This is a genomic window from Rhizobium leguminosarum bv. viciae USDA 2370 (assembly GCF_002008365.1).
GTDB classification, from domain to species: Bacteria; Pseudomonadota; Alphaproteobacteria; order Rhizobiales; family Rhizobiaceae; genus Rhizobium; species Rhizobium leguminosarum.
Map to the genome: position 1 here is coordinate 1 of NZ_MRDL01000038.1, position 44,251 is coordinate 44,251.

At 61.4% G+C, this 44,251-nt stretch carries 44 protein-coding genes, 1 tRNA gene and 1 pseudogene; 21 read left to right on the plus strand and 25 right to left on the minus strand.

Annotated elements, in window-relative coordinates; translation table 11 throughout:
* Positions 1–280: hypothetical protein (locus tag BS629_RS39490; protein WP_205928012.1), on the plus strand; the 280-nt coding region annotated here is incomplete at its 5' end.
* Between the two features lie 154 nt (positions 281–434).
* Positions 435–2,375: a M23 family metallopeptidase gene (locus tag BS629_RS20390; RefSeq protein WP_018243739.1), complete on the plus strand. Its 1,941-nt coding sequence runs from the start codon at positions 435–437 to the stop codon at positions 2,373–2,375.
* A 98-nt stretch (positions 2,376–2,473) separates the two neighbouring features.
* On the opposite strand, the gene clpB is transcribed toward BS629_RS20390, so the two are convergent.
* From clpB to BS629_RS20420, 6 genes are all read right to left on the minus strand, one after another.
* Positions 2,474–5,074: an ATP-dependent chaperone ClpB gene (gene clpB / locus BS629_RS20395; RefSeq protein ID WP_018243740.1), complete on the minus strand. Its 2,601-nt coding sequence runs from the start codon at positions 5,072–5,074 to the stop codon at positions 2,474–2,476.
* A gap of 252 nt (positions 5,075–5,326) precedes the next feature.
* Positions 5,327–6,100 carry a DUF4167 domain-containing protein gene (locus BS629_RS20400; protein WP_018243741.1) on the minus strand — a complete coding sequence of 258 codons (774 nt, stop codon included), beginning with the start codon at positions 6,098–6,100 and terminating at the stop codon, positions 5,327–5,329.
* A gap of 342 nt (positions 6,101–6,442) precedes the next feature.
* Positions 6,443–7,303 carry a peptide chain release factor N(5)-glutamine methyltransferase gene (gene prmC, locus BS629_RS20405; protein WP_018243742.1) on the minus strand — a complete coding sequence of 287 codons (861 nt, stop codon included), beginning with the start codon at positions 7,301–7,303 and terminating at the stop codon, positions 6,443–6,445.
* Complete coding sequence (gene prfA / locus BS629_RS20410; protein ID WP_018243743.1) at positions 7,300–8,379, minus strand: peptide chain release factor 1; 1,080 nt, start codon at positions 8,377–8,379, stop codon at positions 7,300–7,302. The genes prmC and prfA overlap by 4 nt, the downstream gene beginning before the upstream one ends.
* 29 nt (positions 8,380–8,408) lie before the next feature.
* Positions 8,409–10,676 carry a phosphoenolpyruvate--protein phosphotransferase gene (gene ptsP, locus BS629_RS20415; protein ID WP_018243744.1) on the minus strand — a complete coding sequence of 756 codons (2,268 nt, stop codon included), beginning with the start codon at positions 10,674–10,676 and terminating at the stop codon, positions 8,409–8,411.
* An 89-nt stretch (positions 10,677–10,765) separates the two neighbouring features.
* Positions 10,766–12,040, minus strand: a complete 1,275-nt coding sequence (locus BS629_RS20420) for an aspartate kinase (RefSeq protein ID WP_011653679.1) — start codon at positions 12,038–12,040, stop codon at positions 10,766–10,768.
* A gap of 296 nt (positions 12,041–12,336) precedes the next feature.
* Here BS629_RS20420 and ubiG point away from each other — a divergent pair, with 296 nt between their 5' ends.
* Positions 12,337–13,083, plus strand: coding sequence for a bifunctional 2-polyprenyl-6-hydroxyphenol methylase/3-demethylubiquinol 3-O-methyltransferase UbiG (gene ubiG, locus BS629_RS20425; RefSeq protein ID WP_018243745.1), 747 nt, complete (start codon positions 12,337–12,339; stop codon positions 13,081–13,083).
* A 185-nt stretch (positions 13,084–13,268) separates the two neighbouring features.
* Here the strand turns inward: ubiG and BS629_RS20430 are convergent, their stop codons facing one another.
* Genes BS629_RS20430 through BS629_RS20445 form a run of 4 tightly spaced genes read right to left on the minus strand, consistent with a single transcriptional unit; the run spans position 13,269 to position 15,627 of the window.
* Positions 13,269–13,697: a DUF1178 family protein gene (locus tag BS629_RS20430; protein ID WP_018243746.1), complete on the minus strand. Its 429-nt coding sequence runs from the start codon at positions 13,695–13,697 to the stop codon at positions 13,269–13,271.
* Entirely contained in the window at positions 13,694–14,551 is an 858-nt protein-coding gene (locus BS629_RS20435) for a carbon-nitrogen hydrolase family protein (RefSeq protein WP_018243747.1), read from the minus strand. The genes BS629_RS20430 and BS629_RS20435 overlap by 4 nt, the downstream gene beginning before the upstream one ends.
* 10 nt (positions 14,552–14,561) lie before the next feature.
* Positions 14,562–14,819, minus strand: a complete 258-nt coding sequence (gene grxC, locus BS629_RS20440) for a glutaredoxin 3 (protein WP_011653683.1) — start codon at positions 14,817–14,819, stop codon at positions 14,562–14,564.
* Between the two features lie 31 nt (positions 14,820–14,850).
* Entirely contained in the window at positions 14,851–15,627 is a 777-nt protein-coding gene (locus BS629_RS20445; RefSeq protein WP_018243748.1) for a ComF family protein, read from the minus strand.
* 77 nt (positions 15,628–15,704) lie between these two features.
* Here BS629_RS20445 and BS629_RS20450 point away from each other — a divergent pair, with 77 nt between their 5' ends.
* On the plus strand, positions 15,705–16,589 hold the full coding sequence (locus BS629_RS20450; protein WP_018243749.1) for a methyltransferase domain-containing protein: 885 nt from the start codon (positions 15,705–15,707) through the stop codon (positions 16,587–16,589).
* 15 nt (positions 16,590–16,604) lie between these two features.
* Here BS629_RS20450 and BS629_RS20455 read toward each other — a convergent pair whose 3' ends face one another.
* The 5 genes from BS629_RS20455 to argJ all read right to left on the minus strand — a co-directional run bounded on the left by BS629_RS20455 (position 16,605) and on the right by argJ (position 19,728).
* On the minus strand, positions 16,605–16,772 hold the full coding sequence (locus tag BS629_RS20455) for a Flp family type IVb pilin (protein ID WP_018243750.1): 168 nt from the start codon (positions 16,770–16,772) through the stop codon (positions 16,605–16,607).
* 73 nt (positions 16,773–16,845) lie between these two features.
* On the minus strand, positions 16,846–17,163 hold the full coding sequence (locus tag BS629_RS20460; RefSeq protein WP_018243751.1) for a hypothetical protein: 318 nt from the start codon (positions 17,161–17,163) through the stop codon (positions 16,846–16,848).
* 126 nt (positions 17,164–17,289) lie between these two features.
* Positions 17,290–17,703, minus strand: coding sequence for an 8-oxo-dGTP diphosphatase MutT (mutT, locus tag BS629_RS20465; RefSeq protein WP_012759141.1), 414 nt, complete (start codon positions 17,701–17,703; stop codon positions 17,290–17,292).
* Positions 17,700–18,506 (minus strand): GNAT family N-acetyltransferase, encoded by an 807-nt coding sequence (locus BS629_RS20470; RefSeq protein ID WP_018243752.1) that lies wholly within the window; start codon positions 18,504–18,506, stop codon positions 17,700–17,702. The genes mutT and BS629_RS20470 overlap by 4 nt, the downstream gene beginning before the upstream one ends.
* The gene (gene argJ / locus BS629_RS20475) at positions 18,487–19,728 is read right to left on the minus strand and encodes a bifunctional glutamate N-acetyltransferase/amino-acid acetyltransferase ArgJ (RefSeq protein ID WP_018243753.1); all 1,242 of its coding nucleotides are present in this window, start codon (positions 19,726–19,728) and stop codon (positions 18,487–18,489) included. The genes BS629_RS20470 and argJ overlap by 20 nt, the downstream gene beginning before the upstream one ends.
* On the opposite strand from argJ, the gene BS629_RS20480 reads away from it, so the two are divergent.
* Positions 19,727–19,918 carry a hypothetical protein gene (locus BS629_RS20480; RefSeq protein ID WP_018243754.1) on the plus strand — a complete coding sequence of 64 codons (192 nt, stop codon included), beginning with the start codon at positions 19,727–19,729 and terminating at the stop codon, positions 19,916–19,918. The two genes, argJ and BS629_RS20480, sit on opposite strands and share 2 nt — an antisense overlap.
* Positions 19,919–19,954: 36 nt before the next feature.
* Here BS629_RS20480 and BS629_RS20485 read toward each other — a convergent pair whose 3' ends face one another.
* On the minus strand, positions 19,955–20,836 hold the full coding sequence (locus BS629_RS20485; protein ID WP_018243755.1) for a peptidylprolyl isomerase: 882 nt from the start codon (positions 20,834–20,836) through the stop codon (positions 19,955–19,957).
* A gap of 246 nt (positions 20,837–21,082) precedes the next feature.
* On the opposite strand from BS629_RS20485, the gene secA reads away from it, so the two are divergent.
* The 3 genes from secA to BS629_RS20500 all read left to right on the plus strand — a co-directional run bounded on the left by secA (position 21,083) and on the right by BS629_RS20500 (position 26,675).
* A complete protein-coding gene (gene secA / locus BS629_RS20490; protein WP_018243756.1) occupies positions 21,083–23,800 on the plus strand; it encodes a preprotein translocase subunit SecA in 2,718 nt (905 codons plus the stop codon).
* A 181-nt stretch (positions 23,801–23,981) separates the two neighbouring features.
* A complete protein-coding gene (locus BS629_RS20495) occupies positions 23,982–25,397 on the plus strand; it encodes a lipopolysaccharide biosynthesis protein (protein WP_032980555.1) in 1,416 nt (471 codons plus the stop codon).
* Entirely contained in the window at positions 25,398–26,675 is a 1,278-nt protein-coding gene (locus BS629_RS20500) for a GNAT family N-acetyltransferase (protein WP_018517492.1), read from the plus strand.
* A 149-nt stretch (positions 26,676–26,824) separates the two neighbouring features.
* Here the strand turns inward: BS629_RS20500 and BS629_RS20505 are convergent, their stop codons facing one another.
* Positions 26,825–28,456, minus strand: a complete 1,632-nt coding sequence (locus BS629_RS20505) for an AMP-binding protein (protein WP_018243759.1) — start codon at positions 28,454–28,456, stop codon at positions 26,825–26,827.
* Between the two features lie 222 nt (positions 28,457–28,678).
* On the opposite strand from BS629_RS20505, the gene BS629_RS20510 reads away from it, so the two are divergent.
* Complete coding sequence (locus BS629_RS20510; protein WP_018243760.1) at positions 28,679–29,659, plus strand: aldo/keto reductase; 981 nt, start codon at positions 28,679–28,681, stop codon at positions 29,657–29,659.
* Positions 29,660–29,752: 93 nt separating this feature from the next.
* Here the strand turns inward: BS629_RS20510 and BS629_RS20515 are convergent, their stop codons facing one another.
* The gene (locus BS629_RS20515; RefSeq protein ID WP_018243761.1) at positions 29,753–30,331 is read right to left on the minus strand and encodes a TetR/AcrR family transcriptional regulator; all 579 of its coding nucleotides are present in this window, start codon (positions 30,329–30,331) and stop codon (positions 29,753–29,755) included.
* A gap of 128 nt (positions 30,332–30,459) precedes the next feature.
* Between BS629_RS20515 and BS629_RS20520 the strand changes: the two genes are divergently transcribed.
* Both BS629_RS20520 and BS629_RS20525 read left to right on the plus strand, forming a co-directional pair.
* The gene (locus BS629_RS20520; RefSeq protein ID WP_018243762.1) at positions 30,460–31,755 is read left to right on the plus strand and encodes an MFS transporter; all 1,296 of its coding nucleotides are present in this window, start codon (positions 30,460–30,462) and stop codon (positions 31,753–31,755) included.
* Between the two features lie 125 nt (positions 31,756–31,880).
* Positions 31,881–31,965 (plus strand) — tRNA-Leu (locus BS629_RS20525).
* Positions 31,966–32,085: 120 nt separating this feature from the next.
* On the opposite strand, the gene BS629_RS20530 is transcribed toward BS629_RS20525, so the two are convergent.
* Entirely contained in the window at positions 32,086–32,544 is a 459-nt protein-coding gene (locus BS629_RS20530; RefSeq protein ID WP_018243763.1) for a DUF3237 domain-containing protein, read from the minus strand.
* A 115-nt stretch (positions 32,545–32,659) separates the two neighbouring features.
* On the opposite strand from BS629_RS20530, the gene BS629_RS20535 reads away from it, so the two are divergent.
* Positions 32,660–33,514 carry a LysR family transcriptional regulator gene (locus BS629_RS20535; protein WP_018243764.1) on the plus strand — a complete coding sequence of 285 codons (855 nt, stop codon included), beginning with the start codon at positions 32,660–32,662 and terminating at the stop codon, positions 33,512–33,514.
* A gap of 227 nt (positions 33,515–33,741) precedes the next feature.
* Here the strand turns inward: BS629_RS20535 and BS629_RS20540 are convergent, their stop codons facing one another.
* Entirely contained in the window at positions 33,742–34,029 is a 288-nt protein-coding gene (locus tag BS629_RS20540) for a hypothetical protein (protein WP_012759154.1), read from the minus strand.
* 169 nt (positions 34,030–34,198) lie between these two features.
* Positions 34,199–34,483 carry a hypothetical protein gene (locus tag BS629_RS20545; protein WP_018243765.1) on the minus strand — a complete coding sequence of 95 codons (285 nt, stop codon included), beginning with the start codon at positions 34,481–34,483 and terminating at the stop codon, positions 34,199–34,201.
* Positions 34,484–34,766: 283 nt separating this feature from the next.
* Here BS629_RS20545 and BS629_RS20550 point away from each other — a divergent pair, with 283 nt between their 5' ends.
* On the plus strand, positions 34,767–36,515 hold the full coding sequence (locus tag BS629_RS20550) for a cation:proton antiporter domain-containing protein (RefSeq protein ID WP_018243766.1): 1,749 nt from the start codon (positions 34,767–34,769) through the stop codon (positions 36,513–36,515).
* A 45-nt stretch (positions 36,516–36,560) separates the two neighbouring features.
* Here the strand turns inward: BS629_RS20550 and BS629_RS20555 are convergent, their stop codons facing one another.
* Positions 36,561–36,845, minus strand: a complete 285-nt coding sequence (locus tag BS629_RS20555) for a hypothetical protein (protein WP_032980558.1) — start codon at positions 36,843–36,845, stop codon at positions 36,561–36,563.
* 202 nt (positions 36,846–37,047) lie between these two features.
* Between BS629_RS20555 and BS629_RS20560 the strand changes: the two genes are divergently transcribed.
* Both BS629_RS20560 and BS629_RS20565 read left to right on the plus strand, forming a co-directional pair.
* On the plus strand, positions 37,048–37,638 hold the full coding sequence (locus BS629_RS20560) for a YqaA family protein (RefSeq protein ID WP_018243768.1): 591 nt from the start codon (positions 37,048–37,050) through the stop codon (positions 37,636–37,638).
* A 77-nt stretch (positions 37,639–37,715) separates the two neighbouring features.
* Positions 37,716–38,234 (plus strand): disulfide bond formation protein B, encoded by a 519-nt coding sequence (locus BS629_RS20565; protein WP_018243769.1) that lies wholly within the window; start codon positions 37,716–37,718, stop codon positions 38,232–38,234.
* A 73-nt stretch (positions 38,235–38,307) separates the two neighbouring features.
* Here the strand turns inward: BS629_RS20565 and BS629_RS20570 are convergent, their stop codons facing one another.
* Positions 38,308–38,865, minus strand: coding sequence for an HNH endonuclease (locus BS629_RS20570; protein WP_011653702.1), 558 nt, complete (start codon positions 38,863–38,865; stop codon positions 38,308–38,310).
* Between the two features lie 111 nt (positions 38,866–38,976).
* Positions 38,977–39,669: a DNA-3-methyladenine glycosylase family protein gene (locus BS629_RS20575; protein WP_018243770.1), complete on the minus strand. Its 693-nt coding sequence runs from the start codon at positions 39,667–39,669 to the stop codon at positions 38,977–38,979.
* Between BS629_RS20575 and gluQRS the strand changes: the two genes are divergently transcribed.
* Positions 39,668–40,549, plus strand: a complete 882-nt coding sequence (gene gluQRS, locus BS629_RS20580; protein ID WP_018243771.1) for a tRNA glutamyl-Q(34) synthetase GluQRS — start codon at positions 39,668–39,670, stop codon at positions 40,547–40,549. The genes BS629_RS20575 and gluQRS overlap by 2 nt on opposite strands.
* Here the strand turns inward: gluQRS and BS629_RS20585 are convergent.
* A complete protein-coding gene (locus BS629_RS20585) occupies positions 40,514–41,437 on the minus strand; it encodes a YihY/virulence factor BrkB family protein (protein WP_018243772.1) in 924 nt (307 codons plus the stop codon). The two genes, gluQRS and BS629_RS20585, sit on opposite strands and share 36 nt — an antisense overlap.
* Before the next feature lie 76 nt (positions 41,438–41,513).
* On the opposite strand from BS629_RS20585, the gene BS629_RS20590 reads away from it, so the two are divergent.
* The 5 genes and pseudogenes from BS629_RS20590 to BS629_RS38440 all read left to right on the plus strand — a co-directional run.
* Positions 41,514–42,347, plus strand: a complete 834-nt coding sequence (locus BS629_RS20590) for an SDR family oxidoreductase (protein ID WP_018243773.1) — start codon at positions 41,514–41,516, stop codon at positions 42,345–42,347.
* A gap of 18 nt (positions 42,348–42,365) precedes the next feature.
* Positions 42,366–42,569, plus strand: a complete 204-nt coding sequence (locus tag BS629_RS20595; RefSeq protein ID WP_018243774.1) for a twin transmembrane helix small protein — start codon at positions 42,366–42,368, stop codon at positions 42,567–42,569.
* 21 nt (positions 42,570–42,590) lie between these two features.
* The gene (locus BS629_RS20600) at positions 42,591–43,169 is read left to right on the plus strand and encodes a cob(I)yrinic acid a,c-diamide adenosyltransferase (protein WP_018243775.1); all 579 of its coding nucleotides are present in this window, start codon (positions 42,591–42,593) and stop codon (positions 43,167–43,169) included.
* A gap of 33 nt (positions 43,170–43,202) precedes the next feature.
* Positions 43,203–43,988 (plus strand): rhomboid family intramembrane serine protease, encoded by a 786-nt coding sequence (locus BS629_RS20605; protein ID WP_018243776.1) that lies wholly within the window; start codon positions 43,203–43,205, stop codon positions 43,986–43,988.
* Positions 43,989–44,173: 185 nt separating this feature from the next.
* A pseudogene (locus tag BS629_RS38440) lies at positions 44,174–44,251 on the plus strand (electron transfer flavoprotein subunit beta/FixA family protein); the annotation flags it as partial.

Below are 44,251 nucleotides of genomic sequence, written 5' to 3' on the forward strand. Positions count from 1 at the left end.
CGAAAGACTTCGTCGCCAGCAGCGCCGCCGCCCTCGTTCAGTGAGTGGGCTTATAGAACTAACCCTCCCAAACAGTCAACAGCGCTTTTTGAAAAAATTGATTTTTCTTTCAGGTCATTGTTTTTCCAGACAAAATTTCGGGCGACACGCAAATGCGGTCATTTCCCGGATTCCGACCGGCCTGACACGGCCCGGAAAGATGAACGTCTTTCGACTTTTCGTGGAAAGAACGCTCTTTTGTCTCCTGCGCCCCGACATCATCACAATCTGCTGGTCTTAAGAGACACATGATTCACACAGGCAAATGCAGGCAAACTGCCTTTTCCTGAGTGATTTGACTTCCATGCCCAAAATATGCACATCTTTCGCCCCAGCCAGGATGGCCGATAAATGCTCCCACAGACGCCTGATGTAAGGACGCGGACCCGACTGCCATGATGACGGAGAAAATGATGATCCGCTCGTTGGGCAACGAGCCTCCGCTTCTGGCCGACGGCAGGCGTGCGCCCGATCGCCGCGAGGTTTCCTTGCGCTGGCTCTCGGGCACGTTCCTCACCGGCATTACATCATCCGTTCTGATGGGTGTCGCCCTTTTTGCCGCCCTTGATGGCCGCCAGCAACTGGCGATCCCCGCCGAAGCCTATGCGAGCGTTGCGGCGGACGCGCATGAGGATACGACCGTGGTCCGTGGCGGCCGGCTGGTCGCGCCCGCCATTGCCGCAAAACCGTCTGACCGTGCCATCATGGAAGTTTCAACCGTCATCCACGACGGCGAAAAGGAAGTGGTGCGCCGCCAGCCCTTCGCGCATGTGAAGATGACGCTGGCCGCCAATCATGTGGCGACGGAGGACTATCCCGACTTCGATCCCCTGGCGATCTTTTCCGCCGACGAGCCGCAGCCCGCGCCGCAAAGCCGCACCGGCGCGCTTTACGGCTCCGACGTCGAATCCGAAGTCAGCCTGAAGACCATTCCGTTCCCGACCGGCAAGACCGGCATGCAGATGGCATCCGGCCTGTCGCTCGAGGAGGTCGAAGAGAATGTGCGCTCCAACGGCTCGGTACTGACCGACGGCAATACTCAGCTCGCAGCCCTTTATTACGTCGATCCGCGTCGTTTCTCCAACGAGGATGCCGATGTCGATCTGACCGCCGGTCTGTCCGCCCGCGTGCTCGAACAGAACATGACGGTCTCCGCATCGGAATCGATCACGCCGCAGACCGAAGAATTCGCCGACGACATCCTTCCCGTGCGCGTCGATACGCCGATCGCCAAGGCGCTGACGGATTCAGGCTATCCGCAGCAATATGCCGATGGCATTGCCGGCTATATCGCGCAGCAACTGGGTTCCAGTGATCTCGACAAGGGCGACGTGCTGCGCATCGGCATCATTCAGAAGGGCGAACAGGCTAAGATCATCCGAGCCAGCGTCTATCGCGGCACGCGCCATCTCGTCACCGTGGCCGTCGACGACAAGGGCAGATATGTGCCCGGCAGCGAGCCGCCGATGCTGGATGCCATCGCCACCGCCTTCGATGACAATTCCTTCGCACCGCCCCCCGGCCAGAACCTGCCGCGCGTCTATGACGGCATCTATCGTGCTGCCCTTTCCTACGGCATGACCAAGGATATGACCGCGCTGATCATCAAGCTGCTGGCCAGCAATGTCGATTTCCAGGCGCAGCTGAGGCCGACCGACAGTCTCGAGGCTTTCTTTTCCGTTGCCGACAGCGCCGGTCAGGCGACCGAGGATTCCGAACTGCTCTATGTCAACGCCCGTTTCGGCGACACACAGACACGCTTCTACCGCTTCCAGGACCCCGACGACGGCACGGTCGATTATTTCGACGAGAACGGCAAGAGCATCCGCCAGTTCCTGCTGCGCAACCCGGTGCCGAACGGCATCTTCAAATCGGGCTTCGGCATGCGCCGCCACCCCATCCTCGGTTTTGCCCGCATGCACACCGGCGTCGATTGGGCTGCACCCCGCGGCACGGCGATCATCGCCGCCGGCAACGGCACGGTCGAAAAAGCCGGCTGGGATTCCGGCGGTTACGGCAACCAGACGATCGTCCGCCATGCCAATGGTTATGAATCCTCCTACAACCACCAGAGCGCCATCGCCAAGGGTGTCGTCCCTGGTGCCAAGATCCGCCAGGGCCAGGTGATCGGCTGGGTCGGCACGACGGGCGAATCCACCGGCCCCCACCTGCATTATGAGCTGATCGTCAACGGCACCAAGGTCGATCCGCTGCGCATCCGCCTGCCGGGCGGCAAATCGCTGCAGGGCGAGGCGCTGGCGAAATTCGAGGACGAGCGCAAGCGCATCGATACGCTGCTGAACAACCAGACGCCAGACCAGGTGGCGAGCAAGTAGCGTCCATCTACGCTGGTTCCCCTCCAGGAGGCGCCTCGGCCGCCAAACGAAAAATGGCGGCCCGAAGCCGCCATTTCCCATTCATCCGGAAAACCGGTTTACGCTGCTTCGCTCACCGTCTGCCCCGTCCTGAACTGCAGCCGGTCCGAACCGCTCGTCAGTTTTACCGTCGATCCGTCCGGCACCTGGCCAGACAGGATCTGCTCGGCCAACGGATCTTGCACGAACTTCTGGATCACCCGCTTCAGCGGCCTTGCGCCGTAGACCGGATCGTAACCCTTGTTCGCCAGCCAGTGGCGGGCTTCCTCGTCGAGATCGATGACGATCTTGCGCTCGGACAGCAGGGCCACCAGCCGCTTCAGCTGGATATCGACGATTGCGCCCATCTCCTCGCGCTTCAGGCGATGGAAGAGGATGATCTCGTCGATGCGGTTCAGGAATTCCGGCCGGAAATGCCCGCGCACAACCTCCATCACCTGCTCGCGAACCGTGTCGCTGTCGTCGCCGTCCTTCAGCTGCGTCAGATATTCGGCGCCGAGGTTCGAGGTCATGATGATCATCGTGTTGCGGAAATCGACCGTCCGGCCCTGGCCGTCCGTCAGACGTCCGTCGTCCAGCACCTGCAGCAGGATATTGAAGACGTCGGGATGCGCCTTTTCGATCTCGTCGAACAGCACGACCTGATAGGGCCTGCGGCGCACGGCTTCCGTCAGCGCTCCGCCTTCGTCATAACCGACATAGCCGGGAGGCGCACCGATCAGCCGGGCAACGGAGTGCTTCTCCATATATTCCGACATGTCCATACGCACCATCGCCGTTTCGTCGTCGAAGAGGAAGCGGGCAAGCGCCTTGGTGAGCTCCGTCTTGCCCACGCCGGTCGGGCCGAGGAAGATAAACGAGCCGATCGGCCGGTTCGGATCCTGTAGGCCGGCCCGCGCGCGGCGGACGGCGCGCGACACGGCCTGAACCGCATCACCTTGGCCGATCACCGATTTCGCCAGTTCGTCTTCCATCCGAAGCAGCTTGTCGCGTTCGCCTTCCAGCATCCTGTCGACCGGAATGCCGGTCCAGCGGGAAACGACATGGGCGATATTGTCGGGGATGACGACCTCCTGCACCATCGCGCCGCGTTCGCCATCCTGCTTCTCGGCGTCGACGAGCTGCTTTTCCAGATCCGGAATGACACCGTAGGTCAGCTCGCCGGCACGTTGGAATTCGCCTTTGCGCTGGGCGATCGCCAGTTCATTGCGGGCATCGTCGAGCTGCTTCTTCAGATCGGCGGCAAGGCCGAGCTTCTGCTTTTCCGCCTGCCAGCGGGCCGTCAGTGCATCGGCTTCCTCTTCGAGGCCGGTGAGTTCGGTCTCCAGCCGCTTCAGCCGGTCGGCAGAGGCAACGTCGGTTTCCTTCTTCAGCGCCTCGCGCTCGATCTTCAGCTGGATGATCCGGCGATCGAGCTCGTCGAGCTCCTCCGGCTTGGAATCCACCTGCATGCGCAGGCGCGCTGCCGCCTCGTCCATCAGGTCGATGGCCTTGTCGGGCAGGAAGCGGTCGGTGATGTAGCGATTGGAAAGTGTCGCCGCGGCCACCAGCGCCGCATCGGCGATGCGCACCTTGTGATGCTGCTCGTATTTTTCCTTCAGCCCACGCAAGATCGAGATCGTGTCTTCGACCGTCGGTTCGTCGACGACGACGGGCTGGAAGCGGCGGGCAAGGGCCGGATCCTTCTCGACATGTTTGCGATATTCATCAAGCGTGGTCGCGCCGACGCAATGCAGCTCACCGCGGGCAAGGGCGGGCTTCAAGAGGTTGGAGGCGTCCATCGCCCCATCCGCCTTGCCGGCGCCGACCAGCGTGTGCATCTCATCGATGAACAGGATGATCTCGCCGTTTTCCGCTTGGACTTCATTGAGCACGGCCTTCAGCCGCTCCTCGAATTCGCCGCGGTATTTCGCACCGGCAATCAGCGCGCCCATGTCGAGCGCCATCAGCTTCTTGTCCTTGAGCGATTCCGGCACGTCGCCGTTGACGATGCGCAGCGCCAGGCCCTCGACGATCGCCGTCTTGCCGACCCCGGGTTCGCCGATCAGCACCGGATTGTTCTTGGTACGGCGCGAAAGCACCTGGATGGTGCGACGGATTTCGTCGTCGCGACCGATCACCGGGTCGAGCTTGCCCTCGCGGGCTTCGGCAGTGAGATCGCGTGCGAACTTCTTCAGCGAATCGAAACCCTGCTCGGCATTGGAGGAATCCGCCGTCCGGCCCTTGCGGATGTCATTGATGACCTGGTTGAGGCCCTGGGCGGTCACGCCTGAATTCTTCAGCGTCGAAAAGGTCGAGGCCGAGGATTCGATCGCCAGCGCCTGCAGCAGGCGCTCGACCGTGACAAAGCTGTCACCGGCCTTCTTCGCCGCTTCTTCAGCGGTCGAAAGGACCTTGGCGAGAGGTTGCGCCAGATAAATGTTGCCGTTGCCGCCGGAGATCTTCGGCAACTTGGCGAGAGCTGCGTCATTGGCAAGGCGGGCGGCCTTGGCATCGCCGCCGGCGCGCTCGATCAGCGACGCCGCCATGCCCTGATCGTCGTCGAGCAGGACTTTCAGCACATGTTCGGGCGCAAATTGCTGGTGACCCTGCGCCAGCGCATAGGTCTGGGCGGATTGGATGAAACCGCGCACCCGCTCCGAATATTTCTCGATATTCATATGGTACCTCCATGGATCGCCCTGCCCTGACGAGGCGCAGACCGATGATTGAGATCGACCCCCTGAAAAGGCAGGTCACGCTTTGCCCGTCTGGGATTCGGGCGAAGCAGTTCGAAGAGAATATGGTAGCCTGTTCTGCGAGTTTAAAGAGCCCGTAAAATGAAAATCCCCGGCACAAGGCCGGGGATTTTCAAGCTAATTCGAGCAGATGGCATGAACTTCACGCTCTCCCTTGAACGGGAAGCGAAATCCTCATTCCGATGCGACGTCAGCCAGCACTGGCGCCTCGGCAGAGGCGCCCTCGCCTTCAGCGGCGGCTTCTTCGCCCTCAGCACCGCGACGCGGGCGACGGGGACGGCTGCCGGTGCTGCGGCGGCGGGGCTGGCGTTCGCGCGGCTGGCCGCCGGCACCTTCCTCGTCCATGGCGACTTCGGCCGGAATACCTTCGATCTCCGGCTGTGGGCCGGTTCCATCGATGAGTTCGGACTGGGGTGCCGGTGCCGGCGCCTGAGCGGGTACCGGCTTCGGCTGCTGCTGTGCCTGCGGCTGGTGCTGCCTGCTCTGCGGCTGGTGCTGCCTGTTCTGCGGCGGCTGGACGATAACGACGTCGTCGCCGTCATTGTCATTGTCATTCTCATTGTTATCCATATCGTCGCCGTCGCGGTCCGCACCTTCGCGATCATTGTACTCGCCGCGGTCGTCGCGCTGGAAGCGTTCCTGCATCTGCGCCTGGGCGCTGGCGATGATACGATTATAATGTTCGGCGTGCTGGAGATAGTTCTCGGCAATCACGCGATCGCCGGAGCTTTGGGCGTCGCGGGCGAGCTGCGCGTATTTTTCGGCGATATGCTGCGCAGTACCGCGAATCTTCACATCGGGGCCGGAGCTGTCATAGGTCCGGGTCAGCGGATTGCCGCCCTTGCGGTTGAAATTGTTGTTATTGTTATTTCCACCGCCGCCGCCACCGCCGCCGTTGTTATTGTTACCACGCCCTCGACCGCGCTTGTTCTGCTGTCCTGGCCTCATAGATCGTTCACCTGAATTCTCTGTTTGTGATGGATACATGGCACCAACCGCCATGACCGGAAAACCGGGTCAGGACCTTTGTGCCGCGAGCATACTGCGCCTTTGCGCCGACCTGCCGCTTGGTTCTCAAGTCAGTTTGACTGATTCACGCATTGGGTCGTGTTCAACCGTTGAAACTCTCGTTTAAAAGAGCGGACCCCCGAGGCAAACCAAGTACCGAACGAATCTCGTTCATTCCTATCTGCCCAACACGTGACCGCAACCTATATTGCTTCACCGGGAAATCCAAGCCTTTTCTTCGCAATAACAATAATGTCCTGTTCAATGCCGCATTATCGTCTCTCACGTGAGCGCGAACACGAGCACCCTGTCGTTCTGACCATAATCTTTCACGGATTTGAGGCACCTGAAGCCTTTCGCTTCAAAGATCGCCGTCACGTCGTTTCGCTGATCGTAGCCGATCTCCAGTCCGACGACCCCATCGGGCCTGATGAACCTTGCCGCATCCTTGGCTATGGCTTTGTAAGCGTCAAGCCCATCCGGGCCGCCATCCAGAGCCGCAGCCGGATCAAATTTCGTCACTTCGGGAGCGAGATCGTGAATGACATTGGAAGCAATATAGGGCGGATTTGAGACAATCGCGTGAAAGGATCCCTGGATGTTCTCGAACCAACTCGACTGGACGACGTGAAAACGATCCTGCAACCCGTTTCTTTCTGCATTCGATCTTGCCGTCAGAAGTGCATCCGCCGATATGTCGCTGCCGACACCTGACGCATCAGGACACTCGCTCAAAAGCGCAAGGCATATCGCCCCGGTCCCGGTTCCCATGTCAAGGATATGGAGACGGCTTTGCGCCTTTGCAAGGTCTTTGAGATAGACGAGAACCGTATCGACCAGGATTTCCGTATCCGGCCGCGGTTCCAGCGTTTCCGCCGAGAGCCGCAGCGGCAGGCCATAGAATTCCCGCTCGCCGAGAATGCGATGCACCGGCTCATGGCCGAGCCGCCGCTCCAGCGCCTTGAAAATCACTTCGGCCTGCTCAGGAGAAAGCCGCTCCGCCGATCGCGTCAACAGCTCGGTCGGCGACAATTTCAGAAGGCCCGCGACAAGCAGCCGCGCATCGGTCGCCGGGTCGACGATACCGGCTTCGGTGAAGCGACGGCGCGCTTCGGCAAGCATATCGGCGACCGTCGAGCTCATTGTTGCTCGCCGAGCTGCGCCAGCTGGCTGGCCTGGTAATCGGCCATCAGCGCGTCGACGACCTCCTCGATCTCGCCTTCCATCATTCGCTCAAGCTTATAGAGCGTCAGATTGATGCGATGGTCCGTCACCCGCCCCTGCGGGAAATTATAGGTGCGGATACGTTCCGAGCGGTCGCCGGAGCCGACCTGGCTTTTGCGATCGGCAGAGCGCTCGCTGTCGGCCCTCTGCCGCTCCGCGTCATAAAGCCTGGAGCGCAGCACCTGCATCGCCTTGGCGCGATTTTGGTGTTGCGATTTTTCCGAGCTGGTGACGACGATGCCGCTCGGCAGGTGGGTGATACGCACCGCCGAGTCCGTCGTATTGACGTGCTGGCCGCCCGCACCCGAAGAGCGCATTGTGTCGATGCGGATGTCTTCAGCCCGGATCTCGATGTCGATCTCCTCGGCCTCGGGCAGCACCGCCACCGTTGCCGCCGACGTATGGATGCGGCCTCCCGCCTCAGTTTCCGGCACGCGCTGCACGCGATGTACGCCGGATTCGAATTTCAGCTTGGCAAAGACGCCCCTACCGGTAATCGTCGCGATGATTTCCTTGTAGCCACCGGCTTCGCCCTCGCTCGCAGAGAGCACCTCCACCTTCCAGCCCTTTTCCGCCGCAAAGCGCTCGTACATGCGAAACAGATCGCCGGCGAAAAGAGCGGCTTCCGAGCCGCCCGTGCCAGCGCGGATTTCAAGGATCGCGCTCTTTTCGTCCGCTGCGTCCTTCGGCAGAAGCAGGATCTGCATCTCCTGTTCTAGCACCTCGATCTGCTCTTTCACGTCGGGCAGCTCCAGCTCGGCGAGGTCGCGCATCTCGCGGTCGACCGACCTGTCCTCGAGCAGCGTTTCGAGATCGGCAAGCTCGGCGACCGCTTTCTCATAGACGCGGATCTTCGTCACGACAGGCTGCAGCTCGGAATATTCGGATGCGAGCTTCACATAGACATCGGCAGCCGGGCCAGCCGACATTCGCGCCTCGATCTCGCCGAAACGACGTTCCAGCTCGCGCATCTTTTCAACGGGAAGCTTCGCCACCCTTCACTCCGATTCTTCTTAATCTCTGTCTAAAGGGGAATATTGTGGCTCTCGGCGAAGCGGGCAAGCACCTCGCGCATCGGCGTCAAGGCGTGGTGATCGTCCAGCACCTCGTCCATCGCCTTCGTCAGCGCCCCGACATCGAGCCCTAGCAGCATCGCCTTCACCGGTCCGATCGAGGCCGGTGACATCGAGATCGAGCGGAAGCCGATACCGAGCAGCGCCATCGCCGAGATGGGTTTGCTGGCGAGCTCGCCGCAGAGCGTCACCGGCGTCTTGTTCCGCTCTGCCCCGCGCACAATATCGCGCAGGATGCGCAAGAACGGCTTGCCCAGCGGATCGAAGCGGTCCGAAACCCGTGCATTGCCGCGATCGACCGCCATCGAGAACTGGAAGAGGTCGTTCGAACCGACCGAGACGAAATCGACCGCCTCCATCAGTTCGTCGAGCTGCCAAAGCAGGGCCGGCACCTCCAGCATCGCCCCGAATTGCAGCTTGCGCGGCAAGCCGTGGCCGAAGCGTGAGAGATGCTGCACTTCCTTCTGCAAAAGCTCGCGCACCATCTTCAACTCAGAAACCTCGGTCACCATCGGCACCATCAGCTTCAGCTCGGTGTCGGCCGATGCCTTTAGCAGAGCGCGCAACTGGGTGCGCAACAGTCCCGGCCGGTCGAGCGACAGCCGGATGGCGCGCCAGCCGAGCGCTGGATTTTCTTCCTCATGGCCGCGGAAATAGGGCACCACCTTATCGCCGCCGATATCGAGCGTACGGAAGGTGACGGTGCGGCCCGCCGCCTGTTTGATCACATTGCGATAGAACTGCTCCTGCTCATCCGCCTTCGGCATGGTGGAGGCGATCATGAATTGCAGCTCGGTGCGGAAGAGGCCGATGCCCTCGGCACCCGATTCCGAAAGCTGCGGCAGGTCGACCAACAGCCCCGCATTCATCATCAGCGAGATCCGCTGCCCATCCTTGGTAACCGGCTCGACGGCGCGCAGTGCCCGGAACTGTTCCTGCCGCCTGGCGCGGAAGCGGACCTTTTCTTCATAGGAACGCCGGTGATCGGCCATCGGCCGCAGATGCACATGCCCCTCGTCGGCGTCGATGATCACGGCATCACCATTCTCGGCGAGCGCCACCACACCCGCCGCCTGGCCGATGACCGGAATGCCCATGGCGCGTGCGACGATCACCACGTGGCTCGTCACCGCCCCTTCTTCCAGCACCAGCCCACGCACATTGGAACGCGGATAATCGAGCAGCTCGGCTGCCCCCATGGCGCGCGCCAGGATGATTGCGTCGCTGGGGAAACCTTCGGCGGTCGTCCGGCCGGTATAACCCGTCAACTGTCTGAGCAGACGGTTCGCCAGATCCTCGAAATCATGCATGCGTTCGCGCAGATAAGGGTCGGTCAACCGCATCATCCGCGCCTTGGTGTCGCTCTGCACCTTCTCGACTGCTGCTTCCGCCGTCAGGCCGTTGCGGATCGCCTCCTCGAGCTTGCGCACCCAGCCCTGGTCATGCGCGAACATGCGATAGGTTTCGAGCACCTCACGATGTTCGCCCTCCATCGACACGTCGCGACGCGACAGCATGTCGTCGATTGAAATCCGAAGCGAGCCCATGGCTTCGGCCAGCCGCCGAATTTCCTTCTCGGCATCTTCGTTCAGCAGGTTGGTGACGACGATGCGCGGCTCGTGCAGCACGACGTAACCGAGGCCGATGCCGTCATTATAAGTGTCGCCATCAACGGTCACCGAACGCGTCAGGTCGAGTTCGAGGCCCGGCTTGGTGATCTTCTTGAGCTCGCCGGTGGCGATCATCTCGGCAAGCACCATCGCGGTCGTCTCGAGCGCTTCCAGCTCTTCCTCGCGATAGTTGCGGCTTGCCTTGTTCTGCACGACGAGAACGCCGAGTGAGCGCCCGGTCCTGAGGATCGGCACACCAAGGAAGGAATGGTAGATTTCTTCGCCCGTTTCCGGCAGGTAGCGGAAAGCAGGGTGCGACTGCGCGTCGGAAAGGTTCAGCGGCTGGGCCGAGGCCGCGATCGTGCCGACCAGGCCCTGCCCCATCTTCAGTTGCGCCAGATGCACGGCCTCGCGGTTGAGGCCTTCGGTCGCGTAGAGTTCGAGTACACCGTCGGCGCGCAGCACATAGACGGAGCAAACCTCCGCCACCATATTGCCGGCAATCTGGCGGACGATCCGGTCAAGACGCTCCTGCGGCTCCAGCGGCTCCGCCATCAACTCGCGCAGCCGCCTGAGCAGCACGCGCGGACCGCCGGAAAGGTCTCTCATGGCGTCTCAAGCTCCCGAAACAACGCACTCAGTCCCGGCAGGCCGGCCCTCGTCTCCTCAACCTGAAGGGGCAGGCCGCCCACTGGGAATCAATTCTTATCCAGACCGTAGCAGGAATGCAAAGTCCTGACAGCGAGTTCTGCATAGGGACCGTCAATCAGGATGGAAATCTTGATCTCGGAGGTCGTGATCGCCTTGATGTTGATGCCTTTTTCGGCAAGTGCACGAAATGCGGTCGCGGCAACGCCCGCGTGGCTGCGCATGCCAATACCGATGACCGATACTTTCACCAGCCCCGATTCGTTCTGCACGACATCGTAGCCGATCTTCTCCTTATGGTCGCCGAGCACCTTGATCGCCTTCTCGACGTCGCCTGACGGCACGGTGAAGGTCATGTCGGTCTTCGACCCATCCTCGGAGATATTCTGGACGATCATGTCGACATTGATATGGGATTCGGCAAGCGGCCCGAAGATCGCCGCGGACACGCCCGGCCGGTCGGCAAGACGGCGAAGCGAGATCTGAGCCTCATCCTTGGCATAGGCGATGCCGGTGACTACTTCCTGTTCCACGATTTCATCCTCGTCACAAATCAGCGTTCCGGGCGGGTTCAGCAGATCGCCCATGCCCGGAGCATCGGGGTCTTCGAATGATGAGCGCACGAAGGTGCGCACCTTGTGCACCATGGCAAGCTCGACCGAGCGCACCTGCAGTACCTTGGCGCCAAGCGAGGCCATTTCCAGCATTTCCTCGAAGGCGATCTTCTTCAGCCTGCGCGCCTTCGGCACGATGCGGGGGTCGGTCGTGTAGACGCCGTCGACGTCAGTATAGATATCACAGCGGTCTGCCTTGACAGCTGCCGCGATTGCGACGGCCGAAGTGTCCGATCCGCCGCGCCCGAGCGTCGCGATACGGTTGTCGGGTCCCAACCCCTGGAAGCCGGAGATGACGGCAACCTGCCCCTCGCCCATGCGTTTGACGATGTCAGAGCCGTCAATCTCCATGATCCGTGCCGCGCCATGCGCGTTGTCGGTGCGGATCGGGATCTGCCATCCCTGCCAGGAACGGGCATTGATATCCATCGCTTGCAATGCGATTGCCAGCAGCCCTGATGTCACCTGCTCGCCGGATGCGACCACCGCATCATATTCCCGCGCATCGTAAAACGGAGAATTGGCGCCGATCACCTTCGGCGTGCCCTGGACCCAGCCAACCAGTTCATTGGTCTTGCCGGACATGGCCGACACCACTACCGCGACCTCGTGCCCGGCATCGACTTCGCGTTTTACGTGGCGGGCAACATTCTTGATGCGGTCCAGGTCAGCGACGGACGTGCCGCCGAATTTCATTACAATGCGTGCCATATGCCTCTACCACGACTGGCGCCGGGAAAGCGGAAAACCTGACCCGGCATCACGAAAGCTCTGGGGCAGACCGCTTGGCCAGAGAGCCGGATTCCCAACTTCCGGAACCGCTCTAAAGCCCAGGTCCCCAAAGGCCCCAAGTTGCGGCGTCTCTTAGCGAGTTTGGCGGGGGGAGGCAAGCGCAGGCGATAAAAGCTATTGGCGAGCGGTTCCGCCCTCGTCAGTCCTCTGGTCTGCACCCTTGACTTATGCCCCCGATCGTCCGACTTCACATCTCACGAATGAAGGAGTGGACGATGACGGAAGGCGCCAGAAGCACGATCGACCAAGGTGAAGTGGACCGCTTCTCGGCGATGGCGGCGGAATGGTGGAGCCCGACCGGCAAATTCAAGCCGCTGCACAAGTTCAATCCCGTCCGGCTCGCCTATATAAGAGACAAAGCCTGCGAGAATTTCGGCTGTGATCCGAAAAGCGCGCGCCCGCTCGAGGGCCTGCGCGTGCTCGATATCGGCTGCGGCGGCGGTCTGTTATCCGAACCTCTCGCCCGCATGGGCGCGTCCGTCGTCGGCGCCGATCCGTCCGAGAAGAATATTGGCATCGCCTCCACCCATGCGAAGGCCTCCGGCGTTTCGGTCGACTATCGCGCCGTCACCGCCGAGGAGCTCGCCGAGGCTGGCGAGACCTTCGATATCGTCTTGAACATGGAGGTGGTGGAACACGTCGCCGATGTCGAATTCTTCATGACGACCTGCGCGAAAATGGTCCGCCCCGGCGGCCTGATCTTCGTTGCCACCATCAACCGTACGATGAAGGCGGCAGCGCTTGCCATCTTCGCCGCCGAGAACATTCTGCGCTGGCTGCCGCGCGGAACGCATCAGTATGAAAAGCTGGTACGCCCGGAAGAGCTGGAAAAGCCGCTGGCCGCAAACGGCCTCGAGATCACCGACCGCACCGGCGTCTTCTTCAATCCACTGTCGAACCAATGGAACCTGTCCAAGGATATGGACGTGAATTATATGCTGCTGGCGAAGCGGCCGGCTTAGGGCATGTCGCGCAAAACTGTGCAGCGGTTTTGCGACAACGACATGCGCAAAAACAAAGGGCTAAAGCGCGAGGAGCGAATCTGAAAGATCGCGACGCGCTTTAGTCCCGCCGTCAATAAGCCGGCTACACTTTCAGCGCGATACGCAGGCCGAAATCATAGAAGGCGAGCGGCGTGGACTACACGTCAGTTTACGTCTTCCGGCAAAACAGGAATGGCTGCGATCTCGATGCCCTCTTCGAGGAGGGCCTGCGCCTCGTCGAACGTCGCCTGGCCGATGATGCCGCGGGCATCCGCCTCGCCGTAGTGGATCTTGCGGGCTTCCTCGGGAAATTGCGTGCCGACGTCCTCGGAATTGGCCTTGACCGCCGCAACGGCCTCCTTGAGCTTTTGCAGGGCCTCGCGGCGCATGGCATCCATCGCCAGCGTCTGCCTCTCGTCCTTCTTCCGCGCGGTCGACACCGAAGGCGCCATCAACAGCTTGGAAATGGCGGCGGAATGACAGACCGGGCAGGTCAGAAAACCGGTTTCGACCTGACGATCGAAATCGGCGCTTTCCGAAAACCAGCCTTCGAATTCATGGGCATTGTCACAGGTGAGGGAATAGCGGATCAAGCGGCGACGCCTCCGGCGACTGCTCCCGCAATCTTCTCGACCGAGAATTCCCGGCCATTCCTCAGGTTCGGGATCTTGTCATGCGCGGCCTTGACCGCGGCGGGATCGATCTCGGCGACGATAACCGCCGCACCGGTGGCGCCGGCCGACGCCAGCACCGTGCCCCAGGGATCGATGATCATCGAATGGCCGAAAGTCTCGCGCCCGTCCTCGTGCCGGCCTGCCTGTGCGGCAGCGATGATGAAGACACCGTTCTCGATTGCCCGTGCCCTGAGGAGGATCTCCCAATGCGCCTCGCCGGTCTGCTTGGTGAAGGCGGCGGGCACTGTCATCACCTCGGCACCGGCCATGGCCTGGGCGCGGAAGAGCGCGGGAAACCGCACGTCGTAACAGATCGCAAAGCCCATTTCGGCAAAGGGCAGCGAGAGGACGCGGGCCTCCGAGCCGGCTGTATAGGCGGCACTTTCACGCCAGCTCTCGCCATTGTCGAGATCGACGTCGAACATATGGATCTTGTCGTAGCGATTGAGAATCCTGCCGTCGGGACCGAACAGGAAACCGCGATTGGCGATCTTTCCGTCAGCAAGGGCAATCGCAGTCGAACCGACATGCATGTGAATACCGAGCTCCACGGCAAGCTCTGAGCCAGTCTTGACGATGATGTCATGCGCCTCGTCGGCAAGCACGGCGCGTGCCGCCGCACGGTCTCGCTGCAGCATGCCGGTCATCTCGGGCGTCTGCACATAGGTCGCGCCCTGGGCAACGGCCTCGCGCACCAGCCGCGCCATGGCGGCGGCATTCTTCGCCGGATCGACCCCGGAGCACATCTGGACAGCTGCGGCCTTGAAGCTCATCGGTTCTTCCTCAAGCCGCCAGCATCGGATCGAGCTTGCCGGCCCGATCGAGCGCAAAGAGATCGTCGCAACCGCCGACATGATCGGCGCCGATGAAAATCTGCGGAAAAGTGGTCCGTCCGTTCGACTTGCCGATCATCTCCTGGCGAAGATCCGGCGAAAAGGTCGCGTCGTGCTCGACATATTCGACGCCCTTTTCTTCGAGAAGGGACTTGGCGCGGGTGCAATAGCCGCAAAACTGCCGTGTATAGATGGTGACGGGTACCATAATCTCTCCAGACTGATGCCGGGTATTCCTGTCATATAGGCTCGGAGAGAGCCCTTGCAAAGGTCAAAACCGTTATGTCGGCCGCACCCGCCTTGCGCAGTGTCCGGCTTGCCGCAGCGACCGTCGCCCCTGTTGTATAGACGTCGTCGACGAGGACGATACGCTTGCCGAAAATGTCGTTTTCGCAACCCTTGGCAATCGCGAAAGCACCCCTGACATTGTCCTCACGCGCCTTGGCGCCGAGGCCGACCTGCTGGCTGGTGCGCTTGACGCGAATAAGCGTGGCGGCAAGCAGCGGCTTGCCTGAGAGCCTTGCCATATGGCGGGCAAGCTCGGCTGCCTGGTTGAACTTGCGCGCCAGCATGCGGGTGCGGTGCAGCGGCACCGGGATCAGCGCATCGCAGCTCTCGACCGTCCCGTCGGAAGCGCGCAGCATCCAGGCAGCCATCATCGGTGCCAGATCTGTGCGATCGCGATATTTGAGCCCATGAACGAGATCGCGGACCGCATGGTCATGGGTCGCAGCCGACCGCAGCCGGTCGAAGGGCGGCGGGTTGGCGATCGCCTCGGCGCTGAGGATGCCGACGCCGAGATCATGCGAGAAGGGAATGCCAAGCACCTCGCAATAGGGCCGTTCGATGAAGCGGATGCCGGACCAGCATTTTGCGCAGAGCCCGCGATGGCCGCCTGTGGAAATACCGCAGACGGAGCAGGCGGGCGGATAAAAGAAATCGGCAAGCGCCGAAAACGGCCGCAAGAGATGCGCCCGCAAGAACTCTGACGGTTTTTCAACATTGATCAGTCCCATGCCGCCGAGACTAGCCTGTTCTTCGCGAAAGGAAAATCGTCTTGCCGCACAGGCGGCGCGGGACTAAGGACATCGGCATGGAAACGATCTTCGACAGAGCCCTGATCGCCGCACATCGCCATCGCGCGCTTGTAAACAACGACCCGAAAGCCGCCTTCCTGCTCGACATTGCCGCTGAGGAAATGGCCGAGCGGCTTACTGTGGTCGAGCGGACTTTCGAGACCGCCGTCGAACTGCATGGCGCAACCGGTGCTGCCGCCCGTGCCGCGTTGGCGACGGGCAAAATCGGCACGATGATCCGCATCGAAAGCGAGAAAGCCTATGCCGGGCCGGGTGAAACCTTGATCGAGGCGCCGCTCGAGGACGTGCCGCTCGAACAGCAATCGGCCAATCTTATCCTTGCGCCGCTCAGCCTGCATCTGACCAACGATACGCCGGGTGTCTTCATCCAGATCCGCCGCGCCCTGAAGCCGGACGGCCTGTTCATGGCGGCGATCCCCGGCGCCGGCACGCTACAGGAACTGCGCGATGTGCTGCTTGCCACCGAGATCGAGATGACGGATGGCGCAAGCCCGCGTGTCATCCCCTTCGCCGATGTGCGCGATGTCGGCAGCCTCATGCAGCGCGCCGGCTTCACGTTGCCGGTAATCGATGCGGAGAACTATACGGTGCGCTATGATTCGCTCTTTCCGCTGATGCGGGATCTGCGAGCGATGGGCATGAGCAATCCGCTTGCGGCCCGCGCCCGGATGCCGCTCACACGCGCCTTCTTCCTGCGCGCGGCGGAGATCTACGCCGAACGTTATTCCGATCCCGATGGACGCATCCGCGCCACCTTCTCGATCATCTATGTCTCGGGATGGGCTGCCCATGAGAGCCAGCAAAAGCCGCTCAGGCCGGGTTCGGCCAAGGCGCGCCTTGCCGATGCATTGAAGGTGGACGAGCACAAGCTCAAGCAGTAACGGCCGGCTGTTTCTTCAATTCGCCGTCATATTGTTGTTGATCACGTTGAAGACGTCCTGCAGGGCGCCGGTGAAGACCCCGAGACCGGAGATGAGCGCGCCACAAATGAGGGCGGCGATCAAGCCATACTCAATTGCCGTCGCACCTCTGTTATCTGCAAGAAATGCTTTCAAAATACGCATTATTTCGCGACCCCTGAGCGAAACCGACGGCAAACGACCAATTCCACGACCATCGGGCGACGGCCGGCATTTTTCAGCAACCGGCGCCGACGCCATAGCCCTGGACGACGCAGACCGAACCGGGCGTATCCTGGAGGACGCTGCGGCGGATCGTATAACGCTTGCCGCTGTCACTCTTCGGGATCGATCCTGTCGTGATCGTATCGAAATCCGCCGGCGCGCTGGCAAAGACGCTTTTCTTCGAGGAATCCGCAAGCATTGGCGTCAGAATGAGCGTCAGCGCGACCACTGCCGTGCCGAACAGAAGGGCGATATTCAGCGCACCCGTCCTGCGCGAGGCAGACGAGGCCCGTTCCTTTTCCCGGACAGCTTTCCAGAAATCATCGTCCATGACGTCAAGCCTTTTAATACACGCACGCCAGATGCTTGATTGAGGCCGATCTTTGGCAGAAGGTGTTAAACGATCCATTAATATCCACAGCCGAAAACGATGTGGCACAATAATAATCAGATAACGCTAAAGTAAATCCTGCAACATCGGGATGAGCGGCTCGTCAGCCGGCGGCATCGGATAGTCGCGTAGCGCCTGCGGACGCACCCATTTTAGCGCCTGCCCCTCCCGGCCCTGGGGAATGCCCTCATAGCGCCGGCAGATATAAAGCGGCATCAAAAGGTGGAAGGTCTCGTAGGAGTGGCTGGCAAAGGTAAGCGGCGCAAGGCAGGCAATCTTGGTGTTGATGCCGAGTTCTTCCTCAAGCTCGCGCACCAGCGTTTCCTCCGGCGTCTCACCGGGCTCGACCTTGCCGCCGGGAAACTCCCACAACCCGGCAAGCGACTTTCCCTCGGGACGCTGTGCCAACAGGATACGCCCATCGGCATCGATCAGCGCACAGGCGGCGACCAGCAATATCTTCCGGCCTGCCTCGCTCATCGCGGCTCCTGCTGCCAATAGCAATAATGATAGGCGTCGCGAAAACCCAGGCGCTCATAGAGTGCGATGGCCGGGCGGTTGGACAGCTTCACCTGCAGCCAGGCCGAACGGGCGCTACGCATGCGCGCCCAGCGCAGCGCCGAGGTGAGGATTTCGATGCCGAGCCCCTCGCGCCGCCGCGCCTCGGAGACCGAAAGCGACATGATCCCGGCAAGGTCATTGTCCTGGACGCAGAGCACGGTCGCAAGCGGGCCGTCCGCCGCATTCTCGATCATGAACAGGCCGGATGGCGGCTTGATCGCTGAAATGATTTCGGCAAGCGCCGGCTTCAGCCTCAGTGGCGCCCGGTCGACGGCGAGGTTGGCGTCGACGAAACGGCCGACATCGTGAGTCGGCAGGTGATCGAGCGTATCCGGCAGCTCCGCCTCGGCAAGGTCGCAGGTCATCACCACCGTATCGTCGAAGCGCGTCCAGTTCTGCGCGCGCAGAAGTTCGATCAGCACCGGCGAGGCCAGCGGCGTCTGGCGGACCACAGCGGCGCGGCCATAGGCCTCGAACTTTCGGCGCGCCTTTTCCAGGCGGATTTCGACATCGCGATGATCCGAGGGATCGAGCGGCACGATCGAATTCAGCCGGTTGGACGGGTGACCGGCCGTCAGGCGCACCTGCCAGCTGCCGTCATATTGCACGGATGCCGCCGGCCAGGCGCGAAAGCCGACGGCCTCCAGCCTGCGCACCAGCGGCAGATTGTGTGAGAAAATGGATACCTGCGCCAATGAACGATCAGCTCCGATAGTCGCCATTGATCGCAACATATTCCTTGGTGAGGTCGCAGGTCCAGACGGTTGCTGTGCCGCCGCCGAGCCCGATATCGACTTTGACGGGGATATCCTGCGCCTTCATGACGTTCGAGGCGGCCTCCTCGGAATAATCGGCATCACGCTCGCCATTGACGGCGACCCTGATGTCGCCGAACCAGATGGCGAGCCGGTCGCGGTCAGCCATCTCGCCGGACTTGCCGACGGCCATGACGATACGGCCCCAATTGGCGTCTTCGCCGGCGGCCGCCGTCTTGACCAGCGGCGAATTGGCGATCGATAGCGCGATACGCTTGGCGGCGGCATCGCTCTCGGCACCCGTCACGGTGATTTCAAGCATCTTGGTGGCACCCTCTCCGTCGCGCACCACCTGCAGCGACAGGTCCTTCAGCACTTCATTGAGTGCGGCCCGGAAGGCGGCAAGGCGCGGATCATCGGCACGTTCGATGCGGGCCTGGCCGTCCTCGGCCGCGGCTCCCGTTGCAAACAGCATCAACGTATCGGAGGTGGAGGTGTCACTGTCGACGGTCATGGAATTGAAGGTCGGGCCAACGCCGTCAGATAGAAGCGCCTGCAGCGCGGCTGGCGCAATGTCGGCATCGGTGACGACGAAGGAGAGCATCGTCGCCATATCAGGCGCGATCATGCCGGCGCCCTTGGCGATGCCGTTGATCGTCACGGCCACGCCGCCGATCTCGGCGCTGCGGGTCGAAACCTTCGGATAGGTGTCGGTGGTCATGATCGCCTTGGCCGCCTCGAACCAGAAATCGCCGGTCGCTTCGACCTGCATTCGGTCCAGAACGCCTGAGAATTTGGTGGCATCCAGCGGCTCGCCGATGACGCCGGTCGAGGCCAGATAGACCTCGTTTTCGGCGCAGCCGACGGCAGCGGCAGCCGACTTCGCCGTCAGCGCGGTCGCCTGCCGGCCCTTCAGGCCGGTGAAAGCATTAGCATTGCCGGAATTGACGACGACGGCGCGGGCGCTGCCATGGGGGAGATTGGCCCGGCAGAAATCCACCGGCGCCGACGGGCACTTCGAGCGGGTAAAAACGCCCGCAACAGTCGCCGGCCTGTCAAAGACCATCATCAGCACATCTGTGCGGTTCTTGTACTTGATGCCGGCGGAAGCCGTCGCCATCCGCACGCCGCGCAGCGGTGGCATCGAGACGAAGGATTTCGGGGCGAGCGGAGAGACGGAACCGGACATGATGAGACCTGCCAATGAGCACTTCCAGGCGAAATGGAAACCGGTTCGCCGTCCGGAAATGCGACAACAAACGATGCCAGAGCATGATGCCGAAAAGTGTCAGCGGCTTTCGGACGACACCATGCTCACCTTCTTTGATTTAGATCCGGATGATTTTAGGCCGATCAGGCCCAAAATCATCCGGCTCTAATGAAGGGCCCGGAAGAACCGGGCCCTGATGCGAATATTACTGCTGCGGCGCCGGCGCGACGGGCTCACTGCCCGGCTCCGGCTGCTTGTTGGCCTGGTCGTAACCCTTGCGCAGCGTCTCGTCCGTGATCTCGATCTTGGCGGAGGCCTTCGCCTTGTTCAGAAGCTCAAGATACTTGTCGCGCATGACGAGCTGACGAACCTGATCCTGCACCTGCTCGAAGGGCGGCGGCGGAGCGTCGCGCTTATCCTCGACCTTGATGACGTGGAAGCCGAAATCGGTCTTAACCGGCGTCTTGGAATAGGTGCCCTTCTCAAGCGCGAAGGCTGCGTCCTCGAATTCCTTGACCATGCGGCCGCGCGTGAAATAGCCGAGGTCGCCGCCTTCCGACTTGTTCGGATCGGTGGACTTTTCCTTGGCGAGTTCGGCGAAATCCTTGCCGGCATCGAGCTGCTTGATGATGTCCTTGGCTTCGTCCTCGGTCTTGACGAGGATGTGACGGGCGTGGACTTCCTCCTGCTTCGGCAGGGCAGCGACTTCCTTGTCGTAGCGGGCCTTGACTTCCTCAGGCGTCACGATGTCGACGACATGCTTCTTGAAATAGGCATTGTGCAGCTCGCGGTCGGTGAGATACTGCATGCGCTTCTTGAATTCGTTGGTTTGATCAAGCTTCTCAGCCGCAGCGTCGGCGGCGAGCAGCTTCACGTCGATGGCGGCGGAAAGGGCTGCGACCTTCTTCTGGTCATCTGGAAGCTGCGCCAGCTGCGGGTCGAGATTGGCGACCGCAAGGTCGAGTTCCGACTGGTGGATCTCCAGAGTGCCGACCTTGGCGATGACGGCGTCATCGGCATGGGCCGGGCCCTGGAGCGCAACAAAAGTTGCAAACGCCAGAACGGCAAGTTTGTTGGTGCTCAACATGAAATACCCTTCACAGTTACATTGCCGGTTTCAGCATCCCCTGAATCCAGCCCAAAATAGCCATCAACACCGGATTGTGGCCTTTCTGTATCCGCCAAATCCGTTGACATCATTCGACCCCCCTCTTATCTGTCACGCAACCTCGCGTCCAGAACAGTTTCCGGGCGTTTTAAGGCGCGCGCCTGATTTTCGGCTGGGCCGCGGACAAGAAACGCCGGGGATGAATATTGAGAAAGGGCCAGTCATATGGTCAGCTTTGGCGGTATAGCCCGCAAGTTATTTGGGTCTTCCAACGACCGCCGCGTGCGGTCCTACCAGCCGAACGTCACTGCCATCAACTCTATCGAAGAGAAGACGAAGGCCCTGACGGACGAGCAGCTCGCGGCAAAGACCGTGGAGTTTCGCGCCCTGCTCGCCGAGGGCAAGACGCTCGACGACATTTTGATCCCGGCCTTTGCAGTCGTGCGCGAAGCCTCGCGCCGCGTTCTCGGCCTGCGACCTTTTGACGTACAGCTGGTCGGCGGCATGATCCTGCATTCGAATGCGATTGCCGAGATGAAGACCGGCGAAGGCAAGACCCTCGTCGCCACCCTGCCGGTCTATCTGAACGCGCTTTCCGGCAAGGGCGTACACGTCGTCACCGTCAACGATTACCTCGCCCAGCGCGATGCCGCGACCATGGGCCGCGTCTACGGCTTCCTCGGCATGACCACCGGCGTCATTGTCCACGGCCTTTCCGACGAGGAACGCCACGCCGCCTATGCGTGCGACATCACTTACGCCACCAACAACGAACTCGGCTTCGATTATCTGCGCGATAACATGAAGTACGAGAAGAACCAGATGGTCCAACGCGGCCACAACTTCGCAATCGTCGACGAAGTGGACTCGATCCTCGTCGACGAGGCGCGCACGCCTCTGATCATCTCCGGTCCGCTCGACGACCGCTCCGAACTCTATAATACGATCGACGCCTTCATTCCGCTGCTGGCGCCGAGCGATTACGAGATCGATGAGAAGCAGCGCTCCGCCAACTTCTCCGAAGAGGGCACCGAGAAGCTGGAAAACCTGCTCCGCCAGGCCGGCCTCTTGAAGGGCAACGCGCTCTACGACATTGAGAACGTCGCGATCGTCCATCACGTCAACAATGCGCTGAAGGCCCACAAGCTCTTCCAGCGCGACAAGGACTATATCGTCCGCAATGACGAAGTCGTCATCATCGACGAGTTCACCGGTCGCATGATGCCGGGCCGCCGCTATTCGGAAGGTCAGCACCAGGCGCTCGAAGCCAAGGAAAAGGTGCAGATCCAGCCGGAAAACCAGACGCTGGCCTCGATCACCTTCCAGAACTACTTCCGTATGTACGACAAGCTCGCCGGCATGACCGGCACGGCGCAGACGGAAGCGGAAGAATTCGCCAACATTTACAATCTCGATGTCATCGAGGTCCCGACCAACCTGCCGATCAAGCGCCTCGACGAGGACGACGAGGTCTACCGGACCTTCGACGAGAAGTTCAAGGCGATCATCGAGGAGATCCTCGACGCCCACAAGCGCGGCCAGCCGGTGCTGGTCGGCACCACCTCGATCGAGAAATCGGAATTGCTTGCCGAGCGCCTGCGTAAGCAGGGCTTCGACGACTTCAAGGTCCTGAACGCCCGCTACCACGAGCAGGAAGCCTATATCGTCGCCCAGGCCGGCGTGCCGGGTGCCATCACCATCGCCACCAACATGGCCGGCCGCGGCACCGACATCCAGCTCGGCGGCAACCTCGACATGCGCATTGAGCGCGAACTCGGCGAAGTCGAAGCCGGTCCGGAGCGCGACGCCCGGATCCAGGCGATCATCGAGGAGATCAAGGCACTCAAGCAGAAGGCGCTCGAAGCCGGCGGCCTCTACGTCATTGCCACCGAGCGCCATGAAAGCCGCCGCATCGACAACCAGTTGCGCGGCCGCTCCGGCCGTCAGGGCGACCCCGGCCGCTCGAAGTTCTACCTCTCGCTTCAGGACGACCTGATGCGCATCTTCGGCTCCGACCGCATGGACAGCATGCTGACCAAGCTCGGCCTCAAGGAGGGCGAGGCGATCGTCCATCCCTGGATCAACAAGGCCCTGGAGCGCGCCCAGAAGAAGGTCGAAGCCCGTAACTTCGACATCCGCAAGAACCTCTTGAAGTATGACGACGTTCTCAACGATCAGCGCAAGGTGATCTTCGAGCAGCGCCTCGAACTGATGGAATCGACCAATATTTCCGAGACCGTTTCCGACATGCGCCGTGAGGTGATCGAAGACATGGTCGAAAAGCATATCCCCGAGCGCGCCTATGCCGAACAATGGGATGCCGCCGGCCTGAAGACCGGCGCTTTGAACATCCTCAATCTCGACCTGCCGATCGAGGACTGGGTGAAGGAAGAAGGCATCGGCGAGGACGATATCCGTGAGCGCCTGACGGAAGCCACCAATGCGGCCTTCACGGAAAAGGCCGAGCGTTTCGGCGACGACATCATGCATTATGTCGAACGTTCGATCGTCATGCAGACGCTCGATCATCTCTGGCGCGAACACATCGTCAACCTCGACCATCTGCGCTCCGTCATCGGCTTCCGTGGCTATGCCCAACGCGATCCGCTGCAGGAATACAAGTCGGAAGCCTTCGAGCTCTTCACGGCGCTGCTCAACAATCTGCGCGAAGCCGTCACCGCCCAGCTGATGCGCGTCGAACTGGTGCAGCAGGCGCCCGCCGAGCCTGAACCGCCGCTGATGCAGGCCCATCACCTGGATCCTACGACCGGCGAGGACGATTTCGCCCCGGCGATCTACCAGGCATCGGAAGTCATCGTTTCTCCTGAAAACCGCAACCCGGATGATCCATCCACCTGGGGCAAGATCGGCCGCAACGAGACCTGCCCCTGCGGCTCCGGCAAGAAATACAAGCATTGCCACGGCGCCTTCGAGCAGGTCTGAGGCAAGCCGCAAAGATCCGCGAAAATGCCGCCTCCGGGCGGCATTTTCTTTTCTGCGGCAACGCCGGAAAACCGGAATTTCAGCGTCCGACGGCAACCCCAAGCCAGAACCGTTTCTTAACCCTGTTCTGTCAAGACTTCCGGGACGATTTGCCTGACCTTTAGAGTTTTGCGTGTTCATCATGGCGGTCATAGAAACAGCGGAGAAGATGCTGCCGGCGGGCCTGCGCCCGATCGGCGGCCGCACGCTGCGCATGCTTGCTGCCGTGCTCACCGAACGCGGTGAAAAGGCGGCCGCCCAGCGCATGGCGCTGACGGCCTTTTCGATTCGTATCCTCAGCGCCGCACTCGCCTTCGTCTCCCAGATCGTGCTCGCCCGGCTGATGGGCGAATATGAATATGGCATCTTCGTTTTCGTCTGGGTGCTGGTCGTCGTCTTCGGTGATCTCTCATGCCTTGGTTTCCACACCGCGATCATCCGCTTCCTGCCGCAATACAGGGCAGCGGGCGCTTTCGAGGAAATCCGCGGCCTGACCGGCACGGCGCGCATCTTTGCGCTGCTTTCCGGCACGGCGGTGCTCGCCGTTGGCATGCTCGGCCTGCATTTCTTCGGCGATAAGATCCAGGTCTATTATCTCATCCCGATCTTCATCGGCCTGCTCGCCATGCCGATGATCGCGCTCGGCGACATTTTGGAAGGCACGTCACGGGCGAACCACTGGCCGGTGATGGCGCTGAGCCCGGTCTATATCGTCCGCCCGATCCTCATCATCCTTTTCATGCTGATCGCGATTGCCATCGGCGCCGAGCACACGGCCGTCACCGCGATGCAGGCAGCACTCGTCGCCACCTTCGTCACCGCCCTCGGCCAGTATGCCGCAACGCTCTACCGCCTGCGCCGGCATTATGACGAAGGCCCGCGCAAGGTCGATTTCATCGCCTGGTTCAGCGTCGCCTTTCCGATTTTCCTGATCGAGGGCGTGAGCTTCCTGCTGACCAATTCCGACGTCGTCGTCGTCGGCATCTTCCTCGAGCCGCACGACGTCGCCATCTACTTCGCCGCCGCCAAGACGATGGCACTGGTGCATTTCATCAATTTCTCGGTCAAGGCAGCCTCCGGCCCGCGCTTTTCCTCGATCATCGCCGAAGGCGACCATGCTCAGCTCGCAAGCGCTGCCATCGACGCCGCCCGCTGGACCTTCTGGCCGGCGCTCGGGGTCGGTCTTGTCGTGCTTGCAGCCGGTCATTTGCTGCTGTCGCTCTTCGGCGGCTCCTTTACGTCAGGTTATCTGGTGATGGCGATCCTGCTCGCCGGCATCCTCGCGAAATCGCTGGTCGGCCCGGCCGAAACGCTGCTGATGATGGCAGGCAAGCAGAACCTCTGCGTCGCGCTCTATGCCGGCGCACTGACCGCCAACGTCAGCCTCAACCTTGCTTTGATCCCGCATTACGGCATCGAGGGCACGGCGATCGCCACGGCCTCGGCCATGGCCGTCGAGGCGATCCTGCTGCATGTCGCCGTGCGCCGCACGCTCGGCATCGTCCTTTTCGCTTTCGCCGGCCCCTCCGCCGCAACGCCAGAAATGAGAGTTCGATAGATGGTGCGTGTTCCCCCCGTTACCGAAAGCACCGACAGCACCGCGAACCGCATGTTGCATGATCTCGCCGCGCTGAATTTCGACGCGCCGCAGGCCGAGGCTCGCGCCGAGATCGGCCGACCGGGCCGCGAGCTCTGCCTCTACCCCGGCAAGCTCGGCTATGAGCTCCAGGATGAGCTCGATTTCCTCTCCAACCGGGCGATGGAACCGAACGTCTTTTTCTCCGGCCGCTTCCTCGCCCCCGCCATGCCGCGGCTCGAAGATCGGCAGGTGAACTTCGCCCTGATCCGCGATCACAATGCCGGCCGCAGCCGCATGCGGTTCCTCTTGCCGTTTTCGGTCGACAAACCGGGCTTCGCCGTCGGCCCGTCGATCATCCGCGGCTGGTCGAACAGCTTCGGTCCGCTCGGCACGCCGCTTGTCGATGGCGAGGATGCAGCCCAGACCCTCGACAATCTTTTCGAGGGGCTGACCGCTCGCGATCTCAATCTGCCCGGCATATTGGTTCTGCCGGATCTGCGGCTGAACGGTATCTTCGTGCGCATGGTCAAGGCCGTGGCGCTCAGCCGCAATCTTCCAGTCACCGTCACCAATCCTTACGAGCGCCCGATGCTGCAGAGCGAGGATGAGGCGCCCGTCTATCTCGGCAAAACCATCTCCTCCTCGCATATGCGCGAGATGCGCCGCCAGTGGCGCCTGCTGGAGGAGTTGGGAACAGCGGTCTATGCCGTCGCCCGCCAGCCGCGCGAAATCCATATCCGCTTCGAGGAATTCCTGGCAATGGAAGCCGGCGGCTGGAAGGGCAAGCGGCGAAGCGCTCTCGTCACCGATCGTTATCATACGGCCTTCGCCCGTGAGGCGGTGTCAAACCTTGCCGCCGTCGATGCCGTGCGTATTCACACGATCGATCTCAACGGCAAGGCGATTGCCGCCATCGTCGTGCTGATGATGGGCGGCGAGGCCTATACCTGGAAGACCGCCTACGATGAAAACTATGCCCGCTATTCGCCGGGCAAGCTGCTGATGAACGAACTCACCGAATGGCATCTCGACGATGCCAACATCGTCCGCTCCGATTCCTGCGCCGTCTCGGATCATCCGATCATGAGCCGCTTCTGGCAGGAGCGCGAGGAGATGGGAACGCTGGTGATCGGCCTGACGCAGAACAGCGACCGCGACATGCGCCAGGTCTCAGCCCAGCTCCACATGTACCGCAGCACCCGCAACATGGCGAAGATGCTGCGCGAGAAGATCATGTCGCTCGCCGGGCGGGGCTAGAGCCTTTCCAGCAGAAGTGGCTAAAGCATGTCGCGCAAAAGTGTGCGCGGTTTTGCGATAACGACATGCGTAAAAACAAAGACCTAAGGCGCGAGGGGCGAATCTGAAAGATTGCGACGCGCTTTAGCGGTTTTGTGTCCGGAATTGCTCTATCCCTCGCTGGCCGCCCTCTCCCGCAGCAGCCGGCGGATCACCTTGCCGGTGGTCGTTAGCGGCAAGGCATCGATGAATTCCACCTCGCGGGGATATTCGTGCATTGAAAGCCGCGTCTTCACCCACTCCCTTATGTCGGCGGCCAGCGCCTCGCTTGGGTGATGGCCGGGTGAAAGCACGATATAGGCCTTGACGATTTCGGTGCGCACGGTATCGGGCTTGCCGACGGCGGCGGCAAGCTGCACGGCGGGATGGCCGATCAGGCAATCCTCGATCTCGGCCGGGCCGATGCGATATCCCGATGAGGTGATGACGTCGTCGTCGCGGCCTTCGAAGGTCACATAGCCCTCGGCGTCCTGCCGGCCGATATCGCCGGTGAGCAGCCAGCCCTTGGCGAATTTTCGTTTCGTCGCCGCCGCATCGTCCCAGTAGCCGAGGAACATCACCGGATCGGGACTGGCGATGGCGATCTGGCCCGGTTCGCCGACGGGCAGCTCGTCGCCAGTCTCGCTGACGATCGCGACGCGATGTCCGGGCACCGCCCGTCCGATGGCGCCCGCCTTGGTGACGCCATAGGCAGCGCTCGACGCGAGCACGAAATTGCACTCCGTCTGGCCGTAAAATTCGTTGACGGTGATGTCGAGCGTACCCCGCGCCCACTCATAAGTCTCGCGGCCGAGCGCCTCCCCGGCCGAGCCGATGGTGCGCAGCACCAGATCATATTTCGAGCGCGGATCGGAAACGGATCTCATCAACCTCAGCGCCGTCGGCGGAATGAAGGCATTGCGCACTTTCATCTCCGCCATGATGCGATAGGCCATGTCGGCATCGAATTTCTGCGCTGGCGACGAGACGACGGGAACGCCGAGCAGAAGGCTCGGCAGCAGCGCATTGAGCAGGCCGCCGGCCCAGGCCCAGTCGGACGGCGTCCAGACCTTGTCGCCCGGTTGCGGAAAACCCTCATGGGCAAACTGCATGCCGGGAATATGGCCGGGCAGGACACGGTGGCCATGCAAGGCGCCCTTGGGCGGCCCCGTCGTTCCCGACGTGAAGATCATCAGCACCGGATCGTCCGGACCGGTTTTGGCGACGTCGAAGACAGGAGGATAGCTATCCACCAGTTCGGCGAAAGCGGCCGCATCGGCACTCGCCCCGTCGATACTGACGACATGTTTCAGCGCCGGCAGGCGCCCGCGGATCTGCCGGATGCGTTCGAGACCGAAGCCATTGGTGACGACGGCCACAGCACCTGCCGCCTTCAGCCGGTATTCCAGCGCCTCGACGCCGAAGAGCAGCGCCAGCGGCAGCGCGATCGCGCCTGTCTTGTAAATCGCCACATGCGCGATCACCGTTTCGAAGGATTGCGGCAATAGCAGCGCGACGCGATCGCCGCGTTGGATATCAAGCGAAACGAGCGCATTTGCGAAGGCCGAGGAACGATCGGCGAGCGCGCGATAGGTCATTACACGGTGATCGCCGTCCGGGCTGAAATGTTCAAGGCAGACGCGCTCGGGCGTACGCGCCGCCCAGTCGTCGCTGACGGCGCGGCCGATATTGAAATCCTCCGGAATCCGCCAGGAGAAATCGCGATAAAGATCGTCGTAGCGATCGTGGGACGGCAGTTGCATGGTCGGATTCCGGTAAAATGCTGCATCAGCTAACACCTTGCAGCTGGGATGTGCAAGCCGAAGCCAGAAGCGGCAGTGACGAGCGCGGCTTCAAAAGCCGATCACGGATCATTGTGCGCACGCAGCATAAATTCTTCATTTGCCGCCCCTGCGACTTTAGCCATCTCGCGCTAAATCATGGAAGCCAGCCTGGGGTCATCGAATTCATCACGGAGTCGTTTCATGGAATACGCAAAATTTGGGAAGACCGGTCTCGAAGTGTCGAAAATCTGCTTGGGCTGCATGACATTCGGCGATCCCGGCCGTGGCAATCATGCCTGGAGCCTGCGGGAAGAAGAAAGCCGGACGATGATCAAGCAGGCGATCGACCTCGGCATCAATTTCCTCGACACCGCCAACACCTATTCCAACGGTTCTTCGGAGGAGATCGTCGGCCGCGCCATCAAAGACTTCGCCAAGCGCGAGGACATCGTGCTGGCGACCAAGGTGTTCAATCGCATGCGGCCGGGCCCGAACGGCGCTGGCCTGTCGCGCAAGGCGATCTTCGACGAGATCGACAACAGCCTGCGTCGTCTCGGCACCGACTATGTCGATCTCTACCAGATCCACCGCTTCGACTACACGACGCCAATCGAGGAAACGCTGGAAGCGCTGCATGACGTCGTCAAATCGGGCAAGGCGCGTTATATCGGCGCCTCCTCGATGTATGCTTGGCAATTCGCCAAGGCGCTTTACGTCTCCAGGCTGAACAGCTGGACCGAATTCGTCAGCATGCAGGACCACCTGAACCTGCTCTACCGTGAGGAAGAGCGCGAAATGCTGCCGCTTTGCGAGGATCAGAAAATCGCCGTCATCCCCTGGAGCCCACTTGCCCGCGGCCGCCTGACCCGCGACTGGGACGAGACGACGGCACGCAGCGAAACCGACGAATTCGGCAAGACGCTCTACACGCAGTCCATCGATGCCGACCGCAAGATCGTCGCAGCCGTGGCCGAAATCGCCAAGGCCCGCAACATCTCCCGCGCCCAGGTCGCAACCGCCTGGATCCTGCAGAAGAGTGCGGTGACCGCCCCGATCATCGGCGCGTCCAAACCGAACCACCTCAGAGACGCCGTCGCCTCACTCTCGGTCAAACTCACCGCCGAGGAAATCGCGGCCCTGGAAGCACCCTACATCCCGCACGCCATCGCCGGCTTCAAATAGCGCTGGCTTCTTGGTCCTCAGGCATATGCAAGGCGGATTCTCTCCCTCTCCGCCTAGAGGGGGAGAGCGAAACCACGGCTTCCGCGACTGAGATTATGTCCGACTGCCGGGATCGAGCTGCCGGCGCATCGTCACCAAAAACTGCTCGGCAAGCGCCCTGTCCTCGACCGCGCGGGCAAGAATGACAGCACCCATCATCGACGAGAGCGTCGTCGTGGCATTGGCGCGGCGCTCCTCTTCCGTTTCGCCGGGAACTATATCAACGAGCGTATCGACCAGCACGGACAGGCCATCGCTGAAGACCGCACGGACCGCGCCGCGGCTGCGGCTCACCTCCTGGATCAAGGTTGCGAAGACGCAGCTGCCACCCGGATCGTCAACCGTGCGCCAGTGGATATAGTGGTCGAGAAGCGTTGCCAGCGGTCGGTCCGGCGATTCGGCGATATGTTCCTTCCAGCGCGTTTCGACCCTGTCGATCAGCTTGCGGCTGACCTCCAGCGCCAGGTCATCCTTCGAATCGAAATGACCATAGAAGCCGCCATGCGTCAGACCCGCCGCTTTCATGATGTCGGCAACGCCGACCCCGTCGAAACCGTTTTCTCGGAAAAGCACGCCAGCAACGCTCAGGATCTTTTCGCGGTTTTCGGCAAATTTTTCGCGGCTGACCCGCATTGTCATCTCCAGAAATAGTCGCTTGACAAAATATATGACGTCCATCATCAATACGCAAGAAATATGATGACCATCATGTAAATCGATCCAGTATCTTCTCGAACCTGAATTCAAACGGAATCTTGCCCATGGTTTCCACAGCCCTCGCCTCCACGCTTGCCCGGCGCAACATCCATTACGGCTGGGTCGTCGTTGCCGCGACCTTTCTCACCATGCTGGTCACCGCCGGCGCCATGGGCGCACCCGGCGTTCTCATCAAGCCGCTGCAGGACGAGTTCGGCTGGGAGACCTCGCAGATTTCCTCGGCCCTTGCGATCCGCCTGATCCTTTTCGGTTTCATGGGTCCGTTCGCCGCCGCCTTCATGAATTATTTCGGCGTGCGCAAGGTCATTGTCTTCGCACTGGCGCTGATCGGCGCGGGCTTCGTCGGTTCGCTGTTCATGACGACGCTGTGGCAGTTGCTATTGCTCTGGGGCATTGTCGTCGGTTTCGGTACGGGATTGACGGCCATGGTGCTCGCCGCAACGGTCTCCAGCCGCTGGTTCACCAAGCATCGCGGCCTCGTCGTCGGCATGCTCTCGGCAAGCTCGGCCACCGGCCAGCTCGTCTTTCTGCCACTGATGGCGGAGCTGACGGAACGCTACGGCTGGCGCTCGACGGTGTTTTTCGTCTGCGCCATGATCATGGTCGCAGCCCTTGCCGTGCTTGCCTTCATGCGCGACCGCCCCGCCGACCTCAACCTGCCCTCCTTCGGTGAGACGCAGGTGACGCCGCCACCGGCAAGCACCTCCCTCGGCGCCGCGTTGATGACGCCGATCACTGTCCTCAAGGAAATCTCGAAGACCTCGACCTTCTGGATCCTCTTTGCCACCTTCTTCATTTGCGGTCTCAGCACCAACGGCCTGATCCAGACCCATTTCGTCACCCTCTGCGGCGATTTCGGCATCGTACCGGTGGCTGCCGCCAGTGTGCTGGCCGTCATGGGCATCTTCGATTTCTTCGGCACCATCGGTTCCGGCTGGCTGTCCGACCGATTCGACAATCGTTGGCTGCTCTTCTGGTATTACGGCCTGCGCGGCCTGTCGCTGCTCTACCTGCCCTTCAGTGATTTCAGCTTTTACGGCCTCTCCATCTTCGCCGTCTTTTACGGCCTCGACTGGATTGCCACCGTGCCGCCGACCGTCAAGATCGCCGCCGACCGCTTCGGCCGCGAAAAGACTGGCCTCGTCTTCGGCTGGGTCTTTGCCGGACATCAGCTGGGAGCCGCCACCGCCGCCTATGGCGCCGGCCTCTCGCGCACCGAGCTTTCGAGCTACCTGCCGGCTTTCTTCGTCGCGGGCGCCTTTTGCCTGCTGGCCTCGATCCTGGCGATCACGCTGAAGAAGTCCGGTCTGAGCAACCCGGCACCGGCCGCCGCCCATTGATATCAGACAAGATCCGGCCTCGAAGCGAGGCCGGATCTCTCTACCGGATCAGTCCGATAACTTCGCTTGCCCGTCTTGCGCGTCCGGGCGCTCGCATGTTAGACAGCCGCCCGTTCGTATCCGTTGCCCCATTGGCGGAATTGGTAGACGCGCTCGACTCAAAATCGAGTTTCGAAAGAAGTGCTGGTTCGACTCCGGCATGGGGCACCACCAAAATCTTCAAGATCTTTGTCGGATAGTTCAAGCAACGCAAGCGAACTGCGTCGTCTCGCGTGGACGATCTGGGAACCCCCCCCGCAATGTGAGAGAGCGGCGAGGACAACATCGTGGTCACAGTACTTCAAAGACTTCGTATTCCACACCGCCCGGACACCTGCCGCCCTTTGCCACCGCGACAATGCTGTTAAGCCAAGCGTGAGCAGGCGCGGCGGTCTCGAAATACGGTGTCGTGCGCAGATAGTATTCCGAAGCGTCGACCGTTTCGCCGCGCGCCAAACGCTCGTCGACGGCCTGTGACGCACGCCTGACGCCGCGATAGGTCATGAGGACGAGCCCCCCGTCATCGGCGACGAGGAGAAGCCTGACATCTTGCTGAAATGTGCCGTCGGCACGAGCGAGCAGGAGATCCGAACCGATCAGTGGCGATACTTCTCCTTTCAGGCGCTCCCCTTGGAAATGTCCGCCCGAGACGGGAAAAATGCGCCGGCCGCCGGCTGGCGTTTGCCCAAGCTCCAGCGTTGGATGAAGCGCGATGAAGAGTGTAAACAGGTGCTGAGATTGCAGGGACACTGTAAATCTCCTATTCTTGGCTGTCCCCCAAAATTGCACCAGGGCGTTCCGCCTTCAAAACGCGCTTTGCTTGTCGTCACCGCAAGATAAATTTGATCGTGAAGGGAAGCTGATCATGCGACCGTCATTAGAGTCTCTGCGCGTATTGGAGGCCTGTGTCTCGGCCGGCAGCTTCGCGCGCGCAGCCGAACGCTTGTTTCTGACGCCGGCGGCGATCAGCCTTCGAATGCGCACCCTGGAGGCTGAGCTCGGTCAGCCGCTATTTATTCGCGCCGGTCGGCGAGTGGTCCCGACGGCCGCCGCCTCCGTTCTGGCAAATCGGGTCCGGGAGGCATTAACCGGGATCGGTGAGGCGCTCGCAGAATTTCAGGCTGCGACGCCGCCACTCAGGCTCACGGCGCCGCCGACATTTGCGTCGCGCTGGCTTGCACCGCGTCTGGCGCGCTATCCTGCGCCAGAAGCTGTTATCGAGGTCGACGTCTCGGCGGAAATACGTGATCCGGGCGCATTCGACGTCGCCATAAGGACGGGTCGCGGCGGATGGGCCGGGCTGGAAGAATATCGGCTCGCTCCCGTAGAAGTGACGCCGATGCTGTCGCCTTCCCTGCTTGGAACGCGGAAACTTGCCGCGCCGCAGGCGCTGGCTGACTTCGCGCTTTTGCCGCACCCTGATTGGCAGCAATGGTTTAAGGAGGCTCAATGCGCGCGCCCGCAGGCTTTGCGCTTTTTGGCGGTCGATTACCCCACGCACGAGTTGGATGCCAATGCGGCGCTGGCAGGCGTGGGTGTGGCGCTGTTGTCGCCGTCGCTGTTTCGGCCGCTTTTGACCGAGGGCCGGTTGATCGCGCCGTTCCCCTACGTGCTGAGCGGGCCAGCCTGGCATTTTGCGCTCATCCGCTCCAATGACGCGCGCGAGGCGCCGCGGCAGCTCTGCGCATGGCTTTGCGAGCAGGCGCGTGAAGTTGCATAATTCCGAACCAAAGACACTGTGATGGCTTGGGCGAGATGATGGGCGCGGCCGCGCGCTAGCGAAAGACGACACTGCATCACCGCATCGACCGCCGCCCGTACCCGATAGAATTATTGGCCAAGGTCGCTTTGGCGGCGATCTCAAGTCTCTCCCGAAAGTCGGATATGAGGCCGTCATATCCCGTTAGGCTGGGAGGCTTGTGAAAATACTCAGCGCCTAAGCGGAGCTTACTTGTTTTTCAGCAGCCACATCTTGCCGGCCATCGTGATGCCGTAGACGTCTTTTGTTGCGTCGTCATCCAGATGCCGCCGCTCCAGAAAACCCGGCTCCTTCAACTCGCCCAGCGTCTTTGCAGTGACCGATTTTATTTTCTGAGGCCGCTCTTTCCACCGGTCAGTTTTTGCATAAGTCACCGTCGCGTTCTCGTGCGTCCATTTATTGGCTGGCTGAGGATAAAGGTCTCCATCCCTGGCGAGTTTAAGTGCGGCGATCTGGGACGGCGTAAGCTCAATCATACTAAAAGATCCTGTGCGGGCGGTGTTTGCGCTGGGAACGCGCTGTTACCAAAGGCGTGCTCATAACACCGACAGACGACTTTCACCACTGCGTTGAAATATTCGTGCCACAAAAGGCGAAAACCCGGCTCGTCGGAACCGGGCTTCGTCCTTATCGCACATTTTTTCGTTAATTGCAGCGCCGGACCGTCTTGGTGACCTCGCCTTCGTCGGTCTGTCGGGTGACGCTCCTGGTTTCGCAGCCATTATCGCGATAGCGGCGGTGCTCACGTTCGCGCACGGCACCGAAAGTGACCCCACGCTCGCTGATGGTGATACCGGGTCGTACCCGCTCGTGACGATAGCCGTCGTCATAGGAACGCTCCCTGACATAGACGCTGTCGGCAAGAACAGGCGCAGCAAACGAGCAGACGGCAAGGGCCGCCACAGTACAGTTCAAGATCATCTTTCGCATGTCGTTCTCCTTTCTTGATGAAAGGGCAACGAGGCAAGACACAAGTGGTTCCAACATCGGTGACGGCCCCACCGCGCTACGAAAGAGGACCGCGCCTACAACGCAACGCATCTTTTTAGACCTGAGAAGGACGCTTTAACATTTGGAATTGCAGCATTATTCTATCCTACCCGCCAAAATGAGAGCGAAGGGCCCCGAACAGTAGCCGGTCATCCAAATCAACTGTTTAATTTTGCTTGCGCTTCGTCCAAAGTGGCCGCCGCTATTACCAGAGAGGGCGGACGTGCATCAGGAAGTAGGACTTATCGCGACGGTCGCCGTCAGTTTCGTTTTCGCGGCGGTCCTGGGCTATGCCGCCGACCGGCTTCGGCTGCCGCCACTCGTCGGTTACCTGATGGCGGGCATCCTGATGGGGCCGTTCACGCCGGGCTTTGTCGCCGATACCGCCCTTGCCAGCCAGCTCGCCGAGATGGGCGTCATTCTTCTGATGTTTGGCGTCGGCCTGCATTTTTCCGCCTCCGACCTGCTTGCCGTGCGCGGCATCGCCGTGCCTGGCGCAATCGGGCGGATTATCCTCGCCACCCTGTTGGGCATCGGCCTTTGCAAACTCTGGGGCTGGAGCCTCGGCGCCGGCATCGTCCTCGGCCTCAGCCTCTCGGTGGCGAGCACCGTCGTGCTCCTGAAGGCGCTGGAGGAGCGCAATCTCGTCAACGCGGCAAGCGGGCGCGTCGCCGTCGGCTGGCTGATCGTCGAGGATCTGGTGATGGTGCTGGCGCTGGTGCTGCTGCCGGCGCTGGCAGAGCTTCTGGGTGGTAACGCCGCCGATACGACCAATCACGGCCTCGGCGACCTGCCACTGATGCTGACGATCGGGCTGACGCTGCTGAAGGTGGCGGCCTTCGCCGCCATGGCGATCTTCCTCGGGCCTCGCATCGTGCCCTGGCTGCTGACGATGATCGCCCGCACCGGCTCGCGCGAACTTTTTACGCTGACGGTGCTGGCGATCGCACTCGGCATCGCCTTCGGTTCGGCGGCGATCTTCGGCGTCTCCTTTGCGCTGGGCGCATTTTTCGCCGGCGTTGTCATGAGCGAATCCCAGCTCAGCCACCGGGCGGCGGCCGACTCGCTGCCGTTGCAGAATGCCTTCTCCGTGCTGTTCTTCGTCTCCGTCGGCATGCTCTTCGATCCCTCGATCCTGGTGCGCCAGCCGCTGGCCGTGATCGGCGCATTGGCGCTCGTGATCCTGGGCAAGGGCATCATCACCTTCCTCATTGTCATCCTGCTCAGATATCCGATCAGCATGGGGCTGACATTGGCAGGCGGCCTTGCCCAGATCGGCGAGTTTTCCTTCATCCTCGCCGGTCTCGGCGTCTCACTCGGGCTCCTGCCGCATGAGGGCCAGGATCTGATCCTGGCTGCCGCCATCCTGTCGATCACGCTCAACCCAATCGTGATCTTCGCGACCGACGGCCTGAAGAAATACATCCATTCGAAATGGCCCTCCCTCTGGGAAAGCTACGGCAGGAGCAGGCAGAAGGCGCTCGGCAAAGAACTGGAAAAGATCAGGGCGCTCGGCGAAGAGCGCGAGCGCCAGCATCAACTGAAGATGCAGCAGCTCATCGAGACGTTCCCGCTGTTCTCCGAGGTCGACGAGGACGCGCAGGAGGAGCTGCTGCTGCTCTTCAAGGCGAAATCCGCACCGCCCGGCGAACGCGTCATCCGCCGCGGCGACCGGGGCGATAGCATGTATTTCATCTCCTCCGGCGCGGTGGAAGTGCGGCTCGCCAGTGGCGCGATCCGCCTGGAGCCAGGCGCCTTTTTTGGGGAAATGGCGCTACTGACCGGCGGACGGCGCACAGCCGACGTCATCGCCGTCGACTTCTGCCAGTTCGAGGTGCTCGAACGGCGCGACTTCAATATGTTCATGTCGCACCATCCACATCTGCGCGCAGCGGTTAGCGAAATGGCCCAGAAGCGAACGGAAATGAACGTCCTGCGTCAGCAATGGGAAAAGTCGATGGACCTGTCCTGACACAACATCACTCCTTTCAGCGGCAATCACGCTACCGTGATTGCTTCAGCCCGCCGGCCAATAGCCATCGGAGCGGAAATCCTCGGGGATCGGATCGAGCCGCGACAATGTCTCGGCTGCGAAATCGATCTGCAGCGACAAGTATTTAAGAGATGCCAGCATCGGCACGCCGGTCGCGAATTCCCGGATGCGGGACAGATGATAACCGCTCTCGCTGATCCGTCGCGCAGCCTCCCGGCGCACGTCGTCTTTGCTTGGTCCGCGCCGCTCTTCGGACCAGTCATCCATTTGCGCCGCCTGCCCACGGCCGCCTTCAATCACTTTGAACATTCTCTTGCCACCCTGCACGTCGACCCCAATTAGCTTGCCGCAGAATGGCCGATTCGCAATCCCGCGAAATCTTGGGAGAGGCGCCGATACCCCGCATCACGAAAATTTTTGGACGGCGGTGGCAGGAAGGACACGGGCGAGCATTTACAGCGCCGCGCACGGCCCCTAAAGCTCTTTTGCACTGCAACAGGAAGGAAACGGAATGCTCCGCAGACTTTACGACTGGACCATGTCTTTGGCCTCGCGCAAATCGGCCGAAGTCTGGCTCGCCGTCATCGCCTTCGTCGAAAGCTCCGTCTTTCTCGTCCCCGCCGATGTACTCTTTCTGCCGATGGCGCTTGCCAGGCCGGAACGCTCCTATCGCTATGCGTTGATTGCAACCGTCGCCTCCGTGCTCGGCGGCATCGCCGGCTGGGCGCTCGGCTATTACGCCTATGAGACGGTGGCGCGGCCGATCCTGGAATTCTACGGCAAGTTCGAAGCCTTCGAGCAGATGAAGGCCTATGTCACCTACGAGTGGATCCTGCTGCTGCTCGTCACCTCGGGTCTTGCGCATCTGCCGCCGATCAAGATCGTCACCATCCTGTCCGGCGTCATCCACGTCAATCTGGGGCTTTTCATCGTCTCGGCGATCGTCGCGCGCGGCGCGCGTTTCCTCTTCCTCGCCTGGCTGCTGCGCCGCTACGGCGAGCCGATCCGTGATTTCATCGAAAAGCGGCTCGGCCAGATCGTCGGTATCGGTGCCGCCGCCGTGATCGTGTTATATCCCGCCTACCGATATCTCGCTCACTAGGCGAGAATGATTTTAGCCGAATAGGCCTGAAATCTGATTTCGCATCTCATGCTCTACCAACGTCGCGGAGTTCCGCCATGACTGCCACTTCCTCGCCGCTCGCCCGCCCCGGCTTTATCTATTCCATGTTGCTGGCCATCGGCATGGCGGCCGCAGTCGGCACCGCGCTCGGCTTCCAGTATATCGGCGGCTATATTCCCTGCGCGCTCTGCCTGTTGCAGCGCCAGCCCTATTATTACGCCATCCCGATTGCAATCCTGGCCGCCATCTCCGAGCTCGTCGGCCTGCCGAACTGGATCACCCGGGCGCTGATTCTCGCGGCCGGCATCCTGATGCTGGTGACGGCAGGTATGGGTGTTTATCACGCTGGCGTCGAATGGCACTTCTGGCCGGGTCCGGCCACCTGCTCGACGACGGCAAGCAGCATGACGACCAATGCTGGCGATCTGCTCGGTGAACTCAACACCATTAAAGGCCCGTCCTGCACCGATGCGGCGCTGCGGGTGCTCGGCCTGTCTTTTGCGGGCTGGAATGTGATTGCCGGAATCCTGCTCGCCGCCTTCGCCTTTGTCGGCGTTCGCAAGGCGGCCTCGTAAAATTGTCCAGCAATCCAAGCACTGCAGCGTCCGTTGCGCGTCTGAAAGAGCGCGCAACGCGTAGGCCGTTCGATCAGGGCTGCAGTTCGGTATCCCAGTAGAGATAGTCGAGCCAGCTTTCATGCAGATAGTTCGGCGGGAACAGCCGGCCGTTATTGTGCAGATCCTGCACCGTCGGCTGATAGGGCTTCTGCGCCGGAAACATGCCTGCCTGCTTCGGAAGCTTGCTGCCCTTGCGCAGATTGCAGGGCGAGCAGGCTGCCACGACATTTTCCCAGGTGGTCTCGCCGCCATGGGCGCGTGGGGTGACGTGGTCGAAGGTCAGGTCGTCATGGGCGCCGCAATACTGGCACTCGAACCGGTCGCGCAGGAAGACGTTGAACCGGGTGAAAGCGGGATTGCGGGACGGCTGAACGTAAGTCTTCAGGCACACGACACTCGGAAGACGCATCGAAAAGCTCGGCGAAGAAACCGAATGTTCATACTCTGCTATGATGTTCACACGGTCGAGAAATACCGCCTTGATCGCGTCCTGCCAGGACCACAACGACAAGGGGTAATAACTCAGCGGCCGGTAGTCAGCGTTCAGGACGAGCGCCGGCAGGGCCTGTGGGGAGACTGCAATCGTCAAGGGACTCTCCTGATCGATTCGGCATCTGCACCTGTATATTAGGCCGGTTGTTACAGGATTGTGAAGTCCAATAAATTCAGAGGATAAAGGCAATTTGAAGAGTGTTGCCGATCAGCCGATCGGCACCATGTCACGGCGCATCTTCGTGGCGTAGTAGGCCCAGAAAAGCCGTGCCGCCACCGAGCGCCACGGCGACCAGACTTCCGAAAGCTGGGCAAGCGCCTTCGCCTGCGGCCGTGCCGCAAGACCGAATGCCGCCCCGACGGCATTCTGCAGCGCGACATCGCCGGCCGGGAAAACATCGGCATGGCCGCCGCAAAACATCAGATAGACCTCTGCTGTCCATGGCCCGACGCCCTTCAACGCCGTCAGTTCGCCAAGCGCTTCGCCCGGCGGTTTCAGGCAGAGCCCGGAGAGATCGAGGCGGCCGGAGGCGACCGCTTCGGCGATCCGTGACAGCGTCTCGGCCTTGGCGCGCGACAGGCCGAATTCGCGCCATGCCTCGGCGTGAAGCAGTGCGTAACCTTCGGCCGTCAGCGAACCGTCCACCGGCAGCATGCGCCGCCAGATCGCGTCGGCGCTGGCGCGCGACACCATCTGCGAGACGATGATATGGGCAAGGCCGGCAAAGCCGGGCTCGCGCAATCGCAGCGGAATGGGCCCGGCCTCCGCGACGATCGGCGCAAGGCGCGGATCGAGGCGAAGCAACGCTTCGAGCCCCTGCCTGACATCGTCGTCGTTGCGGATGATCTGCACTTTGCCTCGCAGTGGTTCAAAAACCGAATCCATGGCAGAAGAAAGCATGACCACGAGTGAGCGTCAAAAACCCGTCTTTCGTTTTGCGCCGAGCCCCAACGGACCGCTGCATCTCGGACATGCCCTCTCGGCCCTGCTGAACCGCGACATGGCGGAGGCCGAACAAGGCCGCCTGCTGCTGCGCATCGAGGATATCGACCAGGCGCGCTGCACACCTGAGTTCGAGGCCGGCATCCATAGGGACCTCGAATGGCTTGATATCAGTTGGGAAAGCCCGGTGCGGCGCCAGTCGGAACATTTCCCCGAATATCAGGCGGCGTTGCACACGCTGATCGAGCGCGGGCTGGTCTATCCGGCCTTTCTGACGCGCGGCGAGGTGAAGGCGCGCATCGCTGCCTACGAGGCAGCGGGTGAACCCTGGCCGCGCGATCCCGACGGCACTCCGCATTATCCCGCAATTGACCGCGAGCGTCCGGCAGACGAATGGCGGGACATGCTGACCTCGGGGAAGAAACATGCCTGGCGGCTCGATATGCGCAAAGCGCTCGACCTGATCGGCGAGCTGCTGTTCTGGACGGAAACCGGCGACGGCAGGACAGGTGAGATCGCCGCCGAGCCCGACGTCTGGGGCGACGTCATCCTGTCGCGCTCGGATGCGCCATCGAGCTATCATCTGTCGGTGGTCATCGACGATGCGCTGCAGGGCGTCACCCACGTCGTGCGTGGGCTCGACCTATTCCACGCGACATCGGTGCACCGCCTGTTGCAGGTGCTGCTCGGCCTGCCGCAGCCGGTCTATCACCATCATCGTCTCGTTCTCGACGCCGACGGCCGCAAGCTTTCGAAAAGCCAAGGCGACAGCGGGCTTGGCCAATTGCGTGCCCGGGGCATGTCAGGGGCGGATGTTCGCCGCCTTGTCGGGCTCTGATTGCCTTTCGACACGCTCTCTGCCGACGATCGAAAGCGTGTGGGAGAACATCCGGAAGACGCGGAACTTGATCAGCGCCGCATTGATCTCCGCGCCGATGATGAAGATGACGCCGACCATGTAGAGGAAGATCAGCACGATCATGACAGAGGCGAGACCGGCATAGGTTGCCGTATAGTTGGCGAAGGTCGCCAGGTAATAGGCAAAGATCAGCGCGCCGGCGAGCCAGAGAAGCAGCGTCAGCAAGACGCCGGGAATGACGTCGAAGACCCGCCGCTTGCCGGCCGGCAACCAGAGATGCATGACCAGCAGTCCGACCGTCAGAACCACCAGCGTGCCATAGATGCGCCAGCTGAAGACGATATCGAGCGTATCGGCAAACAGCGGAAACCACTTCCTGGAATAATCGAGCGCCAGCGGCAGGGCGACGAGCAGAATGCTGATCGCCGTGAAGATGATGACTGCGATCAGCACGTAGCCCAGGCTGGCGAGACGCGTGAAATACCAGGGCCGCGTTTCCTGCACCCGGTAGGCGCGATTGAGCGAGATGCGCAGCGCCTCGACGCCGTTCGAGGCGAAATAGGCGGCCGCCAGCACCGAGATCGTCAGCAGCCCGCCGCGCGGAATGGTCAGCACCTGCAGCACCTGGTCGGCAAGCGGCTTGGCGATCGCCTCGGGCCAGGTGTCGAAGATCAGGTGGATGGCGGTCGAGGAAAACTGATCGGCGCCGAGGAAGCTTGCAAGCGCCGTGCCGAAGATCAGGAAGGGAAAAACCGCAAGCAGGCTCGACAGCGCCACGTGACTTGCCATGGCGAAGCCGTCGTCCTCGACCATGTGACAGATCGCGTCATAGATCACGTCGTAGATCGTGCGCAGCACCTTCAGCATTCCGTCTCCGGCTTTCCAGATTGTATCCTCTGGCCGAATATGGGAAACGAGTCCCATTTTGTACAGGAATCATTCCATGGCGGAGCAGCGCACCATCGTCGTGACCGGATGTTCGTCCGGTATCGGCGCTCATTGCGCACGGGCGCTGAAAGCCGATGGTTGGCGTGTCTTCGCGACGGTGCGCAAGCCGGACGATCTCAAGGGGTTGGAAGCGGAAGGCATCGAAGCCTTCCTGATGGACTATGCCAGGACCGAGACGATTTCCGACCTGGTCGGCGCAGTTCTGGAACGCAGCGGCGGTCGTATCGACGCGCTCTTCAATAACGGCGCCTACGGCCAGCCGGGCGCCGTCGAGGATCTATCGACGGCAACGCTGCGCGCGCAGTTCGAGGCGAATTTCTTCGGCTGGCACGAGCTGACGCGGCAGATCATTCCGCTGATGCGCAAACGCGGAGAGGGGAGGATCGTGCAATGTTCGTCGATCCTCGGCATCGTCCCCTATCGCTTTCGCGGCGCCTACACCGCTTCCAAATTCGCGCTGGAAGGTCTCAGCATCACCCTGCGCATGGAGCTGCAGGGCAGTGGCATCCATGTCAGCCTGATCGAGCCGGGACCGATCGCCACGCGGTTCACCGCCAATGCGCTCGCCAAGATCAAGGAGCATATCGATCTCGAGAATTCGCCGCACGCGGTCGATTACACCAGACAACTGGCGAGACTCGACGGATCGGGGCCGGTCAACCGCCATAAGCTCGGCCCGGAAGCGGTCTATTCCGTGTTGAAACACGCATTGAACTCGAAAAATCCGAGGCCACATTATCCTGTAACGACTCCGGCTAAGCAGGGCATGTTCCTGAAGCGGCTGCTTCCGGCAGACCTCTTCTATCGCCTGATGCGCTGGACGGACTGACTGAGAAAGCAGAACGCTATGTCCACGGTCACCTATATCCTCGCAATCATCGTCATGGGCGTCGTCGCCCTCGTCCTGATCCGCGGTCTCTTCAACATGATGAAGGGCGGCGATGCCAACCGTTCCAACAAACTGATGCAGCTTCGTGTGCTGTTGCAGGCGATCGCCGTCGTCCTGATCATGCTGACGCTCTGGCTGACCGGCGGCGGCCGCCCGACCTGACCGGACTTCAAGGGGGAAACCATGGTCAAGCTCAACAAGATCTACACGAAAACAGGCGATGACGGCACGACCGGGCTGGTTTCCGGCCCGCGCCGGCGAAAAGACGATCTGCGCGTCGAGGCCTACGGCACGATCGATGAGGCCAATTCCGCGATCGGCCTGGCGCGGCTGCACACGGCCGGCTTGCCCGAACTCGATGCCATGCTGATGTCGATCCAGAACGATCTCTTCGATCTCGGCGCCGATCTCGCCACCCCTGACACCGGTGAGCCACCGACCTACGAGCCGCTACGGATCGCCGAGACGCAGGTCGACCGCGTCGAGCACGATATCGACCGGCTGAACGCCGGGCTGGAGCCGCTGAAATCCTTCATCCTGCCAGGCGGCAGCCCGGCTGCCGCCCATCTGCATCTTGCCCGCACGATTGCGCGGCGCGCCGAGCGTTTGATGGTCGCGCTTACCCGCACCGACGGCGAAATCGTCGGCGAGCCGGCGATGAAATACGTCAACCGCCTCTCCGATTTCCTCTTCGTCGCCGCGCGTCATGCAAATGACCAGGGCCATGCGGATGTACTTTGGGTTCCGGGAAAAAACAGATAGGCTTGCCGCGTTCACGATCGCCGGGGGGCCTTTATGTTCATACCACTTCACGATGCCAATACGCTGAAATATATCAAGGTTCAGTGGGTGACGCTCACACTGATCGCGCTGAATATCGCGGTCTGGCTTTTGACCAGCCTGGAGAGCGAACAGGCAGCCCAGGCGACGACCGTCGGGCTCGGCTACATCCCGGCGATTGCCTTCGGCCATGCGATGCTGGCGCAGGGACTCGAAATCGTGCCGGAACCGCTGACCTACCTCACCTATGCCTTCGTCCACACCGGCTTCTGGCATCTGGCCGGCAACATGATCTTCCTCTGGGTCTTCGGCGACAATGTCGAGGATGCGATGGGACATCTGCGCTTCCTGATTTTCTATCTCGTTTGCGCCGCCGCCGGCGCGCTTTGCCACGGCCTACTGACCATGACCTCGGAAGCGCCGCTGGTCGGCGCATCGGGGGCGGTCTCCGGCGTCGTTGCCGCCTATGTCTTGCTGCATCCACGCGTCAGGGTCTGGGTGCTGGTGTTTTTCCGTGTGCCGTTGCCCCTGCCGGCCTTCGTGCCGCTGCTTTTGTGGATAGGACAGCAATTCTTCATGCTGGCGATCGCACCTGACGGCGACGTTTCCTGGGGCGCGCATGTCGGCGGCATCCTTGCCGGGGCTTTCCTGATCCTCGTGTTGCGCCGGCCGGGTGTGCCGCTCTTCGACCGGCAGATCGTCACGCCCCGCGCCGTCAGAAACGACCCAGGCGCCGGCCCGGCCATCGCAGCCGGCACGGACGGGCGGACGGCACAGCGATTTCCCTGGGGCCGTCGCTGACGACAATATTGACGTGAACGTAAACGTCCATATATTGCCGAGGCAAATTGCCTGTCGGCGTCATGGAAGCGTTGAAATTGGAGGAAAAACGCGTATCCATGTCGCCATTCGACAATCGGAGCGGCGCCCAAGCGCGCATTTTCTAAAAAGCCTCTGAAGCCAGTTTCTCCTGAAGGAAGGACCCCATGAAGATACTCGTCCCAGTCAAACGGGTTGTCGACTACAACGTGAAGATCCGGGTGAAGCCGGATGGCACGGGTGTC

What these genes read in the sequence shown, in the direction of transcription:
- BS629_RS20500 (WP_018517492.1), top strand. Translation starts at nt 25,398, where the DNA reads ATGGTGCGTGTTCCCCCCGTTACCGAAAGCACCGACAGCACCGCGAAC.
- BS629_RS20540 (WP_012759154.1), bottom strand. Translation starts at nt 34,029, where the DNA reads ATGATTGAGCTTACGCCGTCCCAGATCGCCGCACTTAAACTCGCCAGG.
- BS629_RS20505 (WP_018243759.1), bottom strand. Translation starts at nt 28,456, where the DNA reads ATGCAACTGCCGTCCCACGATCGCTACGACGATCTTTATCGCGATTTC.
- BS629_RS20455 (WP_018243750.1), bottom strand. Translation starts at nt 16,772, where the DNA reads ATGCGTATTTTGAAAGCATTTCTTGCAGATAACAGAGGTGCGACGGCA.
- BS629_RS20470 (WP_018243752.1), bottom strand. Translation starts at nt 18,506, where the DNA reads ATGGCGACTATCGGAGCTGATCGTTCATTGGCGCAGGTATCCATTTTC.
- BS629_RS20400 (WP_018243741.1), bottom strand. Translation starts at nt 6,100, where the DNA reads ATGAGGCCAGGACAGCAGAACAAGCGCGGTCGAGGGCGTGGTAACAAT.
- BS629_RS20590 (WP_018243773.1), top strand. Translation starts at nt 41,514, where the DNA reads ATGGCGGAGCAGCGCACCATCGTCGTGACCGGATGTTCGTCCGGTATC.
- BS629_RS20520 (WP_018243762.1), top strand. Translation starts at nt 30,460, where the DNA reads ATGGTTTCCACAGCCCTCGCCTCCACGCTTGCCCGGCGCAACATCCAT.
- BS629_RS20575 (WP_018243770.1), bottom strand. Translation starts at nt 39,669, where the DNA reads ATGCTTTCTTCTGCCATGGATTCGGTTTTTGAACCACTGCGAGGCAAA.
- BS629_RS20480 (WP_018243754.1), top strand. Translation starts at nt 19,727, where the DNA reads ATGATGAGACCTGCCAATGAGCACTTCCAGGCGAAATGGAAACCGGTT.
- clpB (WP_018243740.1), bottom strand. Translation starts at nt 5,074, where the DNA reads ATGAATATCGAGAAATATTCGGAGCGGGTGCGCGGTTTCATCCAATCC.
- grxC (WP_011653683.1), bottom strand. Translation starts at nt 14,819, where the DNA reads ATGGTACCCGTCACCATCTATACACGGCAGTTTTGCGGCTATTGCACC.
- BS629_RS20510 (WP_018243760.1), top strand. Translation starts at nt 28,679, where the DNA reads ATGGAATACGCAAAATTTGGGAAGACCGGTCTCGAAGTGTCGAAAATC.
- mutT (WP_012759141.1), bottom strand. Translation starts at nt 17,703, where the DNA reads ATGAGCGAGGCAGGCCGGAAGATATTGCTGGTCGCCGCCTGTGCGCTG.
- BS629_RS20420 (WP_011653679.1), bottom strand. Translation starts at nt 12,040, where the DNA reads ATGGCACGCATTGTAATGAAATTCGGCGGCACGTCCGTCGCTGACCTG.
- BS629_RS20390 (WP_018243739.1), top strand. Translation starts at nt 435, where the DNA reads ATGATGACGGAGAAAATGATGATCCGCTCGTTGGGCAACGAGCCTCCG.
- BS629_RS20555 (WP_032980558.1), bottom strand. Translation starts at nt 36,845, where the DNA reads ATGTTCAAAGTGATTGAAGGCGGCCGTGGGCAGGCGGCGCAAATGGAT.
- BS629_RS20485 (WP_018243755.1), bottom strand. Translation starts at nt 20,836, where the DNA reads ATGTTGAGCACCAACAAACTTGCCGTTCTGGCGTTTGCAACTTTTGTT.
- BS629_RS20560 (WP_018243768.1), top strand. Translation starts at nt 37,048, where the DNA reads ATGCTCCGCAGACTTTACGACTGGACCATGTCTTTGGCCTCGCGCAAA.
- BS629_RS20435 (WP_018243747.1), bottom strand. Translation starts at nt 14,551, where the DNA reads ATGAGCTTCAAGGCCGCAGCTGTCCAGATGTGCTCCGGGGTCGATCCG.
- BS629_RS20585 (WP_018243772.1), bottom strand. Translation starts at nt 41,437, where the DNA reads ATGCTGAAGGTGCTGCGCACGATCTACGACGTGATCTATGACGCGATC.
- BS629_RS20595 (WP_018243774.1), top strand. Translation starts at nt 42,366, where the DNA reads ATGTCCACGGTCACCTATATCCTCGCAATCATCGTCATGGGCGTCGTC.
- ptsP (WP_018243744.1), bottom strand. Translation starts at nt 10,676, where the DNA reads ATGAGAGACCTTTCCGGCGGTCCGCGCGTGCTGCTCAGGCGGCTGCGC.
- argJ (WP_018243753.1), bottom strand. Translation starts at nt 19,728, where the DNA reads ATGTCCGGTTCCGTCTCTCCGCTCGCCCCGAAATCCTTCGTCTCGATG.
- prmC (WP_018243742.1), bottom strand. Translation starts at nt 7,303, where the DNA reads ATGAGCTCGACGGTCGCCGATATGCTTGCCGAAGCGCGCCGTCGCTTC.
- BS629_RS20545 (WP_018243765.1), bottom strand. Translation starts at nt 34,483, where the DNA reads ATGCGAAAGATGATCTTGAACTGTACTGTGGCGGCCCTTGCCGTCTGC.
- secA (WP_018243756.1), top strand. Translation starts at nt 21,083, where the DNA reads ATGGTCAGCTTTGGCGGTATAGCCCGCAAGTTATTTGGGTCTTCCAAC.
- ubiG (WP_018243745.1), top strand. Translation starts at nt 12,337, where the DNA reads ATGACGGAAGGCGCCAGAAGCACGATCGACCAAGGTGAAGTGGACCGC.
- BS629_RS20495 (WP_032980555.1), top strand. Translation starts at nt 23,982, where the DNA reads ATGGCGGTCATAGAAACAGCGGAGAAGATGCTGCCGGCGGGCCTGCGC.
- BS629_RS20535 (WP_018243764.1), top strand. Translation starts at nt 32,660, where the DNA reads ATGCGACCGTCATTAGAGTCTCTGCGCGTATTGGAGGCCTGTGTCTCG.
- BS629_RS20565 (WP_018243769.1), top strand. Translation starts at nt 37,716, where the DNA reads ATGACTGCCACTTCCTCGCCGCTCGCCCGCCCCGGCTTTATCTATTCC.
- BS629_RS20515 (WP_018243761.1), bottom strand. Translation starts at nt 30,331, where the DNA reads ATGCGGGTCAGCCGCGAAAAATTTGCCGAAAACCGCGAAAAGATCCTG.
- BS629_RS20600 (WP_018243775.1), top strand. Translation starts at nt 42,591, where the DNA reads ATGGTCAAGCTCAACAAGATCTACACGAAAACAGGCGATGACGGCACG.
- BS629_RS20460 (WP_018243751.1), bottom strand. Translation starts at nt 17,163, where the DNA reads ATGGACGATGATTTCTGGAAAGCTGTCCGGGAAAAGGAACGGGCCTCG.
- BS629_RS20605 (WP_018243776.1), top strand. Translation starts at nt 43,203, where the DNA reads ATGTTCATACCACTTCACGATGCCAATACGCTGAAATATATCAAGGTT.
- gluQRS (WP_018243771.1), top strand. Translation starts at nt 39,668, where the DNA reads ATGACCACGAGTGAGCGTCAAAAACCCGTCTTTCGTTTTGCGCCGAGC.
- BS629_RS20445 (WP_018243748.1), bottom strand. Translation starts at nt 15,627, where the DNA reads ATGGGACTGATCAATGTTGAAAAACCGTCAGAGTTCTTGCGGGCGCAT.
- BS629_RS20450 (WP_018243749.1), top strand. Translation starts at nt 15,705, where the DNA reads ATGGAAACGATCTTCGACAGAGCCCTGATCGCCGCACATCGCCATCGC.